We start from the raw sequence: 56,285 nt of genomic DNA, 5'->3' as shown, positions 1-56,285 counted from the left end.
CCTGCCGGGCGGCACGAAGAGCGGGCTGCGCCAGGTCGTGGACATCCTGGACGGTGTCGAGGACGTGCACTTCTCGCGCCTGACGAGCACCGATGTCGTACGCCATAAGCTGGTCGGGCGCATCGTGGACGCCTACGAGCGCTACGACGACCTCAACGGCAACCGAAACGGCAACGGAAAGTAGCCTCCGAAGCACTATGGCGATCGACGTCAACAACGAATCCGGCTGGGACTTCGACGAGGCGGCTGTGCTCGACATCAGCCGTTACGCCCTGCAGCACATGCGCATCCACCCGCTGTCCGAGCTCTCGGTGATCGCCATCGACGCCGACGCCATGGAGGCGCTGCACATCCAGTGGATGGACGAACCGGGCCCCACCGACGTCATGTCCTTCCCGATGGACGAGCTCCGTCCCGGGAAGGACGACGAGGAGCCCCCCCAGGGCCTGCTCGGGGACATCGTGCTCTGCCCCGAGGTGGCCAAGAAGCAGGGCGAGGCGGCCACGACCAAGCACTCCATGGACGAGGAGCTCCAGCTGCTCACCGTCCACGGAGTGCTGCACCTGCTCGGTTACGACCACGACGAGGCCGACGAGAAGGCCGAGATGTTCGGCCTGCAGAAGGCCATCCTCGACGGCTGGCGCGCCGAGCGCGGCATCCAGGGCCCCTCACCGGCCCCGACCACCACCCACTGATCCCGATGGTGGTCTACGCCGTCCTGCTGGTCGTCGTCGCATGGCTCGCCGCCTGCGCCGAGGCCGGCATCGCCCGCATGTCCCGGTTCCGCGCCGAGGCGGCGATGCGGGCCGGCCGCCGTGGCGCGGACAAGCTCCTCGCCGTCGCCTCCGACCCCACGCGCTACCTCAATGTGGCCCTGCTGGTGCGCGTGGCCTGCGAGATGGCGGCGGCGGTGCTCGTCACGGTGCTGTGCGTACGGCACTTCGACGCGACCTGGCAGGCGCTGCTCGTCGCCATCGGCGTCATGATCGTGGTCTCGTACGTCGCCGTGGGCGTCTCGCCGCGCACCATCGGCCGCCAGCACCCGCTGAACACGGCCACCGCGGCGGCGTACGTGCTGCTGCCGCTGGCCCGGGTGATGGGGCCGATCCCCGCGCTGCTGATCCTCCTCGGCAACGCGTTCACCCCCGGCAAGGGCTTCCGGCAGGGCCCGTTCGCCTCCGAGGCGGAACTGCGGGCCCTGGTCGACCTCGCCGAGAGCGAGTCCCTGATCGAGGACGAGGAGCGCCGCATGGTGCACTCCGTCTTCGAGCTCGGCGACACCCTGGTGCGCGAGGTGATGGTGCCGCGCACCGAACTGGTGGCCATCGAGCGCTTCAAGACGATCCGGCAGGCCATGACCCTGGCGCTGCGCAGCGGTTTCTCCCGCATCCCCGTCACGGGCGAGAGCGAGGACGACATCGTGGGCATCGTCTACCTCAAGGACCTCGCCCGGCGCGTGCACATCAACCGCGACGCGGAGACCGACCCGGTCTCCTCGGTGATGCGCCCGGCCGCCTTCGTGCCCGACACCAAGAACGCCGGCGACCTGCTGCGCGAGATGCAGCGGGAGCGCAACCACGTCGCCGTCGTCATCGACGAGTACGGCGGCACGGCCGGCATCGTCACGATCGAGGACATCCTGGAGGAGATCGTCGGCGAGATCACCGACGAGTACGACCGCGAGCTGCCGCCCGTCGAGGAGCTGGGCGACGGCCGCTACCGCGTCACCGCCCGCCTCGACCTCGGCGACCTCGGCGAGCTGTACGGGGTCGACCTGGACGACGAGGACGTGGAGACCGTCGGCGGCCTGCTCGCCAAGGTTCTGGGCAGGGTGCCGATCCCGGGCGCCTCCGCGGTCGTGGAACTGCCCGAGACCGCCTCGGCCCCCGATGCCCCGGCCGCGCTGCGCCTCACCGCGGAGGCCCCGTCCGGGCGCCGCAACCGCATCGGCGCGGTGCTGGTCGACCCGCTTCCCGCCCCGGCCCCGTCCGCCGGCCCCGACTCCGCCCAGGACGGTGCCGTGCGCGGCTAGGACCGGGCGGGCACCTGCCGCGGAAACCCGTCCCCGGCGGGCGGTTCACGGCGGATACGCTGGCCGCATGAGCGACGAGCAGCCCCCGCTGGACCCCGAGGACCGCAAGATCATCACGCTGGCCCGCTCGGCGCGGGCGCGCAATGGCGTCCCCGAGGGCGCGGCCGTGCGGGACGGGACGGGACGCACCTACGTCGCGGGCACGGTGGCGCTGCGGTCGCTGTCGCTCAGCGCCCTGCGGACCGCCGTCGCCATGGCCGTCGCGAGCGGTGCCACGTCCCTGGAGGCCGCGGCGGTCGTCTCGGCCGCCGGCACCCTGGCCCCGGAGGACCTGGCCGCGGTGCGCGACCTCGGCGGCCCCGACACCCCGGTGCTCCTCGCGGGCCCGGACGGCGCGCTGCGCGCCACCGTCCCCGCGGAGTGACCCGAGGGGCGTCCGCGGCGGGCGGCGGGCGCGTGCGTCAGGCCGGCCCGGAGGATCAGGGACAATGGTCGCCATGAGCGTTCGCACCGAGACCACTGCCCCCGCCCACCGGTCCGGCTTCGCCTGCTTCGTGGGCCGCCCCAACGCGGGCAAGTCCACCCTGACCAACGCTCTCGTCGGGACGAAGGTGGCGATCACCTCCAACCGCCCGCAGACCACCCGGCACACCGTGCGCGGCATCGTGCACCGCCCGGACGCGCAGCTCGTGCTGGTCGACACCCCGGGGCTGCACAAGCCCCGCACCCTGCTCGGCGAGCGGCTGAACGACGTGGTGCGCACCACCTGGGCCGAGGTCGACGTGATCGGCTTCTGCCTGCCCGCGAACGAGAAGCTCGGCCCCGGCGACCGGTACATCGCCAAGGAGCTGGGGGAGGTCCGCAAGACCCCCAAGGTCGCGATCGTCACCAAGACCGACCTGGTGGACTCCAAGCACCTCGCCGAGCAGCTTCTGGCCATCGACCGGCTCGGCGCCGAACTCGGCATCGAGTGGGCCGAGATCATCCCCGTCTCCGCCGTCGGCGACAGCCAGGTCGGCCTCCTCGCCGACCTGCTGGTGCCGCTCCTCCCCGAGGGCCCGGCCCTGTACCCGGAGGGCGACCTCACCGACGAGCCCGAGCAGGTCATGGTCGCCGAGCTGATCCGCGAGGCCGCGCTGGAGGGCGTGCGCGACGAGCTGCCGCACTCCATCGCCGTCGTCGTCGAGGAGATGCTGCCCCGCGAGGACCGCCCGGCGGACAAGCCGCTGCTCGACATCCACGCCAACATCTACATCGAGCGGCCCAGCCAGAAGGGCATCATCATCGGCCCCAAGGGCGCCCGTCTGAAGGAGGTCGGCACCAAGTCCCGCCGCCACATCGAGGCGCTGCTGGGCACGCCGGTCTTCCTCGACCTGCACGTGAAGGTGGCCAAGGACTGGCAGCGCGACCCCAAGCAGCTGCGCAGGCTGGGGTTCTAGTCAGACCCCCGCCGGCCCGCCGGCGGGTGTCACGTGCCCTCCTTCAGGATGATCCGGATCAGTTGGTGCTGGGCCTCCGTGAGGTCCGGGTCGGCGCAGTGCACGGTGCGCGCGTCGACGGTGATCTCGTAGTGGAAGCCGTCCGGCACCCCGGACGAGGGCTCCGCCCCGCCCGCGGCGAGCACATCGCGGGCCAGGGCGTGCAGTTGGAAGGCGTCGGGCCGGCCGTTGGTGTCCAGCGCGGCCCGGCGCTCGATCCCCGCGAAGCCGCCGGAGCGGATCACCTCTATGCGCATGGGGTGCGCCTACCCCTGGACGGGGGGCTGCGCACCTTCCGGTGCCGGTGCCTGGCGCGGGAGTTCGGAGCGGCCCGCCGCCGGTGTCGCGATGCCGACCTGGCTCCAGGCGTCGGCGACGGCCGCGTGCTCCTCCGCCTCGCCGTAGCGGGCGGCGGCCGCGGCCACCGTGGCCCGGGCGAACTCCGCGAAGTCGGCGCGCGGTGAGAGCCCGCCGCCGGTCAGGGCGTCGTACCAGATCCGCCCGGCGCGGTCCCAGGCGTGGCCGCCCAGCGCGGTGGCGGCCAGGTAGAACGCCCGGTTGGGAATGCCGGAGTTGATGTGGACGCCGCCGTTGTCCCGGGAGGTGCGCACATAGCCGTCCATGTGACCGGGCTGCGGGTCCTTGCCGAGCACGTCGTCGTCGTACGCCGTGCCGGGGGCCTTCATGGACCGCAGGGCGGCGCCGGTGACGCGCGGGGCGAGCAGCCCGGCGCCGATCAGCCAGTCCGCCTGGTCGGCGGTCTGCCCCAGCGCGTACTGCTTGATCAGCGAGCCGAACACGTCGGACACCGACTCGTTGAGCGCGCCGGACTGGCCGAAGTAGTCCAGGTTGGCGGTGTACTGCGTGACGCCGTGGGTGAGCTCGTGGCCGATGACGTCGACGGGCAGCGTGAAGTCGAGGAAGAGCTCCCCGTCGCCGTCGCCGAAGACCATCTGTTCGCCGTTCCAGAAGGCGTTGTTGTAGTCGCGGCCGTAGTGGACCGTCGCGTCCAGCGGCAGGCCGGCGTCGTCGATGGAGTGCCTGCCGTACGCGGTCAGGTACAGCTCGAAGGTCGCGCCGAGCCCGTCGTAGGCCCGGTTGACCGTCGCGTCGGCGAGCGGCGCGTCACCCTCGCCGCGGACCTTCACGCCCGGCAGGTCCTCCCCGTGCCCGGCGTCGCCGATGGTGCGCTGCGGCTGCTCCGACGGCTCCGCCCCGGCCACCGGGAACGCCCCGATGACGGTGGTCAGACGGCGGCGGGTGCGCTGCGCGGCGTCCTGCTCCAGGGTGCGGCGGGAGGGGCCGGCCAGCGCGCTGTCCTGGTTGCGGGCGATCCGGTCCAGGACGTGCGGCGGCACGATCGTGCAGAAAACGGGTGTGTGCTCCATGGTCGGCAATGTGGCACGGCGCGACTCCGGTGTCACCAGCCGTGACGGCGATTGCCGTAACGATTGCCGTAAAGAGAGGAAAATTACGTTTTTCACGTCATCACGGGCGGTCTTGCATACTGAGAAGAACGCCGCAGCGGCTGCGGGGAGACCCGGGGCTCGGTTAGGGTCGGTCGCATCATGCGTTTCGGGATGCTTCTTCTCCTTAGCTGCCGCGGCGAGGGCCTGTAGTCCAGGTCGACTCCCTCCCCGCGGAGTGTGGCGTTGTCGGAGAACCAGCGCCGGTCGGCCGCTTCTGAAGCCGCAACCGAGGAGCCCCCCGTACATGTCCACCCCGAACGCCGTCGGCCGTCCCACGCCGATCACCGCCGCCACCGTGCGCCAGCGCCCCACGTCGATGCCGGTGCACAAGTACCGGCCGTACGAGGCGGTGGAGATCCCGGACCGCACCTGGCCGGGCAACCGGATCACCAAGGCCCCCCGCTGGCTGTCCACCGACCTGCGGGACGGCAACCAGGCCCTGATCGACCCGATGTCGCCGGCCCGCAAGCGCGCGATGTTCGACCTGCTGGTGTCGATGGGCTACAAGGAGATCGAGGTCGGCTTCCCCGCCTCCGGTGAGACCGACTTCGCCTTCGTGCGCTCCATCATCGAAGAGGGCGCGATCCCCGAGGACGTCACGATCTCGGTGCTGACCCAGGCCCGCGAGGAGCTCATCGAGCGCACCGTGGAGTCCCTGCGCGGCGCGGCACGGGCCACCGTCCACCTGTACAACGCCACCGCCCCGACCTTCCGCCGGGTGGTCTTCCGCGGCTCCAAGGAGCAGATCCGGCAGATCGCCGTGGACGGCACCCGGCTGGTCATGGAGTACGCGGACAAGATCCTGGGCGACGAGACCGTCTTCGGCTACCAGTACAGCCCGGAGATCTTCACCGACACCGAGCTGGACTTCGCCCTGGAGGTCTGCGAGTCGGTCATGGACGTCTGGCAGCCCGAGGAGGGCCGCGAGATCATCCTGAACCTGCCGGCGACCGTGGAGCGCTCCACGCCCTCCACCCACGCCGACCGCTTCGAGTGGATGTCGCGGAACCTGTCGCGCCGCGAGTACGTGTGCCTGTCGGTCCACCCGCACAACGACCGCGGCACGGCCGTGGCCGCCGCCGAACTGGCGCTGATGGCGGGCGCGGACCGCATCGAGGGCTGCCTGTTCGGCCAGGGCGAGCGCACCGGCAACGTGGACCTGGTCACCCTGGGGATGAACCTGTTCAGCCAGGGCGTGGACCCGCAGATCGACTTCTCCCAGATCGACGAGATCCGCCGCACCGCCGAGTACTGCAACCAGATGGAGGTCCACCCGCGCCACCCGTACGTGGGCGACCTGGTCTACACGTCCTTCTCCGGCTCCCACCAGGACGCCATCAAGAAGGGGTTCGACGCCATGGAGGCCGACGCGGCCGCCCGGGGTGTGACCGTCGACGACATCGAGTGGGCGGTGCCGTACCTGCCGATCGACCCCAAGGACGTCGGCCGCTCCTACGAGGCCGTCATCCGCGTGAACTCCCAGTCCGGCAAGGGCGGCGTCGCGTACGTCCTGAAGAACGACCACAAGCTGGACCTGCCGCGCCGGATGCAGATCGAGTTCTCGAAGATCATCCAGGCCAAGACCGACGCCGAGGGCGGCGAGGTCACGCCCAGGGAGATCTGGGGGATCTTCGAGGACGAGTACCTGCCCACCCCCGACAACGCCTGGGGCCGCATCACGCTGCGCTCCGCGCAGACCTCGACCAGCAGCGACGGCGCCGACACCCTCACCGTCGAGGCGGCCGTGGACGGCGTGGAGACCGTGCTCACCGGCACCGGCAACGGCCCGATCTCGGCGTTCTTCGACGCGCTGGCCGCCGTGGGCGTCGACGCCCGGCTGCTGGACTACACCGAGCACACCATGAGCGAGGGGGCCAGTGCCCAGGCCGCCTCGTACATCGAGTGCGCGATCGACGGCAAGGTCCTCTGGGGCATCGGCATCGACGCCAACACCACCCGTGCGTCGCTGAAGGCGGTCGTCTCCGCCGTCAACCGCGCGACGCGCTGATCACCGCGGACGGTGAACCGGCCACGGCACCCGCCCGGGTGCCGTGGCCGATTCTTGTATTCGGCCCTCTCGTGGTACTGACTCCGCGTTGCTCATGTGGCTAACATCACGTCATTACGGCGCCGTTGCCGGAGCGTTACCCCCGCCTGCGGCCCGTAACGGGACGAACCGGTATGTAGCCGGATGAGCGGCCGGAGGGTGCGAAGTGCTCCAGATCAAGGGCTTGTGCATCTTGGGCGTGCGGACGGTCTGGCGCACCGAGGGCGACGGGGAGTTCTTCTGCGCCGGCTGCGGCGGCGACCGCGGGTACCGGCGCCGGACCGGCACCCGGCGCCTGACCGTCCTCGGCCTGCCGCTGCTGCCGCGCGGCTCGGCCGGCACCGTCGTGGAGTGCGTCGTGTGCCGTGCCCGCCGGGGCCCCGAGGCCCTGGAACAACCGACGACGACCGTCTTCTCCGCGATGCTCCGCGACGCCGTCCACACCGTCGCCCTCGCCGTCCTCACCGCGGGCGGCGCCTCCGGGCGGGCCGCCCGCGAGACGGCCGTGGAGGCGGTCCGCACGGCCGGTTTCACCGACTGCACCGAGGACCAGCTGCTCGGCCTGCTCGCGGCCATCGTCGCCGACGAGGGCCGCTTCCCCGGCGCCGCCGGATTGCCCTCGCCGGAGGGTCTCGCCGACTCCCTCGACGGCTGCGGCAGCTGGCTCTCCATCGAGCTGCACGAGGCCCTGGAACCGCTCTCCCGCCACCTCGCCCCGCAGGGACGCGAACGGGTCCTGCTCCAGGGCGCGCGCATCGCCCTCGCCGACGGCCCCTACCTGCCCGCGGAGCGCGAGGTGCTGGGCGCCGTCGGCCGCTGCCTCGGTCTGGTCGGCGAGGACACGGCCCGGGTGCTGGAGGCCGCGGCCCGCACGCCCTCCTGAGGAGTACTCCCCTGGGAGTAACCGGACCCGCCCCGCACCCCGGGCAGTAACGCCGGGCTCGGTCCCGGGTCCGACGAAAAGGCGCCGCCGCGCCGGAAGTCTGGAAAGGACCAGACCACCGGCCCGGAGGGAGGCCCGTCATGGGGGCCCCGACCACTGAGACCACACCGGCCGCCGCGCCGCCGCCGACGACCCGAGGACGGGGGAGGAGCCGGGGCGCCCGCGCGCTCCCCTGGGCGGTGCTCGCGCTGTGGATCGCCGTGCTGGCGCTGGCCGGCCCGCTGGCCGGCAAGCTCGCCGACGCGCAGCAGAACCGGGCGGTGGACTACCTCCCGGTGAGCGCCGACTCCACGCAGGTCGCCCGGCTCCAGGACGCGCTGCCCGGCGGCGAGGCCACCGAACTCGTGGTCGTCTACCACCGCGACGGCGGGCTGACCGCCGCCGACCGCGACAAGGCCGCCGCCCAGATCGCCGGCATCGCGCGGGCGCACCGGCTCACCGGCGGCACGCCGCACGCCGTCCCGTCGCACGGCGACACACTGATGTACCCCGTGGCGAGCACCGGGCCGGGCCAGGACGACGCGGCCAGGAACGCCTTCGTCACCGACGTCCGCGACCGGGCCGAGGGCGGCGACGGGCTGACCGCCCTTGTGGGCGGCCCCGGCGCGCTCAACACCGACATGAAGGAGGTGTACTCCTCCCTCGACGGGCCGCTGCTCTACACCACGGTGGCCGTCGTCGCCGTGCTGCTGATCCTCATCTACCGCAGCCCGCTGCTGTGGCTGCTGCCCCTGCTCGTCGCGGGCGTGGCGGACGCCGCCGCGATGGCCGGGGTCTACGGACTCCACCAGGCCTTCGGCGTCACCGTCACCGGCCAGAGCCAGGGCGTGATGACCATCCTCGTCTTCGGCGCCGGCACCGACTACGCCCTGCTGCTGGTCGCCCGCTACCGCGAGGAACTGCGCCGGATCCAGCGCCCGTACGAGGCGATGCGCGCCGCGCTGCGCGGCTGCGGGCCCGCGATCCTGGCCTCCTCCGGGACCGTCGCTGTGGGCCTGCTGTGCCTGCTCGCCGCCGACCTCAACAGCAGCCGGGGCATGGGCCCGATCGCCGCGGTCGGGGTGCTGTGCGCGCTCCTGGCGATGACGACCCTGCTGCCCGCGCTGCTGGTGCTGCTGGGACGGCGGGTGTTCTGGCCGCTGGTGCCGGCGTACGGCAGTGAAGTGCCGCGCCCGCGCGGCCTGTTCGCGGCGATGGGCGGCTCGGCGGCGCGCCGTCCGGCGGCCGTGCTCGCGGGCGGCGCGGTGCTGCTCGGTGCGCTCGCGCTCGGGACCCTGGCCCTGCCCGGCAGTCTGCGGAACGACGACGCCTTCACCAGCGCGCCGGAGTCGGTCGCCGCCATGCGCATCCTCGCCGAGGCCGACCCCGGCCGCTCCGCCCAGCCGATCACCGTCATGGCGCCCACCGGCCGGACCGGCGAGGTGCTGGCCGCGGTCCGGGGCACCGAAGGCGTCGCGTCCGCCGAACGCGGGCGCAGCGGCGGCGGCTGGACGGAGGTGTCGGTGACCGCGCAGGCGCCGCCGGAGTCGGCCGGCGAGACCGCGACCATCCACGCCCTGCGCGCGGAGCTGGACGGCCCCTACGGCGCCCACGTCGGCGGGCCCGGCGCCCAGCAGGCGGACCTGGCCGCCACCAGTACCCGCGACCGCTGGGTCGTCGTGCCGCTCGTCCTGGCCGCCGTGCTGCTGATCCTCGTCGCGCTGCTGCGCAGCCTGGTCGCGCCGCTGCTGCTCGTGGTGGCCGTGATCGCGGTGTGGGGCGCCGCGCTGGGCATCGGCGGGCTGGTCTTCGGGCCGCTGTTCGGCTTCGCGGGCACGGACCCGGGACTGCCGCTGCTGTCGTTCGTCTTCCTCGTGGCGCTCGGGGTCGACTACGGCATCTTCCTCATGCACCGGATGCGCGAGGAGTCGCTGGCTGGGGCCGCGCCGGCCGCCGCGGCCGTCACCGCGCTGCGCACCACGGGCGGGGTGATCGCCTCGGCCGGGCTGGTGCTGGCGGCCACGTTCTCGGTCCTGGTCAACATGCCGCTGGTGTCGCTGGTCGAGATGGGCTTCGTCATCGCCGTGGGCGTCCTGCTGGACACCTTCCTCGTCCGCACCTACCTGGTGACCTCCGCGAGCGTGGCGCTGCGCGAGCGGGTCTGGTGGCCGGGCCGGCTGAGCCGGCCGCGTACGGGCCCGTGAGCCGGCCCGTGAACCGGTCTGTCCCCCCGCCGACCCCGTAACGGAAGATGGAGCCGTGCCGAAGCCGCCGCCCCTCCCGCCCGCCGTCCGCGCGCACAAGGACGCCGCCCTCGCCGTGGGCGTGCTCGTGCTCCAGAGCGCCGTGGGCGCCCTCCTGCCGGCCGGGCAGGGGCACCGCCCGGACGCGGCGGGCTGGGCGCTGCTGGTGGTCACCGCGCTGGTGCTGGCGGCCCGGCGGCGGTGGCCGATGACCGTGATGCTCGTCATGGTCGCGGCCGTCGCCCCGTACCACGCCCTGGACAACCTGCACCTGGCCGTGGTCCCGGCGAGCATGGTGGCGATCTACTCGCTGGCGGTCGCCGGGCCGCCGCCGCGGACGTACCTCACCGTGGCGGCGGTCGTCGCGATCATGGGCGGGGTGATGTCGGCGACACCCGAACGGCACGCGGCGACCGACATGCTGCGCAGCGGCGGCTGGGTGGTGGCGGTGGCGCTGACCGGCGAGGCGGTCCGCATCCACCGCAAGTACGTGGCCGCCATCGTCGGGCGCGCCGAACGCGCCGAACGCACCCGCGAGGAGGAGGCGGCCCGGCGCGTCGCCGAGGAGCGGCTGCGGATCGCCCGCGACCTGCACGACCTGCTCGCCCACAGCATCACCCTCATCGGGGTGCAGACCTCGGTCGCCGCGCACGTCCTGGTCGCCGACCCCGACCGGCTGGACCGCACGGCCGTCGCCGGCGCCCTCGACAGCATCGCCGGCACCTGCCGCGACGCCCGCGCCGAACTCCGCGCCACCCTCCAGGTGCTGCGCGGCGACGACGAGCGCGGCCCGCTGCCGGGCCTGGCGGCCGTGGCCGACCTGGCCCGCTCCGCGGAGGCCGCCGGCGCCCGGGTGGAACTGGCCGTGGCGGCCGGCGCGGACGGGGTGCCCCCGGCGATCGGGGCCGCCGCCTACCGCATCGTCCAGGAGGCACTGACCAACGCCGTGCGGCACGCCGGGGGCACCTCGGTCCGGGTCGGGGTGGAGCTCGGCACCGACCCGGACCGGGGTACCGCCCTGCGGATCGCCGTCACCGACGACGGCCCCTGCCCGGGGACGCGGGCCGAACCCGGACCGGACCGCCCTGACGCCCGCTGGCGGCCCTGGCGCGCCGTGGCACCCCCCAGGCCGTCCGAGGACGCCGCCCCGGCGGTGACCGGCCCTGCCACCGGCTACGGCCTGATCGGCATGCGCGAACGCGCCCGCAGCGTCGGCGGCACGCTGACCGCGGGCCCCCGCCCGGGGGGCGGTTTCCAGGTTGCCGCTGTGCTGCCGTTCGCCGGGGGTGCCGCGTGATCCGGGTGCTGTCCGCCGGCGACCGGCCGTTGGTCCGTGGTCGTGTCGCGGGTGTGTTGACCGCCGGGCCCTCCCGGGTGGTCCCTGTGCCCGCCGAGGGCCGGATGCCGGTGTGTGAGGTCTGCGCGACGCGGGTCGGGTCCGGCCCGGACACGGCGGTCGCCGGCTCACGCCCCGGGGGCGGTCTGCGGTTGCCCGGGGGTGCCGCGTGATCCGGGTGCTGCTCGCCGACGACCAGACGCTGGTCCGCGAGGCCTTCGCGATGCTGGTGGAGTCCGCCCCGGACATGGCGGTGGTCGGTCACGCGGCCACCGGCCGGGAGGCCGTGGCCACCGCGCGTGCCTGCCGGGCGGACGTCGTCGTCATGGACATCCGCATGCCCGACCTCGACGGCATCGAGGCGACCCGGCTCATCGCGGCCGACGACGACCTCGCGGGGGTGCGCGTGCTGGTGCTCACCACCTACGACACCGACGACCACGTCGTCCCGGCGCTGCGCGCGGGCGCCAGCGGCTTCCTGGTCAAGGACACCCGCCCCGCCGAACTCCTCGACGCCATCCGCACGGTCGCGGCCGGCGAGGCGCTGCTCTCGCCCGGGCCCACGGCCCGCCTCATCGCCCGGGTGCTGCGCCTGCCGGACAGCCCGCAGCCCGGCGGCCCGGCGCCGGGGCGGACGGCCGCGCTCTCCGAACGCGAACGCCAGGTGCTCACCCTGGTCGCGCGCGGCCTGAACAACACCGAGATCGCCGAGGCGCTGGGCCTCAGCCCGCTCACGGCCAAGACCCACGTCAGCCGGATCATGGGCAAGCTCGGTGCCCGCGACCGCGCGCAGCTGGTGATCGCCGCCTACGAGTCCGGGCTGGTCAGCCCCGGCGGTCCCGCGGGCGTCAGCGGCTGACCGGGTCGCCGCGGGGTGGCCGTGCGCACTCAGTGCGCGGCCACGACCAGGGCCAGCGCGACGAGGGCCGGAACGGTCTGCACGAAGACGATGCGCCGGCTCGCGGTCGCCGCGCCGTACACGCCCGCCACCGCCACGCAGACCAGGAAGAACACCTGCGCCTGGAAGCCGACCGGGTCCGACGCCACCGCGCCCCACACCAGCCCGGCGGCCAGGAAGCCGTTGTAGAGGCCCTGGTTGGCCGCCAGGGCCTTGCTCTCCCGCGCGAACTCCTCGGTGGTGCCGAACGAGGCGCGGGCGCGCGGCGTGGTCCACAGGAACATCTCCAGGACCAGGATGTAGACGTGCAGGGCCGCTATGAGCAGCACGGCGACGGTAGCGGTGATCGACATGAGCCGTAGCGTACGTCCCGTGCCGGGCGCCCCGGGCCGTGCGGGAGAATGGGCGCCATGAGTCTGTTCCGCGACGACGGCATCGTGCTGCGCACCCAGAAGCTGGGTGAGGCGGACCGGATCATCACGCTGCTCACCCGCCGCCACGGCCGGGTGCGCGCGGTGGCCCGCGGAGTGCGGCGCACGAAGTCGAAGTTCGGGGCCCGGCTGGAGCCCTTCTCCCATGTGGACGTGCAGTTCTTCGCGCGCGGGGGAGAACTCGTCGGACGCGGGCTGCCGCTGTGCACGCAGGGCGAGACGATCACCCCGTACGGCAGCCGGATCGTCACCGACTACGCCCGCTACACCGCCGGCACCGCGATGCTGGAGACCGCCGAGCGCTTCACCGACCACGAGGGCGAACCGGCGGTGCAGCAGTACCTGCTCCTCGTCGGGGGCCTGCGCACCCTCGCCGGCGACGAGCACGACCCGCGCCTGGTGCTCGACGCCTTCCTGCTGCGCTCCCTGGCGGTCAACGGCTACGCGCCCAGCTTCGGCGACTGCGCGAAGTGCGGGATGCCCGGACCGAATCGGTTCTTTTCGGTCGCCGCGGGAGGAGTCGTATGCGGCGAGTGCCGCCCGGCCGGAAGCGTCGTACCCTCACTGGAGTCCCTGGAACTCCTCGGGGCGCTGCTCGGCGGCGACTGGGAGACCGCGGACGCGTGTGAGCCGCGCCACTGCCGAGAGGGCAGCGGGCTGGTCGCCGCCTATCTGCAGTGGCACCTGGAGCGCGGGCTGCGCTCGCTGCGTTTCATCGACAAGTAGATACACATGAAGTGGAGAGCAGGCGCATGGCTGTACGCGGGATTCTGAGCCGCCCCCGACGCGAGTACCGGGCTCCCGACCCGCACCCGTCCGGCGCCCGGCCCCCCAAGATCCCAGGCGAGCTCGTCCCGCAGCACGTCGCCATCGTCATGGACGGCAACGGCCGGTGGGCCAAGGAGCGCGGCCTGCCCCGCACCGAGGGCCACAAGGTCGGCGAGACCGTCGTGCTCGACGTCCTCAAGGGCTGCCTGGAGATCGGCGTCAAGAACCTCTCCCTGTACGCCTTCTCCACCGAGAACTGGAAGCGCTCCCCCGACGAGGTCCGCTTCCTGATGAACTTCAACCGCGACGTCATCCACCGCCGCCGCGACGAGATGCACGAGATGGGCATCCGCATCCGCTGGGCCGGGCGCATGCCGCGGCTGTGGAAGTCCGTGGTCAAGGAGCTCCAGGTCGCGGAGGAGATGACCCGCGACAACGACGCGATGACGCTGTACATGTGCGTCAACTACGGCGGCCGCGCGGAGATCGCGGACGCCGCGGCCGCGCTCGCACAGGACATAAAGGCGGGTCGACTCGACCCCTCCAAGGTCACCGAGAAGACCCTGGCGAAGTACATGTACCACCCGGACATGCCCGATGTGGACCTCTTCGTCCGCCCCTCCGGCGAGCAGCGCACCTCCAACTTCCTGATCTGGCAGTCCGCCTACGCCGAGATGGTCTTCCAGGACGTGCTGTGGCCCGACTTCGACCGCCGCGACCTGTGGCGCGCCTGCCTGGAGTACGCCTCCCGCGACCGCCGCTTCGGCGGCGCGATCCCCAACGAGGAGATGGCGGCCGACGGCGGTACGGCGACCCCGCAGGCCTGACGGGCGGGTGGCCGCGTGGCCGCGCTCTGGGGCCCCGGGGCCGGTCAGAGCGCGGCGGGGCCGCCGCAGGAGGCGCAGTCGGCGCACGTGCCGAAGATCTCGACCGTGTGCGCGACATCGACGAAGCCGTGCTCGCCGGCGATGGCGTCGGCCCACTTCTCCACCGCGGGACCCTCGACCTCGACGGCCTTGCCGCAGACGCGGCAGACGAGGTGGTGGTGGTGACCGCTGCTGCAGCGCCGGTAGACGGACTCGCCGTCGCCGGTGCGCAGGACGTCGATCTCGCCGGCGTCGGCGAGGGACTGCAGGGTGCGGTAGACCGTGGTGAGGCCCACCGAGTCACCCCGGTGCTTGAGGAGATCGTGCAGTTCCTGTGCGCTGCGGAACTCGTCGGCCTCGGCGAGGGCCGCGGCCACGGCGGCGCGCTGCCGCGTCGAACGGCCCCGTACGGGGGGCTTGGCGGTCGTCACCAGTGGCCTCCTTCTCGGTCGTTGTCCCGGTCGGCCATTGTGCCAGTCCGGGGCTCTCAGACCCGAACGTCGTCTTCGGCCGGGCGCGCGCCGGGTACCTCCAGGGTGCATCGTTCCGTGTCCTGCGCGGCCTTGCGAGCCCTCTTTTTCGCCAGCGGCGCGGACGCCAGGGTCAGGGCGACGAAGACGCCGATGGCGAGCAGCACGATCGTCGCCCCGGAGGGCACGTCGACGTAGTACGAGGTGACCGTGCCGGAGAAGGCCACGGTGACGCCGATGCCCACCGCGAGGGCGAAGGTCGTCGCGAAGCTGCGGGTGATCGCTTGCGAGGCCGCCACCGGGATGACCATGAGCGCGCTCACCAGCAGCAGCCCGACGACCCGCATCGCCACGGTGACGGTGACCGCCGCGGTGACCGCGACCAGCAGGTTGAGCAGCCGCACCGGCAGTCCGCTGACGCGGGCGAACTCCTCGTCCTGGGAGACCGCGAACAACTGCCGCCGCAGGCCCAGGGTGACCAGGACGACGAAACCGGCCAGCACGCAGACGGCGGTGATGTCCTGCGGCGAGACGGTGGTGATCGAACCGAACAGATACGTCGTCAGGTTGGCGTTGGAGCCGTTCGGCGCGAGCGAGGTGAACATGACGCCGGCCGCCATGCCGCCGTAGAAGAGCATGGCCAGCGCGATGTCGCCGCGGGTGCGGCCGTACCAGCGGATCAGCTCCATCACGATGGCCCCGACGATGGACACGGCCGTGGCCATCCACACCGGGTTGGTGCTCAGCAGGAAGCCCAGGCCCACGCCGGTCAGCGCGACATGGCCGATGCCGTCGCCCATCAGCGCCTGGCGGCGCTGGACCAGGAAGATGCCGATGGCGGGCGCCGTGATGCCGACCAGGACGGCCGCGATCAGGGCCCGCTGCATGAAGGCGTAGGAGAACAGCTCCATCAGAACAGCCCCGTCCGGATCGGCTCGGCTGCACGGTCGGCGTGCGGGTGGACATGGTCGTGGCCGGGCAGCGCGTGCTGGCCGCGCGCCTGCGGCGGCGGCCCGTCATGGACGACGCAGCCGTCGCGCAGCACGACCGCGCGGTCGATGAGCGGTTCCAGCGGGCCGAGTTCGTGCAGGACGACCAGCACCGTGGTGCCGAGGCCCACTTGTTCGCGCAGGGTGCCCGCGAGGACCTCCTGGCTGGCGAGGTCGACACCGGCCATCGGCTCGTCCATGATCAGCACTTCGGGCTCCACGGACAGCGCGCGGGCGATCAGGACGCGCTGGTGCTGGCCGCCGGACAGGGCGTTCACCGAGTCACCGGCCCGGTCGGCCATGCCGACCAGCTCCAGGGCGCGGTCCACGGCGGCCCGGTCGGCCTTGCGGGAGAACCCCATCCGGGTGCGGGCCAGCCGCCCCGCGGTGACGACCTCGCGCACGGTCGCGGGCACCCCGGAGGCGGCCGTGGTGCGCTGCGGCACGTAGCCGATCCGCGCCCAGTCCCGGAAGCGGCGGTGCGGGGTGCCGAACAGCTCCAGCTCGCCGCCGGTGAGCGGCACCTGGCCGACCACGGCGCGCACCGCGGTGGACTTGCCCGAGCCGTTGGCACCGAGCAGCGCCACGACCTCGCCGCGGCGCACGTCCAGGTCGATGCCGCGCAGTACCGGGCGCGAGCCGAGCGAGGCGGTCGCGCCCCGCAGCGATACGACCGTGTCCATACCAGCCTCCGTCGTCGCGGTCACTTCTTGGCGCCCAGCGCCGTCTGCAGGGCCCTGAGATTGGCGCGCTGGACCCCGAAGTAGTCGGAGCCGCGCGACCGGTCGGTGATCCCCTCGATCGGGTCGAGCACGTCGGTCCGCAGGCCCAGATCGCCCGCCAGGGTCGTCGCGGTCCGGTCGCTGACGAGCGTCTCGAAGAACACCGTGCTCACGTGCGTGTCCTTGGCGAGGCCCTGGAGCGCCCGCATCCGGGCGGCGCTCGGCTCGGCCTCCGGGTCGATGCCGTTGATCGCCTCCTCCACCAGGCCGTAGCGCTCGGCGAGGTAGCCGAAGGCGGCGTGGGTGGTGAGGAAGGTGTCCGAGGTGCGGTTGCGCAGTCCGTCGGCGAACTCGGTGTTCAGCGCGTCCAGCTTCCTCACCAGCGCGTCGGTGTTCTTGGCGTAGAGCGCGGCGTGGTCCGGGTCGGCCGCGGCCAGCGTCCGGCCGACGCCCTCGGCGACGGCCGCGTACTTCACCGGGTCGAGCCAGATGTGGGGGTCGGCGCCGGCGTCCTCGTCGTGGCGCGGGCCGTCCTCGCCGAGGCCGGTGCCGCTCTCGTTGTCACCGGTGGTGTGGTGGTGCCCGTCGACCTCGGTGCCGTGGTCCTCCAGCGCGGTGAGCGAGGCGGCGTCCACGATGTGCCGTACGCCGGACTGCGCGATGGCGTCGTCGACCGCGGGCTGCAGGCCCTTGAGGTACACGATCACGCCCGACTCGCCGAGCTCGCCGACCTGCCGGGGGGTGAGTTCCAGGTCGTGCGGTTCGGTGCCGGGCTTGGTGAGGCCGGTGACGCTGACGTGGCTGCCGCCGATCCGCTCCGCCAGGAACTGCATCGGGTAGAAGGACGCGGTCACCTTCAGGCGCCCGTCCGCGGTACGGGTCCCGCCCGCCGCGGTGGTGCACGCGGAGAGGGCGACGAGCCCGGCGACGGCCGCCGTCGACAGCAGCACACGACCTATGTTCATGACTCCCATTTTCAACAAAAATGGAAACGATTGTCAATTGAGCACAGTGTGATCACGATCGGCCCCCCGCGACGCGGAACCGATTTGATACCGCCCCCATCGACGCCGGTAATCTGAGGTATTCGCCGGACCGAGCTCGCCCCCGGCGGACCCCACCGACCGCTTCGTCGTCTGAAGAGAGCACCGTGGCCGCCGACAAGATCGACACCATCGTCAGCCTGAGCAAGCGCCGTGGCTTCGTTTTCCCCTGCAGCGAGATCTACGGCGGTCAGAAGGCCGCCTGGGACTACGGGCCGCTGGGCGTGGAACTCAAGGAGAACATCAAGCGCCAGTGGTGGCGTGCGATGGTCACCTCGCGGGAGGACGTGGTCGGCATTGACTCCTCGGTGATTCTGGCCCGCGAGGTCTGGGAGGCCTCCGGCCACGTCGCCACGTTCACCGACCCGCTCACCGAGTGCACCTCCTGCCACAAGCGCTACCGCGCGGACCACCTGGAGGAGGCGTACGAGGCCAAGCACGGCCACCTGCCGGCCAACGGCCTCTCCGACATCAACTGCCCGAACTGCGGCAACAAGGGCGCCTTCACCGAGCCCAAGCAGTTCTCCGGACTGCTCTCCACCCACCTGGGCCCGACCCAGGACTCCGGCTCGATCGCCTACCTGCGTCCGGAGACCGCCCAGGGCATCTTCACCAACTTCTCGCAGGTGCAGACGACCTCGCGCCGCAAGCCGCCGTTCGGCATCGCCCAGACCGGCAAGTCCTTCCGCAACGAGATCACGCCGGGCAACTTCATCTTCCGGACCCGTGAGTTCGAGCAGATGGAGATGGAGTTCTTCGTCAAGCCCGGCGAGGACGAGCAGTGGCACGAGTACTGGATGCAGCAGCGCTGGGACTGGTACCGGGGCCTCGGCCTGCGCGAGGAGAACATGCGCTGGTTCGAGCACGCCAAGGAGAAGCTCTCCCACTACTCGAAGCGCACCACCGACATCGAGTACCGCTTCAACTTCGGCGGCACCGAGTTCTCCGAGCTGGAGGGCATCGCCAACCGCACGGACTACGACCTCAAGGCGCACAGCCAGGCCAGCGGCCAGGACCTGTCGTACTTCGACCAGGAGGCCGGCGAGCGCTACTTCCCGTACGTCATCGAGCCCGCGGCCGGTCTCAACCGCGCCATGCTCGCCTTCATGCTCGACGCCTACAACGAGGACGAGGCGCCGAACGCGAAGGGCGTGATGGAGAAGCGCACCGTCATGCGGCTCGACCCGCGCCTGGCCCCGGTCAAGGTCGCGGTGCTCCCGCTGTCGCGCAACCCGCAGCTCTCCCCGAAGGCCAAGGGGCTCGCGGCGGACCTGCGCCGGCACTGGAACATCGAGTTCGACGACGCCGGCGCCATCGGCCGCCGCTACCGCCGCCAGGACGAGATCGGCACGCCGTTCTGCGTCACCGTCGACTTCGACACCCTCGAGGACAACGCGGTGACGGTCCGCGAGCGCGACACCATGAAGCAGGAGCGCGTCTCGCTCGACCAGGTCGAGTCCTTCCTCGGCGGCCGTCTGCTCGGCTGCTAGGTTCCGGCTCGTACGGACGCGCACGAAGGCGCCCGGTCCCCCCCCCGAGGGGGACCGGGCGCCTTCGCGTGCGTGCGCCGGGTTCAGGACGCCAGGCCGCGCACGATCAGGTCGCAGACCGCGGTGAACGCGGCGTCGATGCCGGGTGCGGACCACTCGGCCGCGTAGGCGGGGTCGTGGAAGCGTCCGGAGGCGTCGAAGACGGCCCGCGCCGCCACCTGGGGGTCCCCGGCCGCGAAGTCGCCCGCGCCGGTGCCCTCCCGGATGATCCCGGACAGCTGCTCGACCAGGTCGTCGACATGGCGATCGATGACGGCGCTCTGCTCCGCCGCCAGCACCATGTACGTCGCGAACAGCTCGGGGTCGCCACCCGCCTTGCGCCGCTTCGCCGCGAAGAGCGCCGCGAGCCAGGCCCGCAGCCGCTCCGGCGCGGGCAGCCCGGCGTCCAGGGCTATCGCCGAGAGCTCCGCGTGCGACTGGTCCAGCCAGCGCTGGGTGACCGCCTCGCGCAGTGCCGCCTTCGTGCGGAAGTGCCGGTACACGCTCCCGTGGCTGACACCGAGCGCGCGGGCCACGTCGACCACGGTGGCCTTCGCGGGGCCGTAGCGCCGCAGCACGTCCTCCGTGGTCTGAAGGATGCGTTCGGCGGTCAGCGTCTCGGGTGGCATGGTGGACATTCTCCCAGGGCCGGCGCGCCGGCCCGTCAGTGCTCGCGCTCGCTGTCCAGGTGCTCCATCTGCGACTGCGGGTAGCGGCTGCCCGCCGCCGCACCGGCCGGGACGGCGGCCTCGATGGCGGCGAGGTCGGCGTCGTCGAAACGGACGTCCAGCGCGCCGACGGCCTCCGTCAGCCGCTCGCGGGTACGGGCGCCGATCAGCGGCACGATGTCCTCGCCCTGGGCCAGCACCCAGGCGATGGCGGTCTGCGCGACGGAGACGCCCTTCTGCTCGGCGATCTTCCGCAGCGCGTCGACCAGCGCCAGGTTGTGCTCCAGGTTCTCGCCCTGGAAGCGCGGGCTCATCGACCGGAAGTCGTTCGCGGCGAGCTGCCGGTCACGGGTGAAGTGGCCGCTGATCAGGCCGCGCGAGAGCACGCCGTAGGCCGTGACGCCGATGCCCAGCTCGCGGGCGGTCGGCAGGATGTCCTCCTCGATGCCGCGCGAGATCAGTGAGTACTCGATCTGCAGATCGCTGATGGGAGCCGTGGACGCGGCACGGCGCAGCGTGCCGGCGCCGACCTCGGACAGGCCGATGTGGCGCACGTGGCCGGCCTGGACGAGCTCCGCGATGGCGCCGACGGTCTCCTCGATCGGAACGGCGGGGTCGACCCGGGCGATGCGGTAGACGTCGATGTGGTCGGTGCCCAGGCGCTGCAGCGAGTAGGAGGCGAAGTTCTTCACCGCCGCCGGGCGGCCGTCGTAGCCGTACCACTCACCGCCGGGGCCGCGCAGGGCGCCGAACTTGACGCTGACGAGGGCCTTCTCGCGGTCGGCGCCGGCGGTGCGCAGGGCCTCGCCGATGAGCATCTCGTTGTGGCCCATCCCGTAGAAGTCGCCGGTGTCGATCAGTGTGATGTCCGCGTCGAGGGCGGCGTGGATCGTGGCGATGGACTCGGCGCGGTCGGCTTCGCCGTACAGGGCGGACATGCCCATGGCGCCGAGGCCGAGGGCTGAGACGGTCGGTCCGGTGGTGCCGAGCGTGCGGTTCCGCATGGGGAACTCCTTGTTCGGATCAGGAGATCGCGTGATCGAGGGGTGCACTGACGACAATGGCACAGGGACTGACAGATTTCAATATCTGTCAGTCCCTGTGCCCCGTCATGACCGCCGGACCCGGTGCCTCACCCCACGTGGCGTGGCAGCCGCAGGCTGAACAGCGCCGTCCCCAGGACGGCCACGAGCTGCACGACCAGCACGATGACCAGGGCGTCCCGCATCCCGTGCGCGGGTGCGAGGGAGAGGAAGAGGGTGCCGAGGGTGGCGACGCCCAGGGCGAGCGCGGACTGCTGCGCGGTCACCATGACGCCGCTGCCCACTCCGGCCCGGGAGGCCGGTACGTCCGCCAGTACCAGCCGGAACAGCACCGGCAGTTGCAGCCCCTGTCCGAAGCCCGCCAGCGCCAGCCCCGGCAGCAGCGCCCAGCCGTTCATCCCCCCGGCGTGCCACTCGCGGGCCACCGAGGCCGCCAGCACGGCGACACCGACCGCCTGCAGCGCGCCGCCCGCGGTGACCACACGCCCCCCGTAGCGGATGACCAGGCGCGGCCCGGCCAGCGAGGCGATGAAGAAGGCCACCGCCATCGGCACCAGCGCGGCGCCCGCCTCCACCGGGCCGTACGCGAGGCCCTGCTGCAGCGCGACCGCGATGACGAACATGAAGCCGCCGAAACCGATGGAGAACGGCAGCACCAGCGGCAGCGCCCTGCGCATGCCGGCCGAGTGGAACAGGCTCGGCGGCACCAGCGGGACCCGTCCCGCGCGGTCCGCCCGGCGCTCGACCAGGTAGAAGGCGGTCGCGGCGAAGGGGAAGAGCAGCAGCGACACCCAGGTCCACGCCGGCCACCCGGCGGCCCGGCCCTCGGTCAGCGGCGCGAGCAGCGTGATCAGGGACACCGCCAGCAGGAGCGTGCCGGGACGGTCCACGGGCGCCGGGTGCTCGGAGCGGGTCTCCGGGACGCTGCGCGCGGCGAGGAACAGCCCGATCGCGGCGACCGGCACGTTCACCAGGAACACCGCGCGCCAGCCGGTGCCCGCGATGTCCGCGGCGACCAGGACGCCGCCGAGGATCTGGCCAGCGACCATCGACAGGCCGGCGGTGGCTCCGTACAGGCTCAGCGCCTTGGCCCGGCGGTGGCCGGAGGTGGCGGAGTGGATGGTGGCCAGCACCTGCGGCAGCATCAGCGCCGCCGACGCGCCCTGTGCGACGCGCGCGGCCACGAGTGTCCAGGCGTCCGGCGCCAGGCCGCAGGCGAGCGAGGTGAGGCCGAAGGCCGCCATGCCGGCCAGGAAGAGCCGCCGGCGGCCGAAGGAGTCGCCGAGCCGGCCGCCGAGCACCAGCAGCACGGCGTACGCCAGGCCGTAGCCGGCGACGACCAGCTCCAGCAGGGCCGCCCCGGCGTGCAGGTCGGACTCGATGGCGGGCAGGGCGACGTTGACGATGAAGAAGTCGATCAGCGGCAGCGCGGCGCCCAGCAGCACGGTGAACAGGCCCAGCGGGCTGAGCGCGGGGGACGCGGGTGCGGTGGCGGAGGGGACCTCGGGGGCGGTGGTGGAGGGGGCGGGGGCGGGGGAGACGGTGGTGCCGTCGCCGAGACGGATCACCCGGGGCTTTACCTGGGCCCGGGAGGGCAGGCCGGTGGAGACGGGGAGGTCGTTTCGATCGGTCACGTATGCCACGATGGGCCCCATTCAAAGGTGGTACCAGAGAGCGTTTATCCAGGTATCAGGACCACCTGGCAACGGGCTGGGTACATGGGGCACCCTGGAGCCATGACGACGACCGCAGCAGCCCGGCAGGAGCTCGCCTCCTTCCTCCGCAGCCGCCGCGAGCGGATCGCCCCCGAGCAGGTCGGCCTGACGCCCGGGCGCCGCCGGCGCACGCCGGGGCTGCGCCGCGAGGAGGTCGCGCAGCTCGCCGCGGTCGGGGTCACCTGGTACACGTGGCTGGAACAGGCCCGGGAGATCCAGATCTCGGCCCAGGTGGCGGACGCCATCGCCCGTGCGCTGATGCTGGACCCGAACGAGCGCACCCACCTGTTCCGGCTCGCCGGCGTCACCGACCCCAATCCGCGCGCCCGCTGCCCCGGCATGTCGGACCAGATCCGCGAGATGCTGGGCAAGCTGGAGCCGCTGCCGGCCGCGGTCCTCAACAGCCGCACCGACGTCATCGCCCACAACCGCACCTACGGGCGGCTGGTGGCCGACCTCGACGCGCTGCCCTTCGAGGACCGCAACATCATGTGGCTGGCCTTCACCGACGCCGCCTGGCGGGCGGGGATGCCGGACTGGAAGGAGGCCAGCCGGCAGATGGTCGCCAAGTACCGTGCCGCCATGGCCGAGCACCTCGCCGAGCCCGCCTGGAAGTCGCTGGTGAAACGGCTGGAGCAGGCGTCACCGGAGTTCCGCGAGCTCTGGGAGCGCCATGAGGTCCAGGAGCCGGAGAACCGCGCCAAGCGCTTCCTCAACCCCCACGTCGGCCTGCTGACCTTCGACTTCACCCACCTGTGGCTCGGCCCCCGGCAGGGCCCGCGGCTGGTGACCTACACCCCGGCGGACGACGTCACCCGCGAGCGGGTGCAGCGGCTGTACGAACTGGTCACGGTCCCCGCCGTGACCGCGGCCGGACTGCCCGAACCCGTCCCCGCCTGACTCAGCCGAGCCGCGCCCTGGTCTCCATCAGGGCGAAGCCCAGCAGGTTCGGCCCGCGCCACTGCGCGGGGTCGGCCGCGCGCTCGTCGTCGGCGGCCAGGCCGATGCCCCATATGCGGTCGACCGGGCTGGCCTCGACGAGCACCCGCCGGCCCGTCCCCAGCAGATAGCCCCGCAGCGCGGGGTCCTGCCCGAACTTGGCGACATTGCCCTCCACCACCAGCTCCGAGCGCCGCCGCTCCCACACCCGGCCGTCGAAACCGCGCACTTGGCGGCCCAGTCGCTTCGCCGCGTGCGGATGCGGTGCGGCGAGGATGCTCGCCAGGGTCTCCTCGTCACCGAAGAGCCGGGCCTTGCCGGCCATCATCCAGTGCTCCGCGGTGGGGTACACGACGCCGTCGACGGAGAACTCCGAGGGCCACCACTGGCTCAGGCAGCCCGCGCCCACGCTGCCGTCCGCCTGCGGCCGGTGCCCCCAGAAGAACAGGTACTTCGCCTGCTTCCCCCGCGCCGTGAGCGCCACGAGGGTGTCGTGGTCGCGAACGTCGGCCGGCTCGGTGATCTGCGTCTGCGTCATGCCGTGACGGTAACGCGGGGGTCCGACAGCGGTCACCGGGATTACTCGTCGAGCAGCCGGCCCAGCACGCGGTCCAGCACGGCGAGTTCGTCCGGGGACAGGGCCGCCAGCGCCGGTGGGGGCGTGCCGAGGATGCGCTCGGCCTCGGCGGCGGCCGCGGCGCCCGCCGCGGTGACCGCCACGACCTTGCGGCGGCGGTCGTCGGGGTGCGGGGTGCGGTCCACCAGGCCGCGCCCGGCCAGGTCGTCCACGACGATCGTGATGTACGGGCGGTCGGTCATGAGGTCGGCGGCGAGTTCGCCCGGGGTGACGGGCGCGGCCGCGATCCGGCGCAGCGCCTTGATGCGGAAGAAGCTCATGCCGAGGGCGTCGGCCACCTCCCGGCGGCGCTCGTTGCGCTCCAGGACCAGGGTGCGCATGTTGCGCCACACCCGGGCCGGTGTCACGTCGTTCATCCGGCCCCCACCATTTCCCGGGGCTCGTCGGCCTGGAGGCGCTGTGCGGCCCGTGCCGCCGTGCCGGCCGCCCAGGGCCCGCTCGTCAGCCAGCCCAGGACCAGCACGACCACTCCGCAGCCCGTGATGATCCACCAGGCCGTGATGTTCAGCCCGGCCGCCAGCGCCGCGCCGACGACGGCGACGCCCAGCGACTGGCCGACCTGGCGGCTGGTGGAGGCCACGGCCGCGGCGACCCCGGCCTGGGAGCGCGGCATGCCGGAGACGGCGGTGTTGGTGATGGGCGCGTTGACGAAGCCGAAGCCGATGCCGAACAGCACGTACCCGGTGAAGAGCAGGACGTCCGAGGACTGGCCGTGCAGCGCGGCGAACACCACCCCGCTCGCCGTCGTCGCCGTGCCCGCGAGCAGCAGGGGCAGCCGCGGCCCGCGGCTGCCGACCATGCGGCCGGACAGCGGGGCGAAGACGAGCGCCATGGCGGCCATCGGCAGCAGGTGCAGTCCGGCGTCCAGGGCGGACAGCTTGCGCACGTCCTGGAGGTACAGGGTGTTGAGGAAGAGGAATCCGGCGAGCGCGGCGAAGGCGCTCACCGCTATCACCGTCGCCCCGCTGAAGGGCGCGCTGCGGAAGAAGCGCGGGTCGATCAGCGGCTCCTTGCGCCGTCGTTCGTAGCCGATCAGTACCGCCGCCGAGCACACCGCGACCACGAGGCAGCCGATGATCAGGGACGAGCCCCAGCCCGCCCCCGGCGCCTCGATGATCGCGTACGTCAGCGAACCGAGCAGCGCGATGATCAGCAACTGGCCGACGGGGTCGATCCGGCGGGGCCGGGGGGCCCGGGACTCGGGGACGAAGAGGGCGGTCAGCACCAGGGCGAGGAAGCCGATGGGCAGGTTGATCCAGAAGACCGAGCGCCAGCCGACGGTCTCCACCAGGGCGCCGCCGATGATCGGGCCGGCCGCCATGCTGATCCCGACGACGCCGCCCCACACGCCGATGGCCCGGGCCCGCTCGCGCGGGTCGGTGAAGACATTGGTGATGATCGACATCGCGACGGGGTTGAGCATCGAGCCGCCGATCGCCTGCAGCATGCGGAAGACCACCAGCCACTCCAGGCTGGGCGCGATGCTGCACAGGCCGGAGGCCACCGTGAAGATCACCAGGCCGAGGCGGAAGATCCGGCGCCGTCCGATGCGGTCCGCGGTCGAGCCGGAGAGCATCAGCAACGAGGCCAGCACCAGGGTGTAGGCGTCGATGGTCCACTGCAGTCCCGAGATCGAGGCGTGCAGATCGGCGCGCATGGACGGCAGCGCCACGTTGAGGATCGTGTTGTCGAGGCTGACGATGAGCAGACTCATGCAGCAAATGGCCAGCACCAGCAGACGCCTGCGGTGGCTGAGCTCCGGCATCGGTACCCCGTCCGCTCCGCCGGGGCTCCCGCCCCGGACTTTGGTTGTACTTGTGTAACCATTTCAATCTACACCCACTCCGTGCGCCCGGCCGTCCGCGGATGGGCGAGAATGGGGCGCATGACTGCAGACGCCATCACCGCCCCACCGCTCACGATCGGCCCGCACACCGTGTGGCCGCCTGTGGTGCTGGCGCCGATGGCGGGGATCACCAACGCCCCCTTCCGCACGCTGTGCCGGGAGTTCTCCGGCGGCAAGGGGCTCTTCGTCTCCGAGATGATCACCACCCGGGCGCTCGTCGAGCGCAACGAGAAGACCATGCAGCTCATCCACTTCGACAAGAGCGAGACCCCCCGCTCGATCCAGCTGTACGGGGTGGACCCGGTGATCGTCGGCAAGGCGGTCCGGATGATCGTCGACGAGGACCTGGCCGACCACATCGACCTGAACTTCGGCTGCCCGGTGCCGAAGGTGACCCGCAAGGGCGGCGGCGCGGCGCTGCCGTACAAGCGCAACCTGTTCCGCTCGATCCTGCATGAGGCCGTCGCCAACGCGGGCGACCTGCCGGTGACCATCAAGATGCGCACGGGCATCGACGAGGATCACGTCACCTACCTGGACGCGGGCCGTATCGCCGTCGAGGAGGGGATCGCCGCCGTCGCGCTGCACGGCAGGTCGCTCTCCCAGCATTACGGCGGCTCGGCCGACTGGGAGGCGGTCGCCCGTCTGAAGGAGCACGTCCCGGAGATCCCCGTGCTCGGCAACGGCGACATCTGGAGCGCCGAGGACGCGATCCGGCTGATGGGCCGGACCGGGTGTGACGGCGTGGTCGTGGGCCGCGCCTGCCTGGGCCGGCCGTGGCTGTTCGGCGACTTCGTCGCCGCGTTCGACGGTGACGGCACCCTGGCCACCCCGGCGCTGCGCGAGGTCGCGGGGGTGATGCGGCGCCACGCCGAGCTGCTCGGGGAGTGGCTGGGCGACGAGGAGCGCGGCGTGATCGACTTCCGCAAGCACGTGGCCTGGTACACCAAGGGCTTCTCGGTCGGCTCCGAGATGCGCCGCAAGCTTGCCATGGCGTCCTCCCTGGCGGAGCTCGACGCCCACCTCGACGACCTCGACCTCGACCAGGAATGGCCGGATGGCGCCGAGGGCCCGCGCGGCCGTACGGCGGCGGGCAAGCGCGTGGCGCTCCCGGACGGCTGGCTGGAGGACCCGTACGACTGCTCGGTGGTCGTGGACGCGGACGCGGAATCGGACACTTCCGGCGGCTGACGGCATTCCGCGCGGCGTGGAGGAGCCCTCGGGGCCTGACGCCGTGCCGGCGCGGCGAGTGATTCTCGCCACGCCTGATAGGGGCATTGCTCAGATGAGCGCGCCGAGTGTCATGTCACCTCTCTTAGGGGTGGCACTGGGTGCCATCGTTGTCGGCGCCATCCGATCAAGCCATCCCTCGCATGGAGTAACAGATACCGCCCGTCGTGATCACGTGGCGGCATCATGTGTTCGAGGATTGAATGCATCCGATGCCCGCCCGAACCGGTCCCGGCGCTTTCGATCTATCGGCCGATGGGTGGTTACAGCCGTGTGACCTGGTGATGGACGTACTGCAGCGCCTTCGAGATGGGTACGCTCCCCGCCGTCAGGGCATCCCGGCCGCGAGGAGCGAGTCCCGTGTCGGAAGAACAAGAAATCCAGAAGTTCGTCTACGACTTCACTGAGGGCAACAAGGACCTCAAGGACCTTCTCGGCGGCAAGGGCGCCAACCTCGCCGAGATGACCAACCTCGGCCTGCCCGTCCCTCCGGGTTTCACGATCACCACCGAGGCCTGCAAGGTCTACCTGGACTCCGGCGTGGAGCCCGCGTCCCTGCGCGACGAGGTGAGTGCGCACCTCGACGCGCTGGAACAACGCATGGGCAAGAAGCTCGGCCAGCCGGACAACCCTCTTCTGGTCTCCGTGCGCTCCGGGGCGAAGTTCAGCATGCCGGGCATGATGGACACCGTCCTCAACATCGGCCTGTCCGACGACTCCGTGGCCGGGCTCGCGGCGCAGGCCGGCGACGAACGCTTCGCCTGGGACTCCTACCGCCGCCTGATCCAGATGTTCGGCAAGACCGTGCTGGGCGTGGACGGCGACCGCTTCGAGGAGGCCCTGGAGGACGCCAAGCGCGCCAAGGGCACCCACAACGACCTCGACCTGGACGCCGGCGACCTGCAGGGCCTGGTCGAGCAGTTCAAGGCCGTCGTGTCCAAGGAGACCGGCCGGGACTTCCCGCAGGACCCGCGCGAGCAGATGGACATGGCCGTCCGGGCGGTCTTCGACTCCTGGAACGGCGAGCGCGCCATCCTCTACCGCCGCCAGGAGCGCATCCCCGGCGACCTCGGCACGGCCGTCAACATCTGCTCGATGGTCTTCGGCAACCTCGGCCCCGACTCCGGCACCGGCGTCGCCTTCACCCGCGACCCCGCCACCGGCCACCAGGGCGTGTACGGCGACTACCTGTGCAACGCGCAGGGCGAGGACGTCGTCGCGGGCATCCGCAACACCGTCGCGCTCGCCGAGCTCGAACAGCTCGACAAGGCCTCCTACGACCAGCTGATGCAGATCATGGAGACCCTCGAGACGCACTACAAGGACCTGTGCGACATCGAGTTCACCATCGAGCGCGGCAAGCTGTGGATGCTGCAGACCCGCGTCGGCAAGCGCACCGCGGCCGCCGCCTTCCGTATCGCCACCCAGTTGGTGGACCAGGGGCTCATCGACGAGGCGGAGGCCCTGCAGCGGGTCAACGGCGCCCAGCTGGCGCAGCTGATGTTCCCGCGCTTCGACGAGAAGGCGAAGTCCGAGCGGATCGGCTGGGGCATCGCCGCCTCGCCGGGCGCGGCGGTCGGCAAGGCCGTCTTCGACTCGTACACCGCGGTCAAGTGGTCGCGCTCCGGCGAGAAGGTCATCCTCATCCGCCGCGAGACCAACCCCGACGACCTCAACGGCATGATCGCCGCCGAGGGCATCCTCACCTCGCGCGGCGGCAAGACCTCGCACGCCGCCGTCGTCGCCCGCGGCATGGGCAAGACCTGCGTCTGCGGCGCCGAGGAGCTGGAGGTCGACACCAAGCGGCGGCGGATGACGGCGCCGGGCGGGATCGTCGTGGAGGAGGGCGACGTCGTCTCCATCGACGGCTCCTCCGGCAAGGTCTACCTCGGCACCGTCCCGGTCGTGCCGTCCCCGGTCGTGGAGTACTTCGAGGGCCGGATGCACGCGGGCGCCGACGACGCCGACGAGCTCGTGCAGGCGGTGCACCGGATCATGGCCTACGCCGACCGGGTCCGTCGGCTGCGGGTGCGCGCCAACGCCGACAACGCCGAGGACGCCTCGCGCGCCCGCCGCTTCGGCGCCCAGGGCATCGGCCTGTGCCGTACCGAGCACATGTTCCTCGGCGAGCGCCGCGAGCTCGTCGAGCGGCTGATCCTCGCCGACACCGACACCGAGCGCGACGAGGCGCTGGAGGCCCTGCTGCCGCTCCAGAGGTCCGACTTCGTCGAGCTCTTCGAGGCGATGGACGGCCTGCCGGTCACCGTGCGCCTGCTCGACCCGCCGCTGCACGAGTTCCTGCCCGACATCACCGAGCTGTCGGTACGCGTCGCGCTCGCCGAGTCCCGCAAGGACGCCAACGAGAACGACCTGCGGCTGCTCCAGGCCGTCCACAAGCTGCACGAGCAGAACCCGATGCTGGGCCTGCGCGGGGTACGCCTGGGCCTGGTCATCCCGGGCCTGTTCGCGATGCAGGTGCGGGCGATCGCCGAGGCCGCCGCGGAGCGCAAGAACGCCAAGGGCGACCCCCGGCCCGAGATCATGATCCCGCTGGTGGGCACCGTCCAGGAGCTGGAGATCGTCCGCGACGAGGCCGAGTCGGTCATCGCGGGGGTCGAGGCCGCCACCGGCACCGAACTGGGACTCACGCTCGGCACGATGATCGAGCTGCCCCGGGCCGCCCTGACCGCCGCGCAGATCGCCGAGGCCGCGGAGTTCTTCTCCTTCGGCACCAACGACCTGACCCAGACCGTGTGGGGCTTCTCCCGCGACGACGTGGAGGCGAGCTTCTTCACGGCGTACCTGGAGAAGGGCATCTTCGGCGTCTCCCCGTTCGAGACGATCGACCGCGACGGCGTCGGCTCACTGGTGCGGTCCGCCGCCGAGGCCGGCCGGGCCACCCGCCCCGGCCTCAAGCTGGGCGTCTGCGGCGAACACGGCGGAGATCCCGAGTCCGTCCACTTCTTCCACGAGGTGGGCCTGGACTACGTCTCCTGCTCCCCGTTCCGCATCCCCGTCGCCCGCCTGGAGGCGGGCCGGGCCGCGGCGCAGAACAGGGGCAACGGCGGCCGGTGACCACCCCGGCGCCCCATGGACCATCTCCCTCCCTCACCGGGGGCGGCACCTTTGTGCGAAGGTGCCGCCCCCGCTCTCTCTCCGGGAGGCACCCGTGCCCGCCCTCACCCGGCGGGTGGGACCACCATCGGGTAGGTGACGCCCGTCAGCTGCTCGGAGGCCGCCCACAGCATCTCGCCCGCGCGGTCGTCGAGGGTCCACTTGGCGCGCCAGGACGGGGCGGGTGAGCCGCGCCAGCCCTGGAGGCGCGGCCCCGTGAACGAGTCGGGCCGGACACCGGGCGCCGTGGCGGCGTACAACAGGGGCAGCGCGCCCGCCTCCGCGGACTGGCCGACGACGCGGTTGGCGATGCCGATCAGCCGCTCGGCGACCCGGCGGTTCTCCATGCGGGCGCCCCGGGTCTGCAGTTCGGTGCGGGCGTACCCCGGGTGCGCCGCCGCGGCCACGGTGTCGGCGCCTACGGCGGCCAGGCGCCGTGCGAGTTCGTGGACGAAGAGCAGGTTCGCGCTCTTGGAACGGGCGTAGGCGATCCAACGCCGGTATCCGCGATCGCTGTTGAGGTCGCCGAGGTCCACGTCGGCGATCGCGTGCAGCCAGCTGGAGACGGTGACCACGCGCGCGCCGGGGGTGTCCAGCAGATGCCGCATCAGCAGGCCGGTGAGGGCGAAGTGGCCGAGGTGGTTCACGCCCATCTGCGACTCGAAGCCGTCGGGGGTGGTGCGGTGCGGCAGCGCCATCACGCCCGCGTTGTTGACCAGCAGGTCCAGCCGGTCGGCGTCGTACTCCTTGGCGAAGGCGCGCACCGTGGACAGGTCGCCGAGGTCCAGGTGGCGGTAGCCGGCGCGGGCGGCCGGGACGTCGCGCAGGATACGCCGGACCGCGTCCTTGCCGCGTTCCTCGCTGCGGCAGGCGAGCAGCACGCGGGCGCCGGCACGGGCCAGTTCGCGTGCGGTGCAGAAGCCGATGCCGCTGTTCGCGCCGGTGACGACAGCGGTGCGGCCGCTCAGGTCGGGTATGTCGTTCGCGGTCCAGGCCATGGCAGCCAGCGTAGGGCCGCCGCGCGCCGCCGGAAGCGGGCGCGGCGGCCCCGCCGGCGTCAGGAGTGGGGAGGCCGGTTCTCGCCCGAGCCGCCCGTGCCGAACTCGTCGCCCAGCTTGTCCTGGCCGGTGTCGACCTGGCGCTGGTACTTGCCGCCGGTCCTCTCGTCGAGTGTGTCGCCACCCTTGTCGATGCCCTTCTGGGCCTGACTCTCGTGGCCCTTCAGCTTGGCCTTGATCTTGTCCAACATGGACATCGCTGTCCTCCTTGCCGTGAGGTGGGACTCCTCCCAGCATCACCGCCCCCCTGAAGATCCGCATCCCGAGCCGCGCCCAATGCCGCAGGTGGGGAGCGGTTCAGCGGGTCCGGACCACCCGGCCGCCGAGGTCCGCGGCGCCGCCGGGGCGCACGCGGGTGAGGATCCGCGAGCCCGTTGCCCCGACGGGTTCCCGGCGACCGCGGGAGCCCGTCGCCGAGCGCCGGGGCGTCCGCCCCGGTCGCCTCGTCCGCCACGATGCCGTCCTCGCGGAGCGGCGACGCCCGTGCCTCACGCGGCCCCGGACGTCGTCGTCCCACGCCCACGCGTACGGCCGGCCGTCACCCGGCGGCGGGGAAGGCGGGCGCGTCGACCTCCGCCGGTGAGCGGTACGCCTGCGTCCGCCGCCCCGGCGCCCACTCCGCGCGCCCCCGCACCCGGGTGAACGGGCCCTCCGCCGCGGCCCTCCCCCCGCCCGCGGGCGGCCGCAGTACCTCGGCGCCGTCGTCCACGAACACCGTCTCGCTGTAGCCGAGTTCCGCGGCCAGTGCCTGCCGCGCCGCCGCTTCCGGCGGCGCCGTACCGTCCCGTACGACGCCGGTGCTCACCGCAGCGCCTGCGCGATGCCGTGCTCCCGGGGCCCGAGGAAGTGCGGGTCCGGGGTGAGGGCGGCGTCGACGGCGGCCTTGGCGGCGCCGGCGATCTCGCGGGCCCCGCCGTAGTACCAGGTGACGTCGTGGGGCTCGTCGACGCCGATCCCGTAGGCGTCGATGCCCGCGGCGTGGCACAGCGCGAGCGCGCGGCGGATGTGGAAGTCCTGGCTGACCAGGAGCGCGTGGGCGACGCCGAAGATGCGCCTGGCGCGGGCGCAGGAGTCCCAGGTGTCGAAGCCGGCGTAGTCCAGCACGACCTTCGCGCGGGGGACGCCGTGCGCGCCGAGGTAGTCCCGCATTGCGGTCGGCTCGTCGTAGTCGGTGCGGCTGTTGTCGCCGGTGACGAGGACCGCCCGCACCTTCCCGGCGGCGTACAGCGCCGAGGCGGCGTCCAGCCGGTGGGCCAGGTACGGCGACGGCTCGCCGTTCCACAGCCCGGCGCCGAAGACGACCGCGACCGGTTCGGCGGGCGCGTCGGCCAGGGTGCGGACCCGCGGGTCCGCGGTCAGCCGGAGCCAAGTGGCGGGCAGCAGCGCCAGCACGCACAGCGCCACCGCGGCGCGCAGCAACCGCCGCCTGCCCCGCCTGGACCTGGGCAGGCGCGCCGCCACGGCCCGTACTCCCGCGACAGCCGTCCGTGTCATCCCGCGCAACCGCTTCACGCCCGAGTCGACGCCGCCCACGTCCCTGCGGTTCCATGATGATCGTGCGAGACGACCACTCCCGCCTCCCGTTCTTCGTGTACGGGACCCTGCGGCCCGGCGAGATCAACCACTCCTGGCTGCTGCGCGGCCGCATCGCCACCGAGACCCCGGCGGTCCTGCACGGCGCCCTGCTCTTCGACGGGCCGGGCTACCCGTACGCGGTGCCCGACGTGCGCGGCCACGTCCAGGGCGACGTCGTGCAGCCCCTCGACGACCTCTACGAGGACGTCCTCACCGACCTCGACCGCCTGGAGGAGTACACCCCCGGCGCGGCCGGCAACCTCTACGAGCGCGTGGTCCGCGACGTCCGCACCTACGCCGGCCAGACCCTCCCCGCCTGGGTGTACCTCGCCGCCCCCGCTCACGAACGGGACCTGCGCGCCTCCGGCCGGCCCATCCACGGCGGTGACTGGAAGCACCGCTGACCCCCGCGCCGCGCGGGACGGCAGCGGGCGACACCGGCCGGCGCGGGCCACCTGCCCGCGATCGTGCGCCGTCCGGGCGGCGGTGCCGACATCGTGCGAGCGCGGTCGGGGATCGTCCTCGGCGTCGAGGCCGACGCCGGGCACCCGGCCACCGAGATCCCGTTCCCGCCGGGGGCAGTGCTCCTGCTGTAGACCCGAGCGCCCCGGCACGGACATCGGGACCGCCGTCCACGAACTCGCCGGCCGTCTCGCCGCCGCTCCCGCGGACGACACCGCCCTCCTGCTGGTCGGCCCCGAGGAGGGCGCCCGCGCCGGCCACCAGGGACACCACCGGCGCTGCCGCCGAGGCCGGTGAGTTCCCGCCGGGGCGCGGCGGAGCCCGTGTCCGCGACCGGTGGACGGAGTGGCGGGGACCAGACGTCATTTCCGTGCAACGGCACGGCAACCCCGCGTGGGCACACTCGCTCCATGACGGCACTGGAACCCCCGCTCCACGGCGCTGAAGGACCGGACCGTTTCGACAGCACGGGACAGCTCCTGGCGCTGATCACCGCGCAGCTCAGCAGCCAGTTGTCGCGAGTGACGCTGAACGGGTCCGGGCGGCCCCCCGTCCTGGTGCTCGTCGCGCACGGCAGCCGCGACCCCGGGGCGTCCCGGACGGCGCACGCGCTGACGGACGCGGTCAGGGCGCTGCGGCCCGGTCTGACGGTGCGCCTCGGCCATCTGGACCTCGACGAGCCGCTGCTCGACGACACCCTCGCCGCGCTGCGCCGGGACGCCGTGCTGGTCCCGCTCATGCTGGCGCACGGCCACCACGTCACCGCCGGCATCCCGCGAGTGCTGGCCCGCGCCGCGCACCCGGGCGGCCGGATCGCCGCGGCGCTCGGACCGCACGCGCTGCTGGCGGAGGCGCTGCACGACCGGCTGACCGAGGCCGGCTGGCGCGTCCCGCGGCCCCGGGACGCGCACCGTGCGGGGGTCGTGCTGGCCGCCGCCGGGTCGCGCGACCCGCGGTCGGCGCGGGACACGGCGCGCACCGCGGCGCTGCTCCAGGCACGGCTGGGCGGCGGCGTCCCGGTGGTCCCGGCGTACACGAGGGCCGGGCCCGGTGTCGCCGACGCCGTGCGCGCACTGGCCGCCGCGGGCCGCCACGACATCGCCGTCGCCTCCTGCTTCGCCGCGCCCGGCCGGCACGCCGCCGCCGCCGCGGCCGCCGCGCCCGGCATCGCCGCCGCGCCGCTGGGCGCCCACCCGTCGGTGGCGGCGCTGGTGCTGCACCGCTACGACCGGGCGCTCTCGGCCGCCGGCGGCCCCGCCAGCACCGCGACCCGGCTGGCCACCGCGTAGCCACCGGTGCGGCGCCGCGGCCGGATACTGTCGCCGTATGCACCCGAACCACCAGGCAGCGGACGAGTACGCCCCCTACAGCGAGGCCGACACCGAACGCTACGTGTCCGAGCCCGACAAGCGGCCCGGCCGCACCTCGTTCCAGCGGGACCGCGCGCGCATGCTGCACTCGGCCGGGCTGCGCAAGCTCGCCGGAAAGACCCAGGTGGTGGACCCGGTCGACGACGAGCGGGCGATCAGCAGCAGCCCGCGCACCCGGCTCACCCACAGCCTGGAGTGCGCCCAGGTCGGCCGGGAGCTCGGCGCCGCGCTCGGCTGCGACCCGGACCTGGTGGAGACCGCGTGCCTGGCGCACGACATCGGCCACCCGCCCTTCGGGCACAACGGCGAGATGGTCCTCGCCGAGGTCGCCGAGGACTGCGGGGGCTTCGAGGGGAACGCGCAGAGCCTGCGCATCATCACCCGTCTGGAGCCCAAGCGCTTCGCGCACGACGACGACGGCACCCTGGTCAGCGTCGGCCTCAACCTCACCCGTGCGGCTCTGGACGCCGCCACCAAGTACCCCTGGCCCCGCGGCGGCCATCCCACGCAGCCCGGCAGTCCCAAGTTCGGGGTGTACGAGGACGACCTGCCGGTCTTCGCGTGGCTGCGCCGCACCGCCCCGGCGGACCGTCCCCACGGGCAGTGCTTCGAGGCCCAGGTGATGGACTGGGCGGACGACGTGGCGTACTCCGTCCACGACGTCGAGGACGGTCTGCACGCCGGGCACCTGGACCCGGCCGTGCTGCTCGCCGAGGCCGAGCGCCGCGAGATCTTCGCCGTGGCCGCCGCGCGCTACGCGCCGGGCGCGGCCGAGGACGAACTCGCCGAGGCCCTGGACCGGTTGCTGGACATGGAGTGGTGGCCGCACGGCTTCGACGGCTCCGCCATCGCGCAGGCCCGGCTGAAGGACGCCACCTCGCAGCTCATCGGCCGGTTCTGCCTGGCCGCCGAGCGCGCCACCCGGGACGCGTACGGCACCGGCCGGCTCACCCGCTACCGCGCCCAGTTGGTCGTCCCGCGCGACCAGCGGCTGGAGTGCGCGGTCCTCAAGGCGGTCGCCGACCGCTACGTGATGCAGCGCGAGGCGCAGGAGCGGCGGCGCGCCCAGCAGCGGGTGGTGATCGGCGAGCTGGCGGAGGCACTGCTCGCGCGGGCGCCCGAGGGGCTGGACCCGCAGTTCCGCGGGATGTTCGACGCGGCCAAGGACGACCGCGCCCGCAAACGGGCCGTCGTCGACCAGATCGCCTCGCTCACCGACTCCGCGGCGACCGCCCTGTACGCCCGGCTCACCGCCACGCGGTGAGCCCCCGGCGGGCCCCCGGCCGCCCCCCGGAGGGCGTCCGGGAGAGGTCCGCCTCGGCGCGGCACTCTTCCCGTGGGCCGTGCCGTGCGGGACGCTCACATCACTGGCAATTGCCAGAGGGAGGGCACCCGGGCACCCGAGGGACTTTCAGGGAGGCGCACAGTGGTGGACGCAGACCACACATTCGTCATCGTCGGGGCAGGGCTCGCGGGGGCGAAAGCGGCCGAGACGCTTCGCTCCGAGGGGTTCACCGGCCGCGTGATACTGATCGGGGACGAGCGCGACCACCCGTACGAGCGACCGCCGCTGTCCAAGGGGTTCCTCCTGGGCAACGAGGAGCGCGACTCGGTCTTCGTCCACCCCGCGGCCTGGTACGCCGAGCACGACGTGGAGCTCCACCTCGGTCAGCCGGTCACGGGCCTGGACCGGGCCGCCAAGCGCATCACGCTGGGCGACGGCACCTCCATCCCGTACGACAGGCTGCTGCTGGCCACCGGGGCCGAGCCGCGCCGGCTGGACATCCCCGGCACCGATCTCGCGGGAGTGCACCACCTGCGCCGGCTCGCGCACGCCGAGCGGCTGAAGAACGTGCTGACCACCCTCGGCCGCGAGAACGGCCACCTGGTCATCGCCGGGGCGGGCTGGATCGGGCTCGAGGTCGCGGCGGCCGCCCGCGGCTACGGAGTCGAGGTCACCGTGGTGGAGGCACAGCCGTGCCCGTTGCACTCGGTGCTCGGCCCCGAGCTGGGCGAGGTCTTCGCGGACCTGCACCGCGAGCACGGCGTGCGGTTCCACTTCGGTGCCCGGCTCACCGAGATCACCGGGCAGGACGGCATGGTGCTGTCCGTCCTCACCGACGACGGCGAGGAGCACCCCGCCCACGACGTGCTCGCCGCCATCGGTGCCGCGCCGCGCACCGCGCTGGCCGAGGCGGCCGGGCTCGCCCTCGCCGACCGCGAGGCCGGCGGCGGCATCGCGGTCGACGCGTCGCTGCGCACCTCCGACCCCGACATCTTCGCCGCGGGCGACGTCGCCAACGCCGAACACCCGCTGCTGGGCGGCCGGTTGCGGGTCGAGCACTGGGCCAACGCGCTGAACAGCGGACCGGTGGCGGCGCGCGCGATGCTGGGCAAGGAGGTCAGCTACGACCGCGTCCCGTACTTCTTCACCGACCAGTACGACCTGGGCATGGAGTTCTCCGGGCACGCCGCCCCGGGCACGTACGACCAGGTGCTGGCCCGCGGTGACGTCGGCAAGCGGCAGTTCATCGCCTTCTGGCTGAGCGAGGGCCGGGTGCTGGCCGGGATGAACGTCAACGTGTGGGACGTCACCGACAGCATCCAGAAACTCATCCGCTCCGGCCGCCGGGTCGACGCCGAGGCGCTCGCCGACCCCACGGTGCCGCTGAACTCCCTGCTGGAATGAGTGCCCGCGCCGTCGCCTAGCATGGCCTTCATGGAGTTCCGTACCGCTGTCGTGCCCGTCGAGGAGATCTTCGATCTGCGCTGGACCGTGCTCAGGCCGGGACTCCCGCGTGAATCCGCGATCTTCATCGAGGACGGCCACCCGGCCGCGTTCCACATGGCGGGCTACGACGGCGACGGCGCCCTGGCCCCGGTCGTGACATGCGTCACGCTCTTCCCGGAGCGGCTGCCGGGGCACCACGAGGTCGCCTACCGCATCCGCGGCATGGCCACCGCCGCCGAGGCGCGCGGCCGCGGCCTGGGCTCCGCCCTGCTGGGCGCGGCCCTGGCGGAGGCCCGGGAGCGCGGCGCGGAGCTGGTCTGGTGCAACGGCCGCACCTCGGCCCGCGGCTTCTGGGAGGGCCAGGGCTTCACGGCGGTCGGCGACGAGTTCGTGCTGCAGCCCGCGGGCCCGCACTACCTGTTCGTCGCCAAGCTGGTCTGACCCCGCGGGAGCGGCGCCGTAGAATCCCCGTGTGGCAGGGCGGATCAGGGACGAGGACGTCAAGGCGGTGCGGGACGCGGTCCCGATCGACGCCGTCGTCTCGGAGTACCTGCAGCTCAGGAACGCCGGCGGGGGCAACCTCAAGGGCCTGTGCCCCTTCCACGACGAGAAGTCCCCCTCCTTCCAGGTGAGCCCCAGCAAGGGTCTCTACCACTGCTTCGGCTGCCAGGAGGGCGGCGACACCCTCGACTTCGTGATGAAGGTCGACCACCTGTCCTTCTCCGAGGCCGTCGAGCGGCTGGCCGCCGTCGCCGGCATCACCCTGCGGTACGAGGACGGCGGCTACACACCGGGCCGCCAGCAGGGCGAGCGCATCCGCCTCATCGAGGCGCACAAGGCCGCCGCGCAGTTCTACGTGGAGCAGCTGGGCGGCGCCGAGGCCGAGATCGGCCGGAAGTTCCTCGCCGAGCGCGGCTTCGACCAGGCGGCCGCCGAGCACTTCGGTGTCGGCTACGCCCCGGCCGGCTGGGACCACCTGGTGCGCTTCCTGCGCGGCAGGGGCTTCAGCGACCGTGAGCTGATCGTCTCCGGTCTGGCCAGCGAGTCGCGCCGAGGCGGGGCCATCGACCGTTTCCGCGGCCGGCTGATCTGGCCGATCCGCGACATCACCGGCGAGGTCATCGGCTTCGGCGCGCGCCGGCTCCGCGAGGACGACACGGGGCCGAAGTACCTCAACACGCCCGAGACGCCGATCTACAAGAAGTCGCAGGTCCTGTACGGCATCGACCTGGCCAAGAAGGAGATCGCCCGCACCAGCCGGGCCGTCGTCGTCGAGGGCTACACCGATGTCATGGCCTGCCACCTCGCCGGCGTCACCACCGCCATCGCGACCTGCGGCACCTCCTTCGGCGGCGACCACATCAAAATCCTGCGCCGGTTGCTGATGGACAACGCCAACGCCGAGGTGGTCTTCACCTTCGACGGCGACGCGGCCGGCCAGAAGGCCGCACTGCGCGCCTTCGAGGACGACCAGAAGTTCGCCGCCGAGACCTCCATCGCGATCACGCCCGGCGGCATGGACCCCTGCGACCTGCGGCTTGCCGAGGGCGATGCGGCCGTGGAGCGGCTGGTCGACTCCCGCACGCCGCTGTTCGCGTTCGCCCTGCGCTCGGCGGTGGCCCGCTACAACCTGGAGACCGCCGAGGGCCGCGCCTCCGCGCTGGAGGCCGGCGCGCCCATCGTCGCGGGCATCAAGAACTCCGCGATCCAGCACGAGTACGCCGTCCAGCTCGCCGGCATGCTGGGCATCCTCGACACCCAGTTCGTGGTGCGACGGGTGAGTCAACTGGCCCGCTGGCAGCGCGAACGCCGTCAGTCGGGGGCCGGTCCCGCGGGCCCCCGCACCGTACGGCCCGAGGCGGCCCCGCCGGGCCCCGCCGCGCCCGCGGGTCCGCGCGGCCCGCGGCTGGACATGCGCAGCCCGGCCCAGCGCGTCGAGCGGGAGCTGCTCAAACTCGCCCTCCAGTACCCGGAGTTGGTCTCCCCGGCGTTCGACGCCTACGGCGAGGACGAGTTCACCGCCCCGTCCTACGTCGCGGTGCGCCGCGCCATCACCGAGGCGGGCGGCGCCGAGTCCGCCGACGCGCAGTTCCTGTCCCGGGTCCGTGACGTCGCCCCGGACGACACCGTGCGCTCGCTGGTCACCGAACTGGCCGTGGAGCCCGTCCAGCACAAGACCCCCGAGGTCTACGCGGGCAAGATCCTCGTCGATGTGCGCCGCCAGGCCGTCGCCCGCCGCCTCGCCCAGCTCAACGCCGACCACACCCGGCTCACCGCCCAGGGCCCGCGCGCCGACCCGGACCAGCTCGCGGCGATCGGCGGCGAACTGTGGGCCCTCCAGCAGTACGACCACCGCCTGCGCGAACAGGGCGCGGCCGCGCTGTAGCCGGACCCTTCCGGGGTCCGGCCACGGCGGCCGGGCACGCTGCCGCCGGTCAGCGGCGGCCGGCCGAGGCGAGCATCCCGAGCGACGCCCGCCACAGTTCGGCGGCGGCAGCGGGGTCGAGGGCGTGGTCCGCGACACCGCTGAGCGGCGCCTCGACCGTGTGGGGCCGTGCTTGGGAGCAGTCCTCGAAGTACCGGCCGCCGGCACCGGCGAGCAGCGGCGAGGCGGCGGCGAGCACGGAGGTGGCGGCGCCCTGCTCCGGAGTCTTGAACTCGAAGTCCGCCATGTGCTCGAGGTCCTCGTCGGTGAGGTGCCGTGCCAGGTTGGTCATGATCGCGCCGGGGTGCACCGCGTTGACCGTGATGCGCTCACCCGCCCAGAGGCGGTTCGCCTCGACCGCGAACAGGGCCGTGGCGGTCTTGGACTGACCGTAGGCGGTGAAGCGCTCGTACGGGCGCCCGCGGAAGTGGATGTCCTCGAAGTCGACGGGTGCCCGCAGGTGCGCGTTCGAGCTCAGGGACACCACGCGGGCTCCGCCCGCCGCCGCGAGCGCCGGGTGGAGGGACGTGGTCAGTGCGAAGTGGCCGAGGTGGTTCGTCGCGAACTGCAGCTCCCAGCCCTCCGGTGTGCGGGTCTCGGGCGGCGCCGACACTCCGGCGTTGTTCACCAGGATGTCCAGCGGTCCGTCCCACGCGGCGGTGAACGCGGCGACCGAATCCAGGTCGGCGAGGTCCAGGCGCGCGGCCCGGACGTGCCGGTTGCCGCTGGTGGCCCTGATGTCCTCGGCGGTCCGCTCACCCTGCTCGACGCTCCGGACCGCCAGGGTCACCCCGGCTCCCGCGGCGGCGAGTGCCCGGGCGGTCTCGACACCGATTCCGGACGCCGCGCCGGTGACGACGGCGCGTGATCCGCTCAGATCGACGCCCCGCAGGACCTCGGCCGCGGTGGACTTCGCGCCGAAAGGCGTGGTGATGAACTGTGGTTCCGTCATGATGCGCAGACCTTCCGTGGTGCCGTCGCTGGTGCCTCCGGCTTGGTGTTTTCCGAGGTCAATGCTGGTTCCGGGCCGCCGCGACCGTCCAACACCGGCTTCCTGTCGCAGCAGTAGCCTGTTCCTGTGACACCTGATCTGCGGCAGTTGAGGTACTTCGTCGCCGTTGCCGAGGAATCCAATTTCACGCGTGCCGCGGCCCGGGTGCGGATCAGCCAGCAGTCCCTTTCGCAGCAGATCACGTTGATGGAGCGCATGATCGGCGCGAAGCTCTTCGAACGCGGCGCCCGCGGGACGAGGCTCACCGGCGTCGGCGAGCTGTTCCTCCCCGAGGCCCGCGCGGTGCTGGAACGCGCCGACGAGGCGGTGGAAGTCGTCGCCCGCGCCCTGCGCGGCGACATCGGCAGTCTCCGTCTGGCGTTCCTGGCCACGACGACGAACCATCTGCTGCCGACGGTGATGCGGGCCGTGCGCCGGCATCTGCCCACCGTGACCGTTTCCACGGACGAGACCTCGATCGCCCGGCTGGTCCAGGGGCTGACCGGCGGACAGTACGACGTCGCCTTCACCCGCCCTCCGCTGGTCGACGGCCTGGCGTCCCGGACCCTGGTCACCGAACCCGTCTGCGCCGTCCTGCCGGAGGACCACCCGCTGGCCGGGCGCGCCGAACTCGCCCTGCGGGACCTGGCGGGCGACCACTGGGTCATGACGCCGCCCAGTTCGTGGGCGCCGTGGCACCGTGCGTTCGACGAGCACTTCCGCGCGGCCGGTTTCACCCCGGACGTCGTTCAGACGGCGGTGAGCGCGCAGGGCCTCCTCGGGCTCGTCGCCGCCGGCGTCGGGGTGACGCGTCTGCCGCGGTCGGCCCGCAGCCTGCGGCGCACCGGCGTCGTCTTCGTCCCCCTGACCGGCGAGTTCGCCCCCACGGTGATGGTGTGGCGCCCCGACGACACCTCGCCCGCACTGCACAGGCTGCTCGACGTGGTCTCCGACGCCGCACAGGCCGCCGACCTCACCGAGGCCGGATGACCCGGCCGGTGAGGCCCCCTCCGCGCGCGGCGAGAGCGTGACCGCGGTGTCGCCCTCGGTCACACCGGCCGGAAAAAGCGGCGCACGACCCTCGTGGGCTCGGTGTGCCGTAGGCCACACTGGGGGGCGGTGCAAGAGTCCTCGGAGCGCGGAATTCCGGGAGGCGCCGACGCCGGCGCCCAGGGAGTACCGCTGACGGCGAACTCCCGGACGGGCCGCGGCGAGGGCGCCGCAACCGTTCCGCTGTCGCGCGCCTCCGAGCCCGTGGTTGCGCTCACTGTGGAGGTCGCTCCCGTGCAGATCCCGACCCTGACGCCCCCGTCCCTCGGGACGGACGACCTGCTGGAACGGGTCCCCGAGCAGCAGCCCGCCGCCCTGTACCCGGAAGGGGCCGCCGCGCCCGGGGCGGAGGCGGCGGCCGGCGCCGGGACGGACCCGGATGCCGACCCGGACGCCGCCCCCGCCCCGGACGCGGCTCTGGAGCCGGACCCCGAGACCGACCTCGACCCGGACGCGGAAGCCGACGATCCGGGCCCGGTACGGCCGTTCAGGGAGGAAGTGGCGGGACCGTCCGCCGACCTGTTCCGGCAGTACCTGCGGGAGATCGGCCGGATACCCCTGCTCACCGCCGTCGAGGAGGTCGAACTCGCCCGCCGCGTCGAGGCCGGCCTGTTCGCCGAGGAGAAGCTGAGCAGCACCCCGGACCTCGACTCGCGGCTCGCCGTGGACCTGGACCGCCTGGTCGTGCTCGGCCGGATGGCCAAGCGCCGGCTCATCGAGGCCAACCTCCGCCTCGTGGTCTCCGTCGCCAAGCGCTACGTCGGCCGCGGCCTGACCATGCTCGACCTGGTGCAGGAGGGCAATCTCGGGTTGATCCGCGCCGTGGAGAAGTTCGACTACGCCCGCGGCTACAAGTTCTCCACCTACGCCACCTGGTGGATCCGCCAGGCCATGAGCCGCGCCCTGGCCGACCAGGCCCGCACCATCCGCGTCCCGGTGCACGTCGTGGAGCTCATCAACCGCGTCGTCCGCGTCCAGCGCCGGCTGCTGCAGGAACGCGGCTACGAGCCCAGCCACGACGAGGTCGCGGCGCACCTCGACATCCCGCCCGAGCGCGTCGGCGAGGTGCTGCGGCTCGCCCAGGAGCCCGTCTCCCTGCACGCCCCGGTGGGCGAGGAGGACGACGTCGCCCTCGGCGACCTCATCGAGGACGGCGACGCCGCCTCGCCCGTGGAGTCCGCCGCCTTCCTGCTGCTGCGCGAGCACCTGGAGGCCGTCCTGTCCACGCTCGGCGAGCGCGAGCGCAAGGTCGTCCAGCTCCGCTACGGCCTCGCCGACGGACGCCCGCGCACCCTGGAGGAGATCGGCCGCATCTTCGGGGTCACCCGCGAGCGCATCCGGCAGATAGAGTCCAAGACCCTCAACAAGCTCCGCGACCACGCCTTCGCCGATCAGCTCCGCGGCTATCTGGACTGATCGCGGCCCCCTGACGCGACGGCAGGACCCCCGGCGGAGCGCTTCGCCGGGGGTCCTGGTGCTGCCGTCGCGTCGCGGTCAGTCGACCTCGGCGACCGCCTGGGCGAACTGCGCCGCGTACAGGCGCGCGTAGGCGCCGTCCTTGAGCAACAGCTCCTCGTGGGTGCCCTGTTCGACGATGTCGCCGTCCTCCATGACGAGGATGACGTCCGCGTCGCGGATCGTGGAGAGCCGGTGGGCGATCACGAAGCTGGTGCGACCGTGGCTGAGCCGGGCCATGGCCCGCTGGATCAGCACCTCGGTGCGGGTGTCGACCGAGCTGGTCGCCTCGTCGAGGACGAGGATGACCGGATCGGACAGGAACGCCCGCGCGATGGTGATCAACTGCTTCTCGCCGGCGCTGACGCCTGTGCCCTCGTCGTCGATGACGGTGTCGTAGCCGTCCGGGAGGGTGCGGATGAAGCGGTCGGCGTGCGCGGCGCGCGCGGCCTCCTCGATCTGCTCGCGGGTGCTGCCGTCGGTGCCGTACGCGATGTTCTCCGCGATCGTGCCGCCGAACAGCCAGGTGTCCTGGAGCACCATGCCGATCCCGGACCGCAGCTCCTCCCGGGAGATGGTGGCGATGTCGGTGCCGTCGAGCGTGATCCGGCCGCCGGTGACCTCGTAGAACCGCATCAGCAGGTTGACCAGGGTGGTCTTGCCCGCCCCCGTGGGGCCGACGATGGCCACGGTGTGGCCGGGCTCGACGGCCAGCGACAGGTCGTCGATGAGGGGCTTGTCGGGCTCGTACCGGAAGGCGACGTCCTCGAAGCGGACCTCGCCGCGCAGGTCCTTGCGCAGGCTGAGCGTCTTCGGCTCCGCGCTCTGCTCCTGCGCGTCGAGGAGTTCGAAGACCCGCTCGGCCGACGCCACGCCGGACTGCACCAGGTTGGACATGCTCGCCACCTGGGTCAGCGGCTGGCTGAACTGCCGGGAGTACTGGACGAACGCCTGCACGTCACCGATGGACAGCGCGCCGCTGGCGACCCGCAGACCGCCGACGACCGCCACGAGGATGTAGTTGATGTTGCCGATGAACATCATCGCGGGCTGGATGATGCCGGAGATGAACTGCGCCCGGAACCCCGACTCGTAGAGCGCCTCGTTCTGCTCGCGGAACGCCTGCGCCGACTCCTCCTGGCGGCCGAAGACCTTCACCAGGGTGTGCCCGGTGTACATCTCCTCGATGTGGGCGTTGAGCTTGCCCGTGGTGCGCCACTGCGCGACGAACTGGGGCTGCGCGCGCTTGCCGACGGCGGTGGCGACGACCACCGACAGCGGCACCGTGACCAGTGCCACCAGCGCCAGCAGCCAGGAGATGGAGAACATCATCGCGAGCACGCCCACGATCGAGAGCAGCGCGAAGATGATCTGGCCCAGCGTCTGCTGCATCGTCTGGCCGATGTTGTCGATGTCGTTGGTGGCCCGGCTCAGCACCTCGCCGCGCGGCTGCTGGTCGAAGTACGACAGCGGCAGCCGGGCCAGCTTCGCCTCGACGTCGCGGCGCAGCCGGTAGATCGAGCGCTGGATGATCCGGGTGGCCAGCCGGCCCTGGACGATCGCGAAGACCGCGGCGGTGGCGTAGACCGCGACCGCGATCAGCAGCACATGGCCCACCGCGCCGAAGTCGATGCCGTGCCCGGGGGTGAAGTCGATGGACTGCAGCAGGTCGGCGACGGTGTCGTTGCCCTCCTGCCGCAGGTGCGCGATGGCCGTGGCCTTGTCCGTGCCGGCGGGTATGGACCGGCCGATCACGCCCGCGAAGATCAGGTCGGTGGCACGGCCCAGGATGCGCGGGCCGACGACGTTGAGGCCGACACCCAGCATCGTGCACGCCAGCATCGCGTACAGCAGGGTGCGTTCGGGGCGCATCAGCCCCAGCAGGCGTTTGCCCGAGCCCTTGAAGTCCATGGACCGCTCGGTGGGCTGGCCGCCCATGAAGCGCATCGGTCCCGCCGGCAGCGGCCCCCGGCGGGGGGTGGGGACGCTCACGCGGCCTCCTTCTCGGTGAGCTGGGAGAGCACGATCTCCCGGTACGTCGGATTGCCGTCCATCAGCTCGTGATGGGTGCCGGTCCCCACGACCCGGCCCTCGTCGAGGACGACGATGCGGTCGGCGTCGCGGATGGTGCTGACCCGCTGGGCGACAATCACGACCGTGGCCTGCGCGGTCTGCCGGGCCAGCGCGCGCCGCAGGGCGGCGTCGGTGGCGTAGTCCAGCGCCGAGAAGGAGTCGTCGAAGAGGTAGAGGCGCGGTTTGCGGACCAGGGCCCTGGCGATCGCCAGGCGCTGCCGCTGTCCGCCGGAGACGTTGGTGCCGCCCTGCGCGATGGGGGCGTCGAGCCCGGAGCCGTCCTCGGCCAGCCGCTCCACGAAGTCCCGCGCCTGCGCGGTCTCCAGGGCCTGCCACAGCTCCTCGTCGGTGGCCTCCGGATTGCCGTAGCGGAGGTTGGAGGCGACGGTGCCGGAGAAGAGGTACGGCTTCTGCGGGACGAGGGCGACGGTCTCGGCGAGGTCCACCGGGTCCAGTTCGCGGACGTCGACCCCGTCGATCAGCACCTGGCCGCCCGTGGCGTCGAACAGCCGCGGCACCAAGCCCAGCAGGGTGCTCTTGCCGCTGCCGGTGGAGCCGATGACGGCGGTGGTCTCACCGGGCCGGGCGATCAGGTCGACGGCGTGCAGCACCTCGGCCTCGGCACCCGGGTACTTGAAGTCCGCGGCGCGCAGCTCCAGCTCGCCGCGGCGCACCGGCAGCCGCACGGGCTGCTCGGGCGGCACGACGCTGGTCTCGGTGCTCAGCACGTCCTCGATGCGCTCGGCGCAGACCTCCGCGCGGGGCACCATCATCACCATGAAGGTCGCCATCATGATCGACATGAGGATCTGCATCAGATAGCTGATGAAGGCGGTGAGCGCGCCGATCTGCATGCCCCCGCTGTCGATGCGGTGCGCGCCGAACCACAGGACGGCGACGCTGGTGAGGTTCACCACCGCCATCGCGACGGGGAACATCAGCGTCATCGTCCGCCCCGCGCGCAGCGAGACGTCGGTCAGCTCGTCGTTGGCCTTGCCGAAGCGCTGCTGCTCGAAGTCGTCCTTGACGAAGGCCCGGATGACCCGGATGCCGGTGATCTGCTCGCGCAGCACGCGGTTGACCGTGTCCAGCCGCTGCTGCATCGAGCGGAACAGCGGGCGCAGTGTCCTAACGAGCAGCACGATCAGCACCGCGAGCACCGGCACGACCGCGAGCAGCAGGGAGGACAGCGGCACGTCCTGGCCGAGCGCCATGATGATGCCGCCGAAGCACATGATCGGCGCCGTGACCATCAGCGTGAAGGTCATCAGCACCAGCATCTGGACCTGCTGCACGTCGTTGGTCGAGCGGGTGATCAGCGACGGGGCGCCGAACTGTCCGACCTCGCGTGCGGAGAAGCGCTGCACCCGGTCGAAGACCGAGGCGCGGATGTCCCGGCCCACGGCCATGGACGTACGGGCGCCGAAGTAGGTGGCGCCGACGGAGCAGCCGAGCTGCGCGAGGGTGACGGCGACCATGATGCCGCCGAGCTGCAGGATGTAGCCCGTGTCCCCCTTCACGACGCCGTTGTCGATGATGTCGGCGTTGAGCGTGGGCAAGTAGAGCATGGCGATGGTCGCCACGAGCTGGAGGACCACGAGCACGGCTATGGAACGCCGGTACGGGCCCAGGTGGGAGCGGAGGAGTCGGATCAGCACGACCGCTGACCCTATAGTCCGAAGGTTGCCGGAGGCACCCGATTTACCAGGGCATTCCTCACACCCGGACAGACTCTGACGCAGGCGCGAACGCCGGGGTCAGCCCCCGAACGCCCCCGGATGCGTCTGCTCACGCACCGCGACGAACTGCTGCCGCACCGAGTGCCCGACCGCCCCGTCCTCCGGCCCCGCGTCGACGACCGCGTACTCCGCCTGCCGCCAGTACGGGGGCTGCTCGGGCGAGCCCTTGCCCTCCGCCACCGCCAGCGCCCAGGCCGCCTGCCGCGCCGCGCCCAGCGCCGCGTACTCCGCCGGCGGCGGGATGACGATCTGCGCGCCCAGCAGCGCCGGGGCCATCGAGCGCACCGCGGGAAGATCACCCGCGGGACCCAGCAGGAAGATCCGGCGCACCTCGACACCGCGCCCGCGCAGCACGTCGAGCGCGTCCGCGAGCCCGCACAGCATGCCCTCGAAGGCCGCCCGCGCCAGGTGCTCCGGCTTCATGCTCTCGCGCCGCAGCCCGGTGAGGGTGCCCGCGGTGTGCGGCAGGTCGGGGGTGCGCTCGCCCTCCAGGTAGGGGAGCAGCACCAGCCCGTAGGACCCGGGGGTCGAGCGCAGCGCCAGCTCCGACAGCCCCGCCAGGTCGGTGCCCAGCAGATCGGCGGTGCCGCGCAGCACCCGCACGGCGTTGCGGGTGTGCAGCATCGGCAGATGGCGTCCGGTGGCGTCCGCGAAGGAGGTGATGGTGCCGGACGGGTCGTTCAGCGCCTGGTGGTGCACCGCGAAGACGGTGCCGGCGGCGCCCAGCGACACCACCGCGTCGCCCGGCCCGACACCCAGCCCGAGCGCGGCCGCCATGTTGTCCCCGGTGCCGGCCGAGATCAGCAGCCCCTCAGGGGTGCGCCCGGCGGGCTGGGCGGGCGCCAGCACCTCGGGCAGCGCCACCTGGTGACCGAGCGCCCGCTCCACGATGTCGGTGCGGTACCGGCCGGTCGCCGCCGACCAGTAGCCGGTGCCGGAGGCCTCGCCGCGGTCGGTCGTCCGCCGCTGCGGCCGGCCCATCAGCTGCCAGACCAGCCAGTCGTGGGGGAGCAGCACCTCGGCGGTGCGCTGGGCCGCGGCCGGCTCGTGCTGCGCCATCCAGCGCAGCTTCGCCACCGGGTACGCCGCCTGCGGCACCGCCCCGACCGCCTCCGCCCAGCCGGCCTGGCCGCCCAGTTCCTCGGTGAGGTCGGCGGCCTGTATCTGCGCCCGCTTGTCGTTCCGCAGCAGCGCGGGCCGCACCAGCACGCCGCCGGCGTCCAGTGGCAGCAGGCCGTGCTGCTGGCCCGACACGCCGATCGCCTGAACGTTTTCCAGCATCCCGCTCTTGGCCGCCTCGCCGAGCGACAGCAGCCACGCCTCCGGGTCGATCTCCGTCAGCGCCCCGGCGCTCTCCGCCCCCTGCGCAGGATGCGGGGCATGGCTCTGCCGGAGCACGGCCCCGCTGTCCGCGTCGCACACGACCACGGTCGTGCCGGCGCTCGAGCTGTCGATCCCCGCCACAATCCCCATGCGTCGCATCATGCCGTACTTGCCCCGCACACAGGACAACCGGGCGGAGCCGGTCGTCCCGTGCGGTCAGGTGTTGCTGGTGCCCCAGTCGTCCTGGGCCTTGCCGTTGCCCGCGCGCAGCCGGCGCACCCGGTCGGCCACCGCGGGCGGCAGCCGGTCACCGACCTTGGCCGACACCGCGTCCACGGCCTTCACGGCCGCCTCCCGCCCGGTCTGGCCCGCTGTCTCCACGGTGTTGCGCACCGCGGGGTTCTGGGCGATCCGCTGCGCACTCTTGCGCAACTGCTCGTAGCGCTCGCGGCCGGCCCGCGCCCCGAGCACGTACCCGACGGCGACCCCGCTGATGAACGTCAGTCGGTAGCGCATGGCTCCACCCTCTCCTCGGACCTCGGGGGCTGTGTTCCGCGCCTACCCGCTGTGGCCTGCGGACAACCACGGCGTTACCGGTTGGCGGAGCACCCCCCACCTTGCGCTAATGTATGTGTCGCAGCGAGCGCACGCCGTCCGGGATGCCGGAAACGGGTGCATTCGGTGCAAGCGGAGCGATCCCCTGTAGCTCAATTGGCAGAGCAGCCGGCTGTTAACCGGCAGGTTACTGGTTCGAGTCCAGTCGGGGGAGCTCGCGCAAGTCTTTCCCCTGTAGCTCAATTGGCAGAGCAGCCGGCTGTTAACCGGCAGGTTACTGGTTCGAGTCCAGTCGGGGGAGCGCTGATCAAGGACTCCTTCGGGGGTCCTTTTTCGTGTGCGGGAACCGATCGGCGGGTGATCGAGGTCTCCCAGGTGGTGCGTCTGTGACCCGCGAGGGCGACAGATCGTATGAGCAGCTATGCTGCGGCAGACGGCGTGCACGACACGTGAAGGCGCGCCGTACGGGGCGGTAGCTCAGCCGGTTAGAGCAGCGGACTCATAATCCGTCGGTCGTGGGTTCGAGTCCCACCCGCCCCACCCTGGGCGGCAGGTCGGCAATCCAGCCGGCCTGCGCCAAGCCCCCAACTGAGGCCGCGTGCGGGCGCGTCAGCGCCGCGGCGATCGTCCGTTGACCCCGCTGCCGGACCGAAGCGCGGGCGATCGTGTTCAACTGCCCTGTCGCCGGGTCTCACCCGAGCGGCGTCCACCGGGATGCGGGCATCTCCTCCTTCACGCAGGCTCGTTGCCATGGGGCTGCGCCCTCCCTCGGTGGAGCCCCGGCGTGAGTCGGCCCCCCCACAACGGCGTGGCGGGGCCTGCTCCACGCATCACCCCGATCCGCCCTGCCCCCTCCCAACTGGGCCGTTCGTCGCGGGGAGTCGGCGACACGGGGGCGACACGACCAAGCACTTGCGCGAGGCGCACCTACGCAACGGGACGAGGGTCAAGGGGGTTTGGGCCAGGGGCTCCAATCCCGGGCAGGGCTGCGGCTGGTGGCTTTTCGGGATGCCCGTTGGCCGGCCAGGCCGACCAGGCCGACCCGGCTGCACCACGCATCCTCGTCGGACGACGCCCATGCTCCCTGCTCGTGCTCACTCAGCAGACGGTGTCCGCCGGCCGGCAGACGATCACGCGGTACCCCACCTGCCCAGGACGACCCGGGGCAGTAGCGGTCGCATCGTGGACCTGCGGCCCCGTCCCGTGGCACCAGGAACTCGCGGGGCGGGGCAGCTCACCCCAGTGGCGGCGCCCGGCGCGGGGGCAGACGCGCGTCGGAGAGTTACTGTTGTAGTGCGGGCTCTGCTCACCCCCCCCCGGGTGGAACCTGCGAGGGCTCCGCTCACCCCCCCGAGCGGAGCCCTCCTTGCTGAGCGGCGGAAGGTCCCCACCGCCTGCCGAAGATCGGTGGGGCCTCTCGCCGTCTGGCTCCCGTGGCGCTTCGCGGTCGGCGCGGTGCACGAGGCCGCCGCGGGTGTGGCGCCGGCGGGGCGAGCGGAAGCCGCTGCCGCGCACAGGTGGGGTGCCGACGGCAGCCGCAGCGCGGGGCGACGACGATGCGCGGGTGGCCGGGCGGCATGTGCTTCGACGTTCTCGTCGTCGCCTTCCGCCCGGCCGCCCGGGGCTCCTACGGCAAGGCGACAGGACGCAAGCGCCCCGCCACCTCTGAGGGTGGCGGGGCGCATTGCTGCCGCTACGTCACGTCGTCCCGCTCCGGGCCGGTGGCGTTCAGTTCTGCTGTTCCTGCCCCGGCAGGGTCTGCGTGCCGCCCGGGCGGGACGGCATGGGCAGCTTCGCGGCCGTGGTCTGTGCGGCCAGGTTGGCGGCCGCGGTGTCGACCTCGAACTGCGGGTTGCTCGGGGCCGGCTTGCTCTCGTGCAGGTGCAGGGCCCCGGTGAAGTCGCCGAAGGTCCTGCGCCGCCACTTGCTGATCGGCGTGAAGGTGACGGGTCCGCGGCCGGACAGGCCGCCGGCGGCGGTGATCGCCTCGATGAACTGCAGTCCTGAGGTGTGGTCGGTGACCCCGGAGAAGATCCGGCCGCCCACGGTCCACGGGGACACGATGACGCACGGCACCCGGAACCCGGCGCCGACCGGCAGGCCGCCGCCCGGCGTGCCCTTCGGGGAGGGCAGGTGCACGAACTCCTCGGGGTACTTGTCGGGGTGCGGGACCGGCGGCGGGACGTGGTCGAAGAACCCGTCGTTCTCGTCGTAGTTCAGCACGAACACGGTCGAGTTCCACAACTCCTCGTTGGAGGCGAGCGCCTCCAGCTTGGACGCGAGGTACTGCGCCCCGGCCGCGGGGAGGTTCGGCGGGTGCTCGTCGGCCTCGCTCGGCATGAACAGCCAGGAGACGTCCGGGAGCACGCCGTTGGCGCAGTCCTCCTCGAACGCCAGCGCCGGGTCGGCCGCAGGGGTCGGGCTGACCGCGTTGCCGATCATGCCGGGCGTGCCGTCGCCGTACAGCGTGCCGCCGGTCATGACCGAGTTGTACAGGTCGACGGGCAGCTTCGTCCTGTCCTGGAAGTTGGCGAACCAGGAGAACACGTTGAACCCGCTGGTCGCGCCGGAGAAGTAGGTCTTCACGCTGTACCCCGCGTCGTGCAGGATCTCCGCCGCCGACGGGTGGGTCAGCGGGTTGGGCGTGACGGTCTCCAGCACGGGACCGCCGAACCGGCCCTCCGGGTCGTTGGTGCCGGACATCCACACCAGCCGGTTGGGGTCCGTCGGGCCCAGGATCGAGCAGTGGTAGTTGTCCAGCAGGGTGAACGACTCGGCGAGCGCCCAGTGGAAGGGGATGTCCTCCCGGGTGAAGTAGCCCATGGTGTACGAGCCGTTGACCGCGCCGTCCGAGGCGATGTGGGTGGTCAGCCAGCCGTCCATCGCACCCTGGTTCCACGAGGCGTGCTGGTCCCGCCAGTCGTGGGACAGCGACGGGATGGCGGCGGCACCGGTGGTGAGGGTGGACATGTGGAACGGCTCCAGGTAGCCGTCGGGGTTGGCCGGGTCGGGCTGCTGGAAGACCGAGTTGCCGTTCGGCAGCGTGACGGCGGTCGGGTCGCTGAACCCGCGGGCGCCGGGGTAGGTGCCGAAGTAGTGGTCGAACGACCGGTTCTCCATCATCACGTACACGACGTGCTTGATCTGGGAGAGGGTCCCCTTGGCCGGGGCGGCGGTCGCCGCCCGGGCCAGGTTCTCCGGCAGTACGCCGGCCACGCCGGCGGCGCCCGCGAGGGCCGCCGCGCCGGTGACGAATCGGCGGCGGGACATGATCGAGCGGGATGAAGCGGTGGTGCTCATCGTCTCTCTTCTTCGTTTCGTGGGCCGCGTCAGGACTGGCTGGGGGCCACCGGGCCCGCGGTGTCGCCGGACCGGGCGACACCGAGTACCTGCGCTATCGCGCTGTTGCGCGTGTCGGCGACGTACAGGAGGTCCGTGGAACGGTCGACCGTGACCGCGTACGGGGTGTTGAGCTTCGAGGCGGACGGTGCCGCGCCGCTGCTCTCCCCGCCCGGGGCGGCCGCGGAGTTCACCACGGTGGTGATGGTCCCGTCCGGGGTGATCCGGCGGATCGCGTGGTTGAAGGTGTCCGCGACGAACAGGTCTCCCGCGCCGTCCACGGCGACGCCCTGCGGGTCGTTCAGCCGTGCCGAGGTCGCCGGGCCGCCGTCGCCGGAGAAGCCGCCGAGGCCGTCGTGCGCCTGGCCGGCGGCGTGGTCGCCCGCCACGGTGGTGATGACCCGGGTCCCGGCGTCCACCCGGCGGACCACGTTGTTGGCCGAGTCGGCGATGTAGAGGTTGCCCTGTACGTCCACCGCGAGCCCGGTCGGCTGGTTCAGGCGCGCGTCGGCGGCGGCCCGGCCGTCACCGGCGTACCCGGCCTCGCCGGTCCCGATGACCTGGACGATGTTCCGCTTGGGGGACACCTCGAGCACCCGGTTGTTGTGTGTGTCGGCGATGAAGACGTCGTCCGCCGCGTCGACCGCCACCGCGGTGGGGCCGTTCAGCTGGGACGCCCGGGCGTTGGCGCCCAGCGCGCTGCCCGCCGTGTTGTTGCCGGCGAAGCGGTCGATCTCGCCGTCGTCCGCGGTGACCTCGCGGACCACGTTGTCGCCGGTGTCCGCGATGAGGAGGTCGCCGTCGGACTCCACCGCGGTGCCGCCGGGCTGGTACAGCGTCGCCTCGTCGGCCCGGTGGTGGTCGCCGTTCTCGCCGTAGCCCTCCAGGGAGCCCGCGACGATCGTGGTGCCGCCGTTGCGCAGCTCCGCCACGACGTTGTCGCCGGTGTTCGACACGTACAGGGAGTCGCCGTCCGCGGACACGCCCGCCGGACGGAACAGGGAGCCCGGAGTGACGTTGGGGACGACGGCGCCGGTGCCGGGGTCGACATGGGTGCCGGGGACGTCGCCCACCGCGGAGTAGGGCATCGTCTGGAGGATCGGGCCCGGCGGAGTCGCGCTGGACCCGATGGTGAGGTTCAGGTTGTCGGCGGTGCCGTCGCTGTTGGCGCCGCTGCTGACGCCCACCGTGGCGACCGTGACGACGATCTTCTCGGTGCGGACCGGGATCGTGCCGTACCAGGCCTGGTGGATCAGGCTGGAGACGTTGTTGCGCTGGGCGGAGGTGACCGGGCCGATGACGCCGGAGCCGAGGGTGGTGCCCTTGGCGTCCTGGAACATGGCGGTGACGGTCGCGTAGTCGCTCTGCGTCGCGTAGCCGCCGAGGTCGCCGGAGAGCCGGAACGGCCGGCCGCCGGTGCCGAGCGCGGCGACGTCGATCGACTGGGTGCCGGTGGTGGTGATGCCCGGGATGGAGACGGTGCTGGGGTTGGTGCCGCCGTAGAAGACCCGGCTGCCGGTCACGCCGGGGTAGGTCGAGGTCCTCGACTCCTGGGTGCCGTCCGGCGGGTTCAGCGGGGAGGCGCTGGTCCAGCAGTCGGCGACCGTCTGGTCGTCGCCCAGCGGGGCGCCGAGCGCGGTCGCGGCCGTCCAGTCCTCGGCTCCGGGGTTGGCGATCAGGTTGGTGTCGAGGGCGGGGGTGACCTTGTCGGCGGCCGGGCAGGGGGCGGCCCAGTTCTGGCCGACCGCCTTCTGGCCGATGGTCAGGTTCAGGTTGTCGGCGGTGCCGTCGCTGTTGGCGCCGCTGCTGACGGCCACCGTGATGATCGTGACGCGGATCTTCTCGGTGCCGGCCGGGATCGTGCCGTACGTGCCGTCCGGCAGCAGTCCCGAGGCATTGCCGCGCTGGGCCGCGGTGGCCGGGCCGATGCCGGCCGTGCCGAGGCTCGCGCCGTCGGCGCCCTCGAACGTGGCGACCACCTGCGCGTAGTCGGTCTCCGTCGAGAAGCCGCCCACGTCGCCCGTCAGCTTGAACGGCTTGTCGTCGGCGTCCAGCGCGCCGACGTCGATGAGCTGGGTGCCCGTGGTGACCACGCCCGCGACCTGGACCGTGCCGGGGTTGGTGCCGCCGTAGAAGACCCGGCCGCCGGTCACGCCCGGGTAGGTCGAGGTCCTCGACTCCTGGGTGCCGTCGGGGGCGTTCAGCGGAGAGGCGCTGGTCCAGCAGTCGGCGACCGTCTGGTCGTCGCCCAGCGGGGCGCCGAGCGCGGTCGCGGCCGTCCAGTCCTCGGCTCCGGGGTTGGCGATCAGGTTGGTGTCGAGGGCAGGGGTGACCTTGTCGGCGGCCGGGCAGGGGGCGGCCCAGTTCTGGCCGGTGCCGTCCGCGGCGATCGTCAGGTTCAGGTTGTCGGCGCGGCCGTCGATGCCGTAACCGGAACTGACGCCGGTCGACGCCACCGTGACCAGGATCTTCTCGGTGCCGGCCGGGACGGTGCCGGCCATTGCCTCCGGGACGAGGCTGGTGACGTTGCCGCGCTGTGCGGCGTTGACCGGGCCGATGGCCGCGGAGCCGAGGGCGCTGCCCTTGGCGTCCTGGAACGCGGCGGTGACGGTCGCGTAGTCGGTCTGCGTCGTGTAGCCGCCGATCGCGCCGGTCAGCGTGAACGACTTGCCGCCCGCGTCCAGCGAGCCGACGTCGATCAGTTGGGAGGCCGTGGTGGTGACGCCCACGATCGAGACCTGCGGAGAGTCGTAGTCGTAGCCGCCGTAGAAGGTGCGGCTACCGGTCTGGCCGGGGACCGACGACGACAAGGACGCGAGGACGGCCCCCGGTGCCTTCATGGGGGAGGAGGCCTCCCAGCAGTCGGGCACGTACTGCGTGTCGCCGTCCGGTGCGCCGAGTTCGGTGACCGCGGTCCAGTCCTCGGCGCCGGGGTTGCTGATCAGGTTGCTGTCCAGGGCAGGGGCCACGACGTCCGCCGCCGGGCAGGCGGCGGAGTAGCTCTGGCCGTTGGTGGCCGCCGACGCCGGTCCGCCCACGACGTCTGCCCCTGCGAGGCCGATCACTGTGAGGGCCGCGGCGATCGCCACCGCGGCCCTCCAGCGGGCCTTCGGATGAGGAATCATGCGCATCATTGATGTATGAGGCAACAGACGTCACCCGGACCGCTTCTGTCCGGATGGCAGCCTGGACGTGAACACTCGTCAGGCGTACGAAGAAGTTTGCCTTCCCTTGGGAATTCCCGCACGTCCCGGCCCTGCGACGCGGGGTCGGACGACGCCGTGGCCGAAGCCGGCCCCCCTCACTGAGACGCGGCCTGACCTGCTCCATCCGCGCGTCCCGGCTCGGCACGGGGGAAGCCGGCCGGAGGCAGGGGAGTTCACCCGGGTGGGGGACCGGCGCGCCGACGGTGGACGCCGGCCGCACCCTCGTGGTCGACACCGCCGGCGGGCTGGCTAGGGTGCGCGGCATGAAATCCGTTCCCTGGACCCTTGCCGCCACCGTGATCAGTGTCATGGCACTGTCGAGTATCGCGGGCATCGTCGTCACCCTGAGCAGGGGAGTGTCGATCCAGACCGTCTGGGCGCTGCCCTTCTCCCTGGCCTGGCTGGTCGGACTCGGCTTCGCGTCCCGGACCGCGTGGCGCAAGGCTCTGGGCCGCAACAAGGAACTGCCCGCGGGTACTTCGCAGGGCTGGGAGGGCG

49 protein-coding genes, 3 tRNA genes and 1 pseudogene (2 of these 53 running past the window's edge) are annotated in these 56,285 nt (G+C 72.5%); 29 read left to right on the top strand and 24 right to left on the bottom strand.

Translation table 11 applies throughout. The annotated features are described in order from the left end of the window. The 5 genes from ACIP98_RS15045 to era form a co-directional block, all read left to right on the top strand. A protein-coding gene (locus tag ACIP98_RS15045) for a PhoH family protein (protein ID WP_319664594.1) crosses the window boundary here: on the top strand, positions 1-184 show its 3' portion. Its footprint begins 842 nt before the window's first position; only the last 184 of its 1,026 coding nucleotides appear in the window; its start codon lies beyond the left edge, outside the window; its stop codon occupies positions 182-184. A gap of 13 nt (positions 185-197) precedes the next feature. Then, a complete protein-coding gene (gene ybeY / locus ACIP98_RS15040) occupies positions 198-695 on the top strand; it encodes an rRNA maturation RNase YbeY (protein WP_319664592.1) in 498 nt (165 codons plus the stop codon). A 5-nt stretch (positions 696-700) separates the two neighbouring features. Then, complete coding sequence (locus tag ACIP98_RS15035) at positions 701-2,032, top strand: hemolysin family protein (RefSeq protein WP_319664591.1); 1,332 nt, start codon at positions 701-703, stop codon at positions 2,030-2,032. Between the two features lie 67 nt (positions 2,033-2,099). Further along, the gene (locus ACIP98_RS15030; RefSeq protein WP_319664590.1) at positions 2,100-2,456 is read left to right on the top strand and encodes a cytidine deaminase; all 357 of its coding nucleotides are present in this window, start codon (positions 2,100-2,102) and stop codon (positions 2,454-2,456) included. 64 nt (positions 2,457-2,520) lie between these two features. After that, positions 2,521-3,471: a GTPase Era gene (gene era / locus ACIP98_RS15025; RefSeq protein ID WP_401976102.1), complete on the top strand. Its 951-nt coding sequence runs from the start codon at positions 2,521-2,523 to the stop codon at positions 3,469-3,471. A 29-nt stretch (positions 3,472-3,500) separates the two neighbouring features. On the opposite strand, the gene ACIP98_RS15020 is transcribed toward era, so the two are convergent. Next, positions 3,501-3,767 carry a protealysin inhibitor emfourin gene (locus tag ACIP98_RS15020; protein ID WP_319664588.1) on the bottom strand — a complete coding sequence of 89 codons (267 nt, stop codon included), beginning with the start codon at positions 3,765-3,767 and terminating at the stop codon, positions 3,501-3,503. Positions 3,768-3,776: 9 nt separating this feature from the next. Beyond that, positions 3,777-4,898 carry a M4 family metallopeptidase gene (locus tag ACIP98_RS15015; protein ID WP_401976099.1) on the bottom strand — a complete coding sequence of 374 codons (1,122 nt, stop codon included), beginning with the start codon at positions 4,896-4,898 and terminating at the stop codon, positions 3,777-3,779. Positions 4,899-5,223: 325 nt separating this feature from the next. On the opposite strand from ACIP98_RS15015, the gene leuA reads away from it, so the two are divergent. From leuA to ACIP98_RS14990, 5 genes are all read left to right on the top strand, one after another. After that, positions 5,224-6,987: a 2-isopropylmalate synthase gene (leuA, locus tag ACIP98_RS15010; RefSeq protein WP_319664585.1), complete on the top strand. Its 1,764-nt coding sequence runs from the start codon at positions 5,224-5,226 to the stop codon at positions 6,985-6,987. A 205-nt stretch (positions 6,988-7,192) separates the two neighbouring features. Further along, entirely contained in the window at positions 7,193-7,909 is a 717-nt protein-coding gene (locus ACIP98_RS15005) for a TerB family tellurite resistance protein (RefSeq protein ID WP_401976096.1), read from the top strand. Positions 7,910-8,049: 140 nt separating this feature from the next. After that, positions 8,050-10,152, top strand: coding sequence for an MMPL family transporter (locus ACIP98_RS15000; protein WP_401976093.1), 2,103 nt, complete (start codon positions 8,050-8,052; stop codon positions 10,150-10,152). A 55-nt stretch (positions 10,153-10,207) separates the two neighbouring features. Further along, complete coding sequence (locus ACIP98_RS14995) at positions 10,208-11,488, top strand: sensor histidine kinase (protein WP_401976090.1); 1,281 nt, start codon at positions 10,208-10,210, stop codon at positions 11,486-11,488. Positions 11,489-11,696: 208 nt separating this feature from the next. Further along, a complete protein-coding gene (locus ACIP98_RS14990; RefSeq protein WP_319664582.1) occupies positions 11,697-12,386 on the top strand; it encodes a response regulator transcription factor in 690 nt (229 codons plus the stop codon). A 29-nt stretch (positions 12,387-12,415) separates the two neighbouring features. Here ACIP98_RS14990 and ACIP98_RS14985 read toward each other — a convergent pair whose 3' ends face one another. Beyond that, positions 12,416-12,778, bottom strand: coding sequence for a DUF1304 domain-containing protein (locus ACIP98_RS14985; protein WP_319664581.1), 363 nt, complete (start codon positions 12,776-12,778; stop codon positions 12,416-12,418). Positions 12,779-12,835: 57 nt separating this feature from the next. On the opposite strand from ACIP98_RS14985, the gene recO reads away from it, so the two are divergent. Continuing rightward, a complete protein-coding gene (gene recO, locus ACIP98_RS14980; RefSeq protein WP_319664580.1) occupies positions 12,836-13,582 on the top strand; it encodes a DNA repair protein RecO in 747 nt (248 codons plus the stop codon). A 26-nt stretch (positions 13,583-13,608) separates the two neighbouring features. After that, positions 13,609-14,451, top strand: coding sequence for an isoprenyl transferase (locus tag ACIP98_RS14975; RefSeq protein ID WP_319664579.1), 843 nt, complete (start codon positions 13,609-13,611; stop codon positions 14,449-14,451). Between the two features lie 44 nt (positions 14,452-14,495). Here ACIP98_RS14975 and ACIP98_RS14970 read toward each other — a convergent pair whose 3' ends face one another. The 4 genes from ACIP98_RS14970 to ACIP98_RS14955 are packed head-to-tail and all read right to left on the bottom strand — an operon-like array spanning position 14,496 to position 17,636. Then, positions 14,496-14,921, bottom strand: coding sequence for a Fur family transcriptional regulator (locus ACIP98_RS14970; RefSeq protein ID WP_319664578.1), 426 nt, complete (start codon positions 14,919-14,921; stop codon positions 14,496-14,498). Positions 14,922-14,977: 56 nt separating this feature from the next. Further along, positions 14,978-15,871, bottom strand: a complete 894-nt coding sequence (locus ACIP98_RS14965) for a metal ABC transporter permease (protein ID WP_319664576.1) — start codon at positions 15,869-15,871, stop codon at positions 14,978-14,980. Beyond that, positions 15,871-16,632 carry a metal ABC transporter ATP-binding protein gene (locus tag ACIP98_RS14960; RefSeq protein ID WP_401976085.1) on the bottom strand — a complete coding sequence of 254 codons (762 nt, stop codon included), beginning with the start codon at positions 16,630-16,632 and terminating at the stop codon, positions 15,871-15,873. Before ACIP98_RS14960 ends, ACIP98_RS14965 begins: the two co-directional genes overlap by 1 nt. A gap of 20 nt (positions 16,633-16,652) precedes the next feature. Beyond that, a complete protein-coding gene (locus tag ACIP98_RS14955; RefSeq protein WP_401976082.1) occupies positions 16,653-17,636 on the bottom strand; it encodes a metal ABC transporter substrate-binding protein in 984 nt (327 codons plus the stop codon). Positions 17,637-17,821: 185 nt separating this feature from the next. On the opposite strand from ACIP98_RS14955, the gene ACIP98_RS14950 reads away from it, so the two are divergent. Continuing rightward, positions 17,822-19,204 carry a glycine--tRNA ligase gene (locus tag ACIP98_RS14950; protein WP_319664573.1) on the top strand — a complete coding sequence of 461 codons (1,383 nt, stop codon included), beginning with the start codon at positions 17,822-17,824 and terminating at the stop codon, positions 19,202-19,204. Between the two features lie 83 nt (positions 19,205-19,287). Here the strand turns inward: ACIP98_RS14950 and ACIP98_RS14945 are convergent, their stop codons facing one another. The 3 genes from ACIP98_RS14945 to ACIP98_RS14935 all read right to left on the bottom strand — a co-directional run bounded on the left by ACIP98_RS14945 (position 19,288) and on the right by ACIP98_RS14935 (position 22,414). Then, positions 19,288-19,872 (bottom strand): TetR family transcriptional regulator, encoded by a 585-nt coding sequence (locus tag ACIP98_RS14945; protein ID WP_401976079.1) that lies wholly within the window; start codon positions 19,870-19,872, stop codon positions 19,288-19,290. Positions 19,873-19,907: 35 nt separating this feature from the next. Next, entirely contained in the window at positions 19,908-20,915 is a 1,008-nt protein-coding gene (locus tag ACIP98_RS14940) for an aldo/keto reductase (RefSeq protein ID WP_319664571.1), read from the bottom strand. A gap of 128 nt (positions 20,916-21,043) precedes the next feature. After that, entirely contained in the window at positions 21,044-22,414 is a 1,371-nt protein-coding gene (locus ACIP98_RS14935) for an MFS transporter (RefSeq protein ID WP_401976292.1), read from the bottom strand. 276 nt (positions 22,415-22,690) lie between these two features. Here ACIP98_RS14935 and ACIP98_RS14930 point away from each other — a divergent pair, with 276 nt between their 5' ends. Next, a complete protein-coding gene (locus tag ACIP98_RS14930) occupies positions 22,691-23,569 on the top strand; it encodes a helix-turn-helix transcriptional regulator (RefSeq protein ID WP_401976077.1) in 879 nt (292 codons plus the stop codon). Between the two features lies 1 nt (position 23,570). Here ACIP98_RS14930 and ACIP98_RS14925 read toward each other — a convergent pair whose 3' ends face one another. Genes ACIP98_RS14925 through ACIP98_RS14915 form a run of 3 tightly spaced genes read right to left on the bottom strand, consistent with a single transcriptional unit; the run spans position 23,571 to position 26,010 of the window. Beyond that, complete coding sequence (locus ACIP98_RS14925) at positions 23,571-24,146, bottom strand: NADAR family protein (protein ID WP_401976074.1); 576 nt, start codon at positions 24,144-24,146, stop codon at positions 23,571-23,573. A gap of 41 nt (positions 24,147-24,187) precedes the next feature. Further along, positions 24,188-24,601, bottom strand: a complete 414-nt coding sequence (locus tag ACIP98_RS14920) for a MarR family transcriptional regulator (protein WP_319664565.1) — start codon at positions 24,599-24,601, stop codon at positions 24,188-24,190. Next, positions 24,598-26,010, bottom strand: a complete 1,413-nt coding sequence (locus ACIP98_RS14915) for an MFS transporter (RefSeq protein WP_319664564.1) — start codon at positions 26,008-26,010, stop codon at positions 24,598-24,600. Before ACIP98_RS14915 ends, ACIP98_RS14920 begins: the two co-directional genes overlap by 4 nt. Positions 26,011-26,130: 120 nt before the next feature. Here ACIP98_RS14915 and dusB point away from each other — a divergent pair, with 120 nt between their 5' ends. After that, positions 26,131-27,282 (top strand): tRNA dihydrouridine synthase DusB, encoded by a 1,152-nt coding sequence (gene dusB, locus ACIP98_RS14910; RefSeq protein WP_401976072.1) that lies wholly within the window; start codon positions 26,131-26,133, stop codon positions 27,280-27,282. Positions 27,283-27,630: 348 nt separating this feature from the next. After that, the gene (ppdK, locus tag ACIP98_RS14905; RefSeq protein WP_401976069.1) at positions 27,631-30,396 is read left to right on the top strand and encodes a pyruvate, phosphate dikinase; all 2,766 of its coding nucleotides are present in this window, start codon (positions 27,631-27,633) and stop codon (positions 30,394-30,396) included. A gap of 104 nt (positions 30,397-30,500) precedes the next feature. On the opposite strand, the gene ACIP98_RS14900 is transcribed toward ppdK, so the two are convergent. The 4 genes from ACIP98_RS14900 to ACIP98_RS14885 form a co-directional block, all read right to left on the bottom strand. Next, positions 30,501-31,433 (bottom strand): oxidoreductase, encoded by a 933-nt coding sequence (locus tag ACIP98_RS14900; protein WP_401976067.1) that lies wholly within the window; start codon positions 31,431-31,433, stop codon positions 30,501-30,503. A gap of 59 nt (positions 31,434-31,492) precedes the next feature. Continuing rightward, positions 31,493-31,690: an antitoxin gene (locus ACIP98_RS14895; protein WP_319664559.1), complete on the bottom strand. Its 198-nt coding sequence runs from the start codon at positions 31,688-31,690 to the stop codon at positions 31,493-31,495. A 341-nt stretch (positions 31,691-32,031) separates the two neighbouring features. Beyond that, complete coding sequence (locus ACIP98_RS14890; RefSeq protein ID WP_401976064.1) at positions 32,032-32,298, bottom strand: hypothetical protein; 267 nt, start codon at positions 32,296-32,298, stop codon at positions 32,032-32,034. Then, a complete protein-coding gene (locus ACIP98_RS14885; protein ID WP_401976061.1) occupies positions 32,295-32,987 on the bottom strand; it encodes a vancomycin high temperature exclusion protein in 693 nt (230 codons plus the stop codon). Before ACIP98_RS14885 ends, ACIP98_RS14890 begins: the two co-directional genes overlap by 4 nt. A gap of 56 nt (positions 32,988-33,043) precedes the next feature. On the opposite strand from ACIP98_RS14885, the gene ACIP98_RS14880 reads away from it, so the two are divergent. The 7 genes and pseudogenes from ACIP98_RS14880 (at position 33,044) to dnaG (ending at position 40,017) form a co-directional block, all read left to right on the top strand. Beyond that, entirely contained in the window at positions 33,044-33,472 is a 429-nt protein-coding gene (locus tag ACIP98_RS14880; protein ID WP_319664659.1) for a gamma-glutamylcyclotransferase family protein, read from the top strand. 30 nt (positions 33,473-33,502) lie between these two features. Then, positions 33,503-33,664 (top strand): annotated as a pseudogene (locus tag ACIP98_RS14875) (SpoIIE family protein phosphatase); the annotation flags it as partial. A 276-nt stretch (positions 33,665-33,940) separates the two neighbouring features. After that, on the top strand, positions 33,941-34,819 hold the full coding sequence (locus tag ACIP98_RS14870; RefSeq protein WP_401976059.1) for a sirohydrochlorin chelatase: 879 nt from the start codon (positions 33,941-33,943) through the stop codon (positions 34,817-34,819). 37 nt (positions 34,820-34,856) lie between these two features. Beyond that, positions 34,857-36,164, top strand: coding sequence for a deoxyguanosinetriphosphate triphosphohydrolase (locus ACIP98_RS14865; protein ID WP_401976058.1), 1,308 nt, complete (start codon positions 34,857-34,859; stop codon positions 36,162-36,164). 162 nt (positions 36,165-36,326) lie between these two features. Further along, positions 36,327-37,589, top strand: coding sequence for an FAD-dependent oxidoreductase (locus ACIP98_RS14860; RefSeq protein ID WP_319662697.1), 1,263 nt, complete (start codon positions 36,327-36,329; stop codon positions 37,587-37,589). A 30-nt stretch (positions 37,590-37,619) separates the two neighbouring features. After that, positions 37,620-38,072 carry a GNAT family N-acetyltransferase gene (locus ACIP98_RS14855; RefSeq protein ID WP_319662695.1) on the top strand — a complete coding sequence of 151 codons (453 nt, stop codon included), beginning with the start codon at positions 37,620-37,622 and terminating at the stop codon, positions 38,070-38,072. A gap of 31 nt (positions 38,073-38,103) precedes the next feature. Then, positions 38,104-40,017, top strand: a complete 1,914-nt coding sequence (dnaG, locus tag ACIP98_RS14850; protein ID WP_401976055.1) for a DNA primase — start codon at positions 38,104-38,106, stop codon at positions 40,015-40,017. A 49-nt stretch (positions 40,018-40,066) separates the two neighbouring features. Here the strand turns inward: dnaG and ACIP98_RS14845 are convergent, their stop codons facing one another. Continuing rightward, positions 40,067-41,008, bottom strand: coding sequence for an SDR family NAD(P)-dependent oxidoreductase (locus tag ACIP98_RS14845; RefSeq protein WP_319662693.1), 942 nt, complete (start codon positions 41,006-41,008; stop codon positions 40,067-40,069). Positions 41,009-41,134: 126 nt separating this feature from the next. Here ACIP98_RS14845 and ACIP98_RS14840 point away from each other — a divergent pair, with 126 nt between their 5' ends. Further along, positions 41,135-42,037, top strand: coding sequence for a LysR family transcriptional regulator (locus ACIP98_RS14840; protein ID WP_319662692.1), 903 nt, complete (start codon positions 41,135-41,137; stop codon positions 42,035-42,037). Positions 42,038-42,166: 129 nt separating this feature from the next. Next, a complete protein-coding gene (locus ACIP98_RS14835; protein WP_401976052.1) occupies positions 42,167-43,513 on the top strand; it encodes an RNA polymerase sigma factor in 1,347 nt (448 codons plus the stop codon). Between the two features lie 78 nt (positions 43,514-43,591). Here ACIP98_RS14835 and ACIP98_RS14830 read toward each other — a convergent pair whose 3' ends face one another. From ACIP98_RS14830 to ACIP98_RS14815, 4 genes are all read right to left on the bottom strand, one after another. Next, positions 43,592-45,499 carry an ABC transporter ATP-binding protein gene (locus ACIP98_RS14830; RefSeq protein ID WP_319662705.1) on the bottom strand — a complete coding sequence of 636 codons (1,908 nt, stop codon included), beginning with the start codon at positions 45,497-45,499 and terminating at the stop codon, positions 43,592-43,594. 41 nt (positions 45,500-45,540) lie between these two features. Beyond that, positions 45,541-47,283 (bottom strand): ABC transporter ATP-binding protein, encoded by a 1,743-nt coding sequence (locus ACIP98_RS14825; protein ID WP_319662688.1) that lies wholly within the window; start codon positions 47,281-47,283, stop codon positions 45,541-45,543. A gap of 99 nt (positions 47,284-47,382) precedes the next feature. Beyond that, positions 47,383-48,837: an FGGY family carbohydrate kinase gene (locus tag ACIP98_RS14820; RefSeq protein ID WP_319662687.1), complete on the bottom strand. Its 1,455-nt coding sequence runs from the start codon at positions 48,835-48,837 to the stop codon at positions 47,383-47,385. 66 nt (positions 48,838-48,903) lie between these two features. Then, positions 48,904-49,203 (bottom strand): YtxH domain-containing protein, encoded by a 300-nt coding sequence (locus ACIP98_RS14815; protein ID WP_319662686.1) that lies wholly within the window; start codon positions 49,201-49,203, stop codon positions 48,904-48,906. A gap of 180 nt (positions 49,204-49,383) precedes the next feature. On the opposite strand from ACIP98_RS14815, the gene ACIP98_RS14810 reads away from it, so the two are divergent. The 3 genes from ACIP98_RS14810 (at position 49,384) to ACIP98_RS14800 (ending at position 49,782) form a co-directional block, all read left to right on the top strand. After that, positions 49,384-49,456: transfer RNA gene (locus ACIP98_RS14810), tRNA-Asn, on the top strand. 14 nt (positions 49,457-49,470) lie between these two features. Continuing rightward, positions 49,471-49,543 (top strand) — tRNA-Asn (locus ACIP98_RS14805). Positions 49,544-49,708: 165 nt separating this feature from the next. Next, positions 49,709-49,782, top strand: a tRNA-Ile gene (locus tag ACIP98_RS14800). A 1,188-nt stretch (positions 49,783-50,970) separates the two neighbouring features. Here the strand turns inward: ACIP98_RS14800 and ACIP98_RS14795 are convergent. Together ACIP98_RS14795 and ACIP98_RS14790 are read right to left on the bottom strand one after the other, a co-directional pair. Then, positions 50,971-52,542: an alkaline phosphatase family protein gene (locus tag ACIP98_RS14795; RefSeq protein WP_319662684.1), complete on the bottom strand. Its 1,572-nt coding sequence runs from the start codon at positions 52,540-52,542 to the stop codon at positions 50,971-50,973. A 29-nt stretch (positions 52,543-52,571) separates the two neighbouring features. Then, positions 52,572-55,706 (bottom strand): hypothetical protein, encoded by a 3,135-nt coding sequence (locus ACIP98_RS14790; RefSeq protein ID WP_401976048.1) that lies wholly within the window; start codon positions 55,704-55,706, stop codon positions 52,572-52,574. Positions 55,707-56,050: 344 nt separating this feature from the next. Here ACIP98_RS14790 and ACIP98_RS14785 point away from each other — a divergent pair, with 344 nt between their 5' ends. Continuing rightward, positions 56,051-56,285 carry the 5' portion of a hypothetical protein gene (locus ACIP98_RS14785; RefSeq protein ID WP_319662682.1) on the top strand. Its footprint extends 11 nt past the window's final position, so the window shows 235 of its 246 coding nt (coding positions 1-235); it begins with the start codon at positions 56,051-56,053; the stop codon falls past the right edge of the window.

Source organism: Streptomyces sp. NPDC088354 (assembly GCF_044753585.1).
Lineage (GTDB): Bacteria > Actinomycetota > Actinomycetes > Streptomycetales > Streptomycetaceae > Actinacidiphila.
Note: the sequence above shows the minus strand (reverse complement) of the source record. Positions and strands in the feature narration are given on the sequence as shown.

Excerpts from the sequence above, each read along its gene's own strand:
- ybeY (WP_319664592.1), top strand. The coding sequence starts at position 198 with ATGGCGATCGACGTCAACAACGAATCCGGCTGGGACTTCGACGAGGCG.
- ACIP98_RS15035 (WP_319664591.1), top strand. The coding sequence starts at position 701 with ATGGTGGTCTACGCCGTCCTGCTGGTCGTCGTCGCATGGCTCGCCGCC.
- ACIP98_RS15030 (WP_319664590.1), top strand. The coding sequence starts at position 2,100 with ATGAGCGACGAGCAGCCCCCGCTGGACCCCGAGGACCGCAAGATCATC.
- era (WP_401976102.1), top strand. The coding sequence starts at position 2,521 with ATGGTCGCCATGAGCGTTCGCACCGAGACCACTGCCCCCGCCCACCGG.
- ACIP98_RS15020 (WP_319664588.1), bottom strand. The coding sequence starts at position 3,767 with ATGCGCATAGAGGTGATCCGCTCCGGCGGCTTCGCGGGGATCGAGCGC.
- ACIP98_RS15015 (WP_401976099.1), bottom strand. The coding sequence starts at position 4,898 with ATGGAGCACACACCCGTTTTCTGCACGATCGTGCCGCCGCACGTCCTG.
- leuA (WP_319664585.1), top strand. The coding sequence starts at position 5,224 with ATGTCCACCCCGAACGCCGTCGGCCGTCCCACGCCGATCACCGCCGCC.
- ACIP98_RS15000 (WP_401976093.1), top strand. The coding sequence starts at position 8,050 with ATGGGGGCCCCGACCACTGAGACCACACCGGCCGCCGCGCCGCCGCCG.
- ACIP98_RS14985 (WP_319664581.1), bottom strand. The coding sequence starts at position 12,778 with ATGTCGATCACCGCTACCGTCGCCGTGCTGCTCATAGCGGCCCTGCAC.
- recO (WP_319664580.1), top strand. The coding sequence starts at position 12,836 with ATGAGTCTGTTCCGCGACGACGGCATCGTGCTGCGCACCCAGAAGCTG.
- ACIP98_RS14975 (WP_319664579.1), top strand. The coding sequence starts at position 13,609 with ATGGCTGTACGCGGGATTCTGAGCCGCCCCCGACGCGAGTACCGGGCT.
- ACIP98_RS14965 (WP_319664576.1), bottom strand. The coding sequence starts at position 15,871 with ATGGAGCTGTTCTCCTACGCCTTCATGCAGCGGGCCCTGATCGCGGCC.
- ACIP98_RS14960 (WP_401976085.1), bottom strand. The coding sequence starts at position 16,632 with ATGGACACGGTCGTATCGCTGCGGGGCGCGACCGCCTCGCTCGGCTCG.
- ACIP98_RS14955 (WP_401976082.1), bottom strand. The coding sequence starts at position 17,636 with ATGAACATAGGTCGTGTGCTGCTGTCGACGGCGGCCGTCGCCGGGCTC.
- ACIP98_RS14945 (WP_401976079.1), bottom strand. The coding sequence starts at position 19,872 with ATGCCACCCGAGACGCTGACCGCCGAACGCATCCTTCAGACCACGGAG.
- ACIP98_RS14940 (WP_319664571.1), bottom strand. The coding sequence starts at position 20,915 with ATGCGGAACCGCACGCTCGGCACCACCGGACCGACCGTCTCAGCCCTC.
- ACIP98_RS14930 (WP_401976077.1), top strand. The coding sequence starts at position 22,691 with ATGACGACGACCGCAGCAGCCCGGCAGGAGCTCGCCTCCTTCCTCCGC.
- ACIP98_RS14925 (WP_401976074.1), bottom strand. The coding sequence starts at position 24,146 with ATGACGCAGACGCAGATCACCGAGCCGGCCGACGTTCGCGACCACGAC.
- ACIP98_RS14920 (WP_319664565.1), bottom strand. The coding sequence starts at position 24,601 with ATGAACGACGTGACACCGGCCCGGGTGTGGCGCAACATGCGCACCCTG.
- ACIP98_RS14915 (WP_319664564.1), bottom strand. The coding sequence starts at position 26,010 with ATGCCGGAGCTCAGCCACCGCAGGCGTCTGCTGGTGCTGGCCATTTGC.
- dusB (WP_401976072.1), top strand. The coding sequence starts at position 26,131 with ATGACTGCAGACGCCATCACCGCCCCACCGCTCACGATCGGCCCGCAC.
- ppdK (WP_401976069.1), top strand. The coding sequence starts at position 27,631 with ATGGGTACGCTCCCCGCCGTCAGGGCATCCCGGCCGCGAGGAGCGAGT.
- ACIP98_RS14900 (WP_401976067.1), bottom strand. The coding sequence starts at position 31,433 with ATGGCCTGGACCGCGAACGACATACCCGACCTGAGCGGCCGCACCGCT.
- ACIP98_RS14895 (WP_319664559.1), bottom strand. The coding sequence starts at position 31,690 with ATGTCCATGTTGGACAAGATCAAGGCCAAGCTGAAGGGCCACGAGAGT.
- ACIP98_RS14885 (WP_401976061.1), bottom strand. The coding sequence starts at position 32,987 with ATGACACGGACGGCTGTCGCGGGAGTACGGGCCGTGGCGGCGCGCCTG.
- ACIP98_RS14880 (WP_319664659.1), top strand. The coding sequence starts at position 33,044 with ATGATCGTGCGAGACGACCACTCCCGCCTCCCGTTCTTCGTGTACGGG.
- ACIP98_RS14870 (WP_401976059.1), top strand. The coding sequence starts at position 33,941 with ATGACGGCACTGGAACCCCCGCTCCACGGCGCTGAAGGACCGGACCGT.
- ACIP98_RS14865 (WP_401976058.1), top strand. The coding sequence starts at position 34,857 with ATGCACCCGAACCACCAGGCAGCGGACGAGTACGCCCCCTACAGCGAG.
- ACIP98_RS14855 (WP_319662695.1), top strand. The coding sequence starts at position 37,620 with ATGGAGTTCCGTACCGCTGTCGTGCCCGTCGAGGAGATCTTCGATCTG.
- ACIP98_RS14845 (WP_319662693.1), bottom strand. The coding sequence starts at position 41,008 with ATGACGGAACCACAGTTCATCACCACGCCTTTCGGCGCGAAGTCCACC.
- ACIP98_RS14830 (WP_319662705.1), bottom strand. The coding sequence starts at position 45,499 with ATGCGCTTCATGGGCGGCCAGCCCACCGAGCGGTCCATGGACTTCAAG.
- ACIP98_RS14820 (WP_319662687.1), bottom strand. The coding sequence starts at position 48,837 with ATGGGGATTGTGGCGGGGATCGACAGCTCGAGCGCCGGCACGACCGTG.
- ACIP98_RS14815 (WP_319662686.1), bottom strand. The coding sequence starts at position 49,203 with ATGCGCTACCGACTGACGTTCATCAGCGGGGTCGCCGTCGGGTACGTG.
- ACIP98_RS14795 (WP_319662684.1), bottom strand. The coding sequence starts at position 52,542 with ATGAGCACCACCGCTTCATCCCGCTCGATCATGTCCCGCCGCCGATTC.
- ACIP98_RS14790 (WP_401976048.1), bottom strand. The coding sequence starts at position 55,706 with ATGATTCCTCATCCGAAGGCCCGCTGGAGGGCCGCGGTGGCGATCGCC.